Origin of the sequence: Caballeronia sp. GAFFF2 (genome assembly GCF_023631485.1) — a bacterium.
Taxonomy (GTDB): domain Bacteria; phylum Pseudomonadota; class Gammaproteobacteria; order Burkholderiales; family Burkholderiaceae; genus Caballeronia.
On record NZ_JALQDA010000010.1, the window covers coordinates 1 to 54762 of the forward strand.

The following is a 54762-nucleotide window of genomic DNA, read 5'->3' on the forward strand; positions in this document are numbered from 1 at the left end:
GTGGGGGGGGGGGGGACCCGTCTCACGGGGGGGGGGGGTGTAGTCTGGGTGGGGGGTGGTGGGGGGGGGCGCGGGGGGGGGGGGGGGGCGGGCCGCCGCGCCCCCCCCCCCCCCCCCCCGCGAGAACGCCGCGAGAACCGTTTTCAAGGCTGATCGATAAGCGAGCGCGTTGCTTCCGCGACGAGACCGCGTAGCCACCGAACCTCATCGGAGTAATGACAGCGCTCGTGCCACAACTGGTAGTACTGCATGGGCGGAAAGTCGAGCGGCGCCGGCACGACGGCAAGCGGCAGGAACCTCGCGTAATGATCGGCGAAGAGGCGGGTAGTCGTGAAGACGAGATCCGACTTGATCAGCACGTAAGGCGCGAGATTGAAGTAAGGCAGCGTGACCACGACATGACGCTTGAGCCGCTCGCGCGCCAGATGCACGTCGATCGCCCCGCGCTGCCCGACCGAATAAGGCGTGGGCGCAAGATGCGGCGCGTTGAGATATTGATCGAGCGTGAGACCGCCGCGCTTGGCGAACGGATGTTGATTGCTGACGAGACACACGATCTTGTCGACGAACAGATTCGACAGATGCAATTGCTCCGGCGGTTCGGGCCAGTTGCCGACGACGATATCGAGCTTGCCATCTTCCAGCGCGAGTTCGTAATCGAACGCGGGTCCGAGCGAATGGAATTCGAGCGTTGCATTGGGCGCGGCCTGCCGGAAGCGCTCGACAACCGTCGGCACGAACAGAACGTTCAGATAGTCGGGACAGCCAATGCGATAACACCGCACCGACGTGGAAGGGTCGAAATTATGCTGCTGCACCTTGATTCGCTCGATCTCGCGCAAGGCATTCTGCGTGGGTTCGAGCAAGCGTAGACCGTATTCGGTGGGCACCATCCCGGACTTGCCGCGCACGAGCAGCGGATCTCCGGTGATGTCGCGCAGACGCCGGAGCGCCGCGCTGATGGCAGGTTGCGACTGATTGAGCTTGACGGCCGCACGGGTGACGCTGCGTTCCATCAGCAAAGTGTGCAAGACGCGCAATAAGTATGTATCGATCGCCTCGCGCTGCTGACTCATGTTATCTCCGCTATAGCCAGTATATGTTCTGGCTGATCGTTCGTAGGGTGTTGCATATCATTTTTAATATGACGGAGAGATTACGTCAAGGTGTGGCTTACCCGCAAAGACTGGGAGAGCGGCGCATTGCATCGAATTTTGAGAGATCGACTTCGTGTCGCGAATTCTGTAAATTCTGCCCGCGGTATGGTTTGATGCGACACCTTTGTGTCACAAGACCCGTCTGCGGTCCTTTTCTTCCAGCTCGGCCTGCCGGTGGCCGGGCGCACTCCGTGAACTCATGGGCAACGCCATCACCCCTACGGATACGCCACCGCGCCTGGCGCTATCCGGCATCAGCAAGCAGTACCCGTCCGTCAAGGCCAACGACGGCGTGAACCTCATCGTGAAGCCAGGCGAGATTCACGCGGTGCTCGGCGAGAACGGCGCGGGCAAGTCCACGCTGATGAAAATCATCTATGGCGCGGTGCGTCCGGATGAAGGCGAGATTCGCTGGCAGGGCGAAGTCGTCGAAATCGGCAGTCCGGCGGCGGCGCGCAAGCTCGGCATCGGCATGGTGTTCCAGCACTTCTCGCTGTTCGAGACGCTGACCGTTGGCGAGAACATCGCGCTCGCGCTCGACGACAAGTTCGACATGAAAGCGCTGTCCAAGCGTATTCGCGATGTGTCGGCGGACTACGGGCTCGATGTCGATCCGCAACGTCACGTTCACAGTCTCACCGTCGGCGAACGTCAGCGCGTGGAGATCGTGCGCTGTCTTCTGCAGAACCCGCGCTTGCTCATCATGGACGAGCCGACTTCGGTGCTGACGCCGCAAGCGGTCAAGAAGCTCTTCACCGTGTTGCGACGGCTCGCGGCGGAAGGGTGCAGCATTCTCTACATCAGTCACAAGCTCGACGAAATTCGCGCGCTCTGCGAGAACGCCACCGTGATGCGCGGCGGCCGCGTGACCGGCAATGTCGATCCGCGCAACGAAACGGATGCCTCGCTCGCGCAATTGATGGTCGGCCATTCGCTGCCGGATTATCAGCGTCGCCAACACACGCCGGGCGATGTCCGGCTCGCGGTGAAGAACCTTTCGGTGGCGAGTCCCGATCCGTTCGGCACGTCGCTCGAAAACGTCTCCTTTGCCGTGCAGGCGGGCGAGATTTTCGGGATCGCGGGCGTGTCGGGGAACGGTCAGGCGGAATTGCTCGCGTCGCTCTCGGGCGAGATTCGCGATTCCCATGTCGCAACGGACGCCGTGTCGATCTGCGGCACGCCAGCCGCGCGGCTGTCCGCGGGCGCGCGGCGGCGTCTGGGCTTTGCGTTCGTGCCGGAAGAGCGGCTCGGGCGCGGCGCGGTTCCGGCCATGTCGCTTGCCGAGAATGGCTTGCTCACCGCGCATCGGCAGAGCATGGTGCGCGGCGGCTGGGTCAACTCGCGCGCGGTCAAGAGCTTTGCCGATCGCTGCATCAAGGCCTTCGACGTGCGTTGCGGCGGCAGCGGCGCGTTCGCGCAAAGTCTGTCGGGCGGCAATTTACAGAAGTTCATCGTCGGCCGCGAGATTCTTCAGGAGCCGAAGGTGCTCGTCGTCGCCCAGCCGACCTGGGGCGTCGATGTCGGCGCGGCGGGCTTCATCCGCCAGCAGTTGCTCGATCTCGCGGCGCGCGGCGTCGCCATTCTGGTGATCTCCGAGGAACTGGAAGAACTGTTCGACATCTGCGACCGGCTCGCCGTGATCGCGCGCGGCAAGCTGTCGCCGGTGCGCAAGACGCGCGAGACCAACGCGGAGGAAGTCGGCCTGTTCATGGCCGGACTCTTCGACGGAAAGCGCGCGCCCGCAGCCGAACTCGACTCATTGAGCAAGTAAAGATGATCTTCCCTTATCGACTCGAAGCGCGCCCGACACCGTCGCGCGCCATGCAGCTCGCTGTGCCCGTGGTCGCCGCGGTGGCGACGCTCGTCATCGGCTTCCTGATTTTCAGTCTCGTCGGGCAGGACCCGCTGCGCGCGATGCACGCGTTCTTCGTCGAACCGCTCTCGAACGTGAACGGCTGGTCGGAGCTCGTGCTGAAGGCGTCGCCCTTGTGCCTGATCGGGCTCGGGCTTGCGGTCGGTTATCGCGCGAACGTGTGGAATATCGGCGCGGAAGGGCAGATGCTTCTCGGCGGTATCGTCGCGGGCGGCATCGCCATCCATGTCGGCGATACCTCCGGCTGGTGGACGCTGCCCTTGATGATGCTCGGCGGCGTCGTGGGCGGCATGCTCTGGGCGGCGATTCCCGCGCTGCTCAAGAGCCGCTTCAACACCAACGAGATTCTGACGAGCCTCATGCTCACCTACGTCGCCACGCAGTTGCTGATCTATCTCGTGAGCGGCCCGTGGCGCGACCCCGAAGGCATGAACTTCCCCATCTCGGCGATGTTCGGCGACGACGCGCTCTTCCCGCGTCTCTACGGCGACTGGCACTGGACGTGGCTCAAGGGCACGCGTATCAACGCGTCGGTGTTTCTCACGGCCATCGCGGTGCCGCTCGTGTGGGTTTTCATGCGCAAGAGTTTCGCGGGCTTTCGCATGAACGTGGGCGGTCTTGCGCCGCTCGCCGCGCGCTACGCCGGTTTCTCGGACAAGAAGACCATCTGGACCTCGCTCCTGCTCTCGGGCGGCCTCGCCGGGCTCGCGGGCATGGGCGAAGTGGCCGGGCCTATCGGGCAATTGCAGGCGGGCTGGTCGCCGGGATACGGCTTCACGGCGATCATCGTCGTGTTCGTGGGACGGCTGCATCCGGTGGGCATCGTGCTCGCAAGTCTCCTGATGGCGCTGCTCTACCTCGGCGGCGAAGCGGTGCAGACCTCGCTGCAACTGCCGCAGGCGCTTGCGGGCGTCTTCCAGGGCTTGCTGCTCTTTTGCCTCCTCGGTTGCGACCTGTTCGTCAATTACCGCATCCGGCGCCGCGCGATCGCGCATCACGCTTCCTGACGAGACCTACGACATGGATATCAATCAAGCCAGCAATCTCGCCTCGAGCGCGGTCGTCGCGGCCATTCCGCTGATGTTCGCGGGCGCGGGCGAACTCGTCGCGGAAAAGTCCGGCGTGCTCAATCTGGGCGTCGAGGGAATGATGCTGATGGGCGCCGTCACCGGCTACGCGGTGACATCGATCACGGGTCATCCGTGGCTCGGCATCGTCGCGTCGATTTTCGCGGGCATCGCGATGGCGCTGCTGTTCGGCTTTCTCACCATCACCATGCTTGCGAATCAAGTCGCCACCGGCCTTTCGCTGACGATCTTCGGCATCGGCTTTTCGGCCTACGTGGGCAAGCCGTACACGTCGGCGGCAGTGCGCGCGAGCATCGACGTGATGCCGATTCCGGGTCTTGCCAGCATTCCCGTGCTCGGCCCGGCTATCTTCTCGCTTACGCCGCTCGGCTATCTTGCGTTCATCATGTTCGGCGTGATCGGCTGGTTTCTCTACAAGACGCGTGCGGGGCTCGTGCTGCGCTCGGTCGGCGAATCGCCTTCGGTCGCGCACTCGGTGGGCTTTCCCGTGGTCGGCGTGCGCTACGGCGCGACGCTCTTCGGCGGCGCGATGGCCGGTATCGCGGGCGGCTATTACTCCATCGTCTATCTGCACGTCTGGCAGGAGCAGCTCACGTCCGGACGCGGCTGGATTGCGCTCGCGCTCGTCGTGTTCGCCACTTGGCGGCCAGGGCGTCTTTTGATCGGCGCGCTCTTGTTCGGCGCCGTGATGGCGCTGCAGTTCTACGCGCAGGCCATCGGCGTGCCGGTGCCGACGCAGTTTCTCGCGATGCTGCCGTATATCGCGACCATCGTCGTGCTGGTGCTGATCTCGCGCAATCCGAACACCATCAAGCTGAACGCGCCCGCATCGCTTGGCAAGCCGTTCTTCGCGGCAAGCTGAACGTGGATTTGGCAACGCGCGCGCGGTTCTCCGCTGTTGCAGGGAGGCAGCACGCGCGCCGTCAGACGGTTCCGTTGCGATTTTTTTCCGACGAAACTGGCGCACGTCGTTTTCCATTTCGTGGCTCATCAAACAACATCGACCAGGAGAAACACAATGAATAAACCATGGCTGAAGGCAATCGCGGCAACCGTCGCTTTGTCCGCCACGCTCGCGACGGCGAGCGCGCAAGCGGCGGATGCACCGGGCGTCGCGTTCGTCTATCTCGGCAATCCGGGCGATGCAGGCTGGACCTTCGCGCACGACGCGGGCAGCAAGGAAGCCGAAGCGAAGTTCGGCGACAAGATCAAGATCACGCGCGTGGAAAACGTGCCGGAATCCGCCGACTCGGAGCGCGTGTTCCGCGATCTGGCGAACAAGGGCAACAAGGTCATCTTCGGCACGAGCTTCGGCTATCAGGACTTCCAGTTGAAGGTGGCGAAGGATTTCCCGGACACGATTTTCCTCACGGCCACGGGCTTCAAGAAGGCCAAAAACTTCGGCACATATGACGTGCGGATGTATCAAGGCGCGTACTTGGCAGGCGTCGCCGCCGGTTATGTGACGAAAAGCAATACGTTGGGCTTCGTGGCATCGGTGCCGATTCCCGAAGTGGTCCGCAACATCAACGCGTTCACGATGGGCGCGCGTTCGGTGAATCCGAAGGTCCACACGAAGGTCATCTGGATCAACAGCTGGTTCGATCCGGGCAAGGAAAAGCAGGCTGCCGAAACGCTGATCGGTCAGGGCGCGGACGTGCTCTTGCAGAACACCGACTCGAACGCCACGCTCAACACCGCGAACGAGAAGCACGTGTTCGCCTTCGGCTGGGATTCGAACATGAAGAAGTTCGGCCCGAACGCGCATTTGGGTTCGGTGGTCGCGCACTGGGGCGTGTACTACAACGCGGTCATTCAGCAAGTGCTCGATGGCAAGTGGAAGAACGACCCGGTGTGGCTCGGTATGCCGCAGAAGGCCGTGGACCTCGAAGACCTGAACAGCAGCGCGATTCCGCCGAAGGCCATGCAAGCCGTGTCGGCGAAGCGTGACGATCTGCACTCGGGCAAGTGGGATGTGTTCACGGGTCCGATCAAGGATCAGTCGGGCGCGGAAAAGGTGCCGGCCGGCAAGACGCTGACCGACCCGGAAATGCAGCGTATCAACTGGTACGTGGAAGGTGTGGACGGCTCGCTGCCGAAGTAAGCCTCGCGAGCAGGCTGCGAAACGAAAAACCGCGCGTCGTGCTGCCACGACGCGCGGTTTTTAATTGAAGCAATCAGTCTTCGATACGCAAGCCGACCTTGATCGTTACCTGCCAGTGCTGGATCTTGCCGTCTTCGACATGTCCGCGCGTTTCCGTCACTTCGAACCAGTGAATGTTGCGCAGCGTCTTCGATGCCTTCGACAGTGCGACGCGCACGGCGTCATCGCTCGATTCCTGCGACGAGCCGGTGAGTTCGATCTGCTTGTAGACGTGTTCCGTCATGATGTTCTCCTTGTGAAAAGCATGGCGATCGCTCGGGGCGAACGGGTGCAATGCGAAATACTCGCGGTGTCGATGCAGCAAGGCGTGCGCCAACACACAGCCGACGCATGAAAGACGCGCGCCTCGCGAAAGAGCGAGGCGCGGGGGAAAACATCGAAGGAATTCAGCCGGGGGATCAGCGCAGCGGACGCGATGCGGCGTCGCCCGCATCCTGACGACGCGCGCCGCGCCGCCTGCGCGCCGAAACGGTCGCGCCGAATTCGCTCAAGATTTGCGTGCGAGCGCGGCTTGCAAACACGAGGAAGCCGAAGCCGTTCGCTTCGTACCAGTAGCCGCCGTTCTCCAGACCGTCGAGCGGCTGTTCGAGCGCATTCGTGATCGACTCCACGCAGCGCCTGTGCAGTTCGTCGATGGCGGGATAGGGCGGTTGAGCGCCGCGCACGCTGCATAGCAGGACATCGAGACCTGGCAGCACATGCGCGTAGAGCACAGGCTCGTCCTGCGCGCGAGCGCGTGCAATTTTCGTATCGAGCTGACCGAACGGCTTGAAATGCCGCACCACGGCGAGGAAAGACTCGTCGCCATCAGCTTTCACACGTTTACGCTTTTTCGGGAAGGACATAAAAACTCGCCTGAAAAAGATTTGCAAGAAACGCAGCGTCCTCATGCGGCCACTCCCGTCTTGCGTGCCGCACGTCGATCTTTTATAGCGCATCGATGTGATCCGGTCACGGTGATTCGCAAACTTGAATGCACGCCGGGTTCTGCTACCGGTGCACACCCGTGGCGCACGAATCATGCCGATGACCGTTTGGCGGCCCGCTGGCATCCCTCTGAGCATCTATCTCAATAATAGTCCCGCTGCTGCCCTGTCGAACAGCCTAAAGAAAGAAAAAAGCGGGGGGGCGCACCAATTGACGGGTGGGTGCGCCCGGATGCAATGCGCTCACGCGCTCGACAAACCCGGCTTGCGGCCGTGATCGAATCAGACGCGCGGCCGTTTCAGCTCGTCGCGGATCTCGCGCAGCAGCAACACGTCTTCCGGCGTGGCGGCGGGCGGCGGCGGCGCTTCGGTGGGCTTGCGCAAATTGTTGATGAACTTGACCATCAGAAAGATGATGAACGCAAGGATGATGAAGTTGATCAGCACGGTAATGAACGAACCGTAGCCGAACACCGCGACACCCGCGGTCTGCAAGTCTTTATACGAATCGGGATTGCCTTTATAGCTGGGCGGTATCTGCCCCAGACGTATGAAGAGGTTCGAGAAGTCGAGCCCGCCCGTGGCCAGACCGACCACCGGCATGATCAGATCCTTCACGACGGAGTTGACTATCGTCGAGAAAGCGCCGCCGATGATCACACCAACGGCGAGGTCCATCACGTTGCCTTTGAGGGCGAAGTTCTTGAATTCGTCGATCATGCTCATGCGCGGCTTCCTCCAGTTGGTGTGAGACGTTTTTTGCGAGCTAAAAGCGGCAGCAAGGGCTATGCCATTGATCCACAGACGAAACGCCATAAGGCGCGCGCTTCGTCCGGAGACACGAGCATGATAGTCAATTCGCTCGATGAACGTGCGCGCGGCGCGCGGGACATGCCTTTCAGGTCGTGCTCACGTGCCCCACGCTGATAGCCGCGCAGAAAGCCGCGTGATCCGCGACGGTCTGTGCGCCGTAGCGTTCGGCCCAGCTTGCGTAGGCGGCGTCGAACTTGTCGGAGGTGCCGCAATAGCCCGTGATCAGCGCGGCGTCGCCCGTGCGGGCGTGCGCGCGAGCGAGCAGAAGGCCGAGACACCACGCGTAGAAATCGAAGGTCGCGCCATGCAGCCAATCGACGGGAATGGAGCCGCGAATCTGCTTCATCTGGCGTACATAGAAATCGCGCCCGGCGATGGTCGTCCAGCCAAGCAGCGCATCCGACGAACTCTGCATGAGCCTTTGCCCTTGCACGACGCGACGCCCCTGATGCTGCTGCGTCTCGTCGAGTGGCGCGACGAAGGGCGCGGCGGCCGGCACGATGCCTTCCTTCACCTGGATGAACAGCGGGTCGCCGAGCGCCCGGCCGAGCATGAGCACGAGATAGGCGCGTGTGCCGACACTGCCGACGCCCACCACGCGATGCGCCACATCGGCGACTTCGTAGCGTTCCAGCATGATGCGCCATTCGCCCGCGATGGTTTGCAGATACGGCTTCAGGCCATCGACCACATGATTCTTCTCGGCGGCGTCGAGGCGCGTGAGAATCGGCGGATCGACCTTGAAGCGCCAGCTTTTGCCAGCGGGTTCGGCGACCTTGGCGAGCATGGTCGCGTGCGACCGCTTCATTGCGCGCTCGACCGTTTTCGTGATGGTTTCCTTCTCGCTGGCATCGAGCCTGGTCGGCGCGTCGATGTGGAGGGCGCTCGCGTATGAACGCATTTGCCAGAGATCGTAGGGGCTCACCTGCCAGAGCGAAGCCATGGACGTGCGATACGCCGCGCATGCCGAACGCACCGCGCGCTCGCGACCGCTCGCATCGACGCCATTTTCGCGCGCCGCCACGTTGATGCTCGCGGTGAGGCGCTTCAGGTCCCACTCCCACGGACCGACGAGTGTTTCGTCGAAATCGTTGAGGTCGAACACCACGTCCTGACGCGGCGTGCGAAAGAGTCCGAAGTTATTGATGTGCGCGTCGCCGTCGATGATCACGTTGTGCCCGATAGAGGGCGACTTCGCCAGATCCCAGGCCATGACCGTGGCCGACCCGCGCAGGAACGCAAACGGCGACTCGGCCATGCGCGCCATGCGCAGCGGGATGAGCCGCTCTTGACGGCCGGCGTTGACGGCGAGCACGCGCTCGACAGGGTTCGGCCGGTTGGCTTCGGGCTGCCAGCCCGCGTGGGCTTCGAAGGGCACGGCGTCGCGCAGCGCGCGGCCCTTGGCGCGGCTTTCCTCGGCCGTGCCAAGCGTATCGGATGATGTCGATGCCAAGGAGTTCGGGCGCGTGGGCAAGCGAATTCTCCTTCAGACGCTTACGCGCCGATAGTTTTTACAAGGCACGCCCACTCATTCGGTCGGCGTGTCGATCTAATCTTGCGCCGAAGCAAGCATCACGCCGGAGGAGCCTGCGTGTGCGTGGGCACGCGATGTGCTCACTCATGTCCGCTGGAATCGCCCAACGCGACACATCATCCCGACGCTTTACGCGTCACTCTATTCGAACTCATCATCTCATGCCGAACGAACTCCGCATTGCCGAGGGCTCTCCCTTTCCGCTCGGCGCGACCTGGGACGGAAAAGGCGTCAACTTCGCGCTGTTTTCCGCCCACGCCACCAAAGTCGAGCTGTGCCTCTTCGACGAAAAGGGCGAGCAGGAGACGCATCGCATCGAATTGCCCGAATATACCGACGAAGTCTGGCACGTCTACATCAACGACCTGGCGCCTGGCGCGGTCTATGGTTATCGCGTGCACGGACCGTACGAGCCCGAAGCGGGACATCGCTTCAATCCGAACAAGTTGCTGCTCGACCCGTATGCCAAGGCGCACGTTGGCGAACTTAAATGGGACCCCGCCGTGTTCGGCTACACGCTGAACGCGGAAGGCGACGATCTCACCTTCGACGAACGCGACAGCGCGCCCTTCATGCAGAAGTGCCAGGTCGTCGATCAGACGTTCTCGTGGACGCACCCGACACGTGGCCGCGTGCCTTGGGAACACACGATCTTCTACGAGACCCACGTGCGCGGCTTCACGAAACGCCATCCGGCGATTCCCGAGCATATGCGCGGCACGTTCGAAGGGCTCGGCCAGAAGGAAATCGTCGATTACATCAAGAGTCTGGGCGTAACGTCCGTCGAACTGATGCCGATCCAGGCGTTCGTCAACGACAGCTACCTGCTCGACAAGGGACTCACGAACTACTGGGGCTACAACACCATCGGCTTTTTCGCTGCCGATCCGCGCTTCTTTGCGCGCGGTTCGGGTGCGATCGCGGAGTTCAAGGAGATGGTCGACCGCCTGCACGAAGCCGGCCTCGAAGTGATCCTCGACGTGGTCTACAACCACACCGCCGAAGGCAACGAACGCGGGCCGACGCTGTCGTTCCGGGGTATCGACAACGCGTCGTACTATCGGCTGATGCCGGACGAGCCGCGTTACTACATCAACGATACGGGCACGGGCAACACGCTCAATCTTTCGCATCCGCGTGTCTTGCAGATGGTCACCGACAGCCTGCGTTACTGGGTGACGGAAATGAACGTCGATGGCTTCCGCTTCGATCTCGCCACCATTCTCGGACGCGAGACCTATGGATTCGACGAAGGCGGCGGGTTCCTCGACAGCTGCCGTCAGGACCCTATCCTCGCGACCGTGAAGCTGATCGCGGAGCCGTGGGATTGCGGTCCGGGCGGCTATCAGGTCGGCGGTTTCCCGCCGGGCTGGGCGGAATGGAACGACCGTTATCGCGATACCGTGCGCGGTTTCTGGAAGGGCGACGAAGGCGAAGCGCCAGAACTCGCCACGCGCATGACCGCGTCGGGCGACAAGTTCAACAAGCGCGGACGCCGTCCGTGGGCGAGCGTGAACTTCATCACGGCGCACGACGGCTTTACGCTCAACGATCTCGTCTCCTATAACGACAAGCATAACGACGCGAACGGCGAAGACAACAAGGACGGCCATTCGGACAACAAGTCGTGGAACTGCGGCGTGGAAGGTCCGACCGACGATCCCGAGATTCGCGCGCTGCGCGAGCGCCAGAAGCGCAATCTGCTCGCGACGCTCCTGTTCTCGCAAGGCACGCCGATGATCCTGGCCGGCGACGAATTCGGCCGCACGCAAGAGGGTAACAACAACGCGTATTGTCAGGACGACGATATCAGCTGGGTGAACTGGGATATCGACGACGAAGGTCGCGCACTTACCGAGTTCGTCCGCAAATTGACGACGTTACGTCATACGCTGCCCGTGCTGCGGCGTCAGCGGTTCCTGACGGGCGAGTATCGCCAGGATCTCGAAGTCGCGGACGTTAAGTGGCTTAGTCCGGACGGCCAGGAACTGTCGGACGAGCAATGGGGCGACCCAAACATGCGCTGCTTTGGCATGGTGCTCGACGGTCGCGCGCAGGCGACGGGCATTCGCAAGCCGGCATCCGATGCGACGTTGCTGCTGATCGTCAATTCATATCACGATGTCGTGGATTTCAAGCTGCCTGATATCCCGGGCTCGGATCAGTGGAGTTGCCTCATCGATACGAACGCGCCGATTCGCGAGGAACTGGAAGATTTCGACTCGGGGAACGTGTATCAGGTGACGGGGCGTTCGCTGCTGCTGTTGGCCTTGCATGCGCGCGGCGCGACGCGGCGAATCTTCAAGCGACTGGAAGAAGCGCTGACGGATGACGTGCCGCCCGATACGCCGGAAGACAAGCCGGCCGCGTGAGGAATGAGATGACCCTTGCGTAGTGACCGGACGCAAGCGGTTATCATGCAGTTCCCTCGATGACGACGAGGCGGCGGCGAGCCGCCTCTTTTTTTAACCATGCCATTTCGCTTCTTTTTCCCTGTGCGGTTGCATGAAAGACTTCGCGCGGCGCCTGGCGCATGATGCTGCAAGCGTTGATGCGCGTTGCAACGTGGGATCAGCTCGAACGCATTTGGGAATTCGTGGTTGGGTTCTTCAAGTTCTTGTGGGCGTTGTTGCGGTTTTTGGGTGGCGGGGGGTGAGCCTTTTGCGTCCCTGATGTATTGAGCTTTTGCGCGGGCTTATGGCAGCAACACTCGTCGATGTGCCGGACTGGGTCGGTCTCCATAGCTGCTAATGCTCGAAATATCGAGCTTTAGCGCACGCTCCACATGCTGAACGTTACGGCCGAAAAGCCAAGCGAGCGCCCCCAAAAAAAACCCCGCACGAAGCGGGGCTCATAACGCCAGTTTCCAACCGCGCGAATCACGTATCGCGCCAGCTATCATCCGTGCTGCCGAGGTCTACGCCGCCACCGCCATCGCTCCAATCGTTCGAGCCGTTGCCGAGGTCGAGACCGCCGCCGCCGCCACCACCATTGCCGAAGTCCAGGCCGCCGCCGTTGTCGTTGCGACGTTCCACTGGCACGTCACGCTCGATTACGCGTTCTCGTCCGTTCGACAGCGCTTCGCCAAGTAGCACGCCCGTCAACAAACCGCCCATGCCGCCGCCGAATCCACCGCCGCCTTGCTGAATGACGACCGGCGGCTGTTGCCCTTGCTGCGGATACGGACCCTGTTGAGGATAAGGCCCCTGCGGTCCGTAAGGCTGCTGCTGCCCGCGCCCGAAGCGCTCCGCTTCTTGCGCATACGCCGACTGTCCCTGCGCCGCGGCCTGGGCAGCGTTCGGGTCGGGACGGCCTTCGGCGCGCGCCTTCAAACTCGCCACCTGATTTTCCAAATCCTGAATCGCATACGGCGGCACGGGGTTTTTGGCATCCGACAACGCCTCGACCATCTCACGCAATTGCGTCTCGGCGCCTTCCACTTCCTTTAGCAATGCCTCATGCCCAGGCGTCGTGGAAAGCCGGACGTCGAGCTTGAGCGAACGCACTTCGTTCAGCAGTTCGGTCGCGCGCTTGAGTTGCGTGCGACGATCGTCGTCGGCGCGGCCATCGTCACGGACGCGGGCGCGCTTCATTCCCCAGCGCAGCACGAGCGCAATCGCACCGATCAGCACGATCAAGCCGATCCACATGCCGATCGACGGTCCATGTTTCTGCGGCGCGACCGGTGCGCCCTGATTGAACGGATTGGTCGCGACCGCGCCGGTCGAACTGCGCGTCTCGTTACCGGCGTTTGGGCTGATGCTGGCGCGATTCGCATCGGCCTGAATGCGCGCCTGCGTTTCGTTGAAGCGCGCGGGCGTCGTGAAGCCAAGCGCGGGATCGATGGACTGCGCCTGTTGAAGATGCGAAAGCGCGTCGCTATAGCGGCCTTCGCGATCGAGCACCTGCGCATAGAGATAATGCGCGTGAGCATTCTTCGGATGCGCGTCGAGCACTTCGCTCAACTGCGAATCGGCCTTTTGCCAGTTGCCTTGCGTCATCGACTGCTCGACTTGCTGCGCGGTGGGCACGGCGAAGGCGAGCGGAGACGCAACCGACAGGCAAAGGGCCAGGGATAGCGAGAGCGCAAGAGCCGACAGAGTCTTTTTCATGTTGCAGGCCGGGCGCGATAAGCACCCGTCTCCTTTCTGAGCTGCAATCGGGGAAAGCGAATGCTTGCATGCAAGCGCGATTCCCGCTGATTCGTCCGGCGCGCGCGCGAGCCGCCAGGGCCGCGCCGCGCACTGACGAACATATTACTGCGCCGGCGTATTCAACTGCTTCTTCAGCGCTTCGAGACGGTCTTCCACGGACGGACCGCGATTGAGCGCCGCGAGTTTGTCATCGAGCGCCTTGCCCGACTTCTGATCCGCCGAATTCAGACGCGCGTCCGAGCGCGCGTTGGCCAACTGCACCTTGTCTTCGAGCTTCTGGAAGTCTTCGGACAGATTCTTTCCGCCGATGCCGCCCAGCGCGGTCGCGGCCGTGTCTTTCGCGGTGGCGATCTGCTGCTTGGCCTGCAGAATGTTCGAGCGCGCGTTCAAGTCGTTGCGACGTTGACGCATGTCGTTGATCTGCTGCTTCAAATGCTCCACCGAAGGCACGAGTGTCTGCAATTCGCCGGCGAGGGCATCGCGTTCCGTCTCGGCGTTGGCTTGCGCGGCGAGAGCTTCGCGCGCGAGGCTTTCATCGCCGGTTTGCAGCGCGCGCTTTGCGCCGTCTTCGTACTTCTTCGCTTTCTCGGCCGCGACGTCGCGCTTGCTCTGCTGCGTGGCGACCTGCGCCTCGATTTCGATCAACGAGTTCTCAGCCTTGGCGATGCTGTCGTCGAGCTCGCGCACGATCTGCCGCGCATCGCGCGATGGGTCCTGCATGGTGTCGGCTGCGTCGTTGAGCAGACCTTTGACCGTGCGCGTGATGGAATCCAGAAGCGACATGTATTTCTCCTTGATGAAGACCGCGGCATGCAAGCCCGCGCGGCTCGAATGTGAGGCGCATGGCGCAGGATTGCAAGCGTCGTTGACCAGCCGATGACGACCGGGTTTACCCCGCTTATTAGAGCATGCCGCGCCTTAATCGGGGCTTAAGCAAGGTGAAGGAGTGTAACGTCGTGCAAACGAACGAAGCGGAATACAGCGCGTGCTTCAGTTGTCCGCGCGGCCGTCGTCGGTTAGAGAGGCATCGTCGTCCAGAGGTTCGTCGGGACTTGCGGATTCGTCGGGCACAGGAAGGTGCGCAGGCTTCGCGGCCGCGCGCTTGGTGGCGCTTGCCGCTGCTTCCCGCGCCTCGCGGGCCGCGGCCTTGGCAGCGACGCTGCGCAAGGCCGCGGTCAGTGGATCGGGCGCCTTGGGCGCGCGCAGGCGATCGACGATACCCGCTGCCTTGATCTGCTCGCTCGTCGCGTTGAAGTTGAGCACTGCACGCCGCATCAGCTCGCTCACGCTGATGCCGAGCTGATCCGCCGTGTTGCTGATGGCGAGTTTCTGCGCCGGGGTCACGAAAACAACGATGCGTTCGGTAGGCTTGGTCGTCATGGGCAGCTCGCAAACAGTAGGGCGGTTGTAAGCGCGTAAGCGCGTTGGCACAAGTTGGGCGCTTGAACCGCGTTCCCTATCATCAAACGGCACGACTTCTTTACCGCAACTTCTGGCGCCACTCTTAAAACCTGAGCGGCTTAAAACTAATCATATCGGTTTCGCGGGCTCGCGCGTGCGGCCGCGACCGCATGGCAACGATCCTCGGGCATTTCGCAAAACTGCTCTGCGATCAACCACTTGGCTATTTTCTCATACGGTTGTCCACAAGGCTTTCAACACTTTCGGTGGATAACCTCGGTGCAACCCCGACCGTTTCCGCCGAAGACCGGGCTTCGGGCGCCACATCGGCAATTACTTACAAAAAATCGCGACGGGTTTTGTAGCGTCGCCTGCGAATTCTTTAAAATGCGCTGTTATTCACGGTTACCCGTCCCATACGGTCGAAGCCGGCCTGCCCATTCGCTTGGTCCCGTCTTTCTGAAAGTGCTCAGGCGCTGACATACCCAAGGCGCCACAGAGCGCGCGCTTCGAAGCGCGCGGAACGATCCCAGTCATGCCTATCATCAAACGACCCGACTCTACGAATTCATCGCGACTGAATCGCGAACCTCGCTGGAACGACTCATCCAACGATGCCGGCGGCGGCAACGGACGCGATGGCGGCAATGGCGGCAATGGCGGCAATGGCGGCAATGGCGGCCGCAATGGAAAGAATGGCCGCGACGGGCGCGATTCCCGACGCTCGCCGCTCGCGCGCGTCGCGCTGTGGTTGGCGGGGCTCGCGGCTATCGGCGTGGTGGTGGGCGGGCTGATCGTCGGCTATGCGCTCGTCGTGATGGAGCCGAACCTGCCTTCGCTCGATGCGCTGATCGACTATCGCCCGAAAGTGCCGCTTAGGGTCTACACGTCGGATCACGTGCTGATCGGCGAATTCGGCGAAGAGCGCCGCAGCCTCGTGCGTTTTCAGGACATTCCCGACCAGATGAAGAAGGCGGTGCTCGCCATCGAGGATTACCGCTTCTACGATCACGGTGGCGTCGATTTCATCGGCATTCTGCGTGCTGGCGTAAGCGACATCACGCACGGCGGCGCGTCGCAAGGCGCAAGTACGATCACCATGCAGGTCGCGCGCAACTTCTTTCTGTCGAGCGAAAAGACTTATACGCGCAAGATCTACGAGATGCTGCTCGCCTACAAAATCGAGCGCGCGTTGACGAAAGACCAGATTCTCGAGTTGTATATGAATCAGATCTATCTCGGCGAACGCGCCTATGGTTTTTCCGCCGCGGCGCGCGTGTATTTCGGCAAGGACCTGAAGGACATCACGCTTGCCGAAGCCGCCATGCTCGCCGGTTTGCCGAAGGCGCCGTCGGCATATAACCCGGTGGTCAATCCGAAGCGCGCGAAGGTACGTCAGCAGTACATTCTGAAGCGCATGTTCGATCTGCACTTCATCTCGCGCGAGCAATACGATCAGGCGGTCGCCGAAGAACTTCGCACGAAGTCGGGTGGCACCGAATACGGCGTGCATGCGGAGTACGTCGCGGAAATGGTGCGGCAGATGATGTACGCGCAGTACAAGGAAGAAGCGTACACGCGCGGCCTGACGGTCACGACGACCATCGATTCCGCCGATCAGGACGCGGCCTATCGCGCCGTGCGCAAGGGCATCATGGATTACGAGCGGCGTCACGGTTATCGCGGGCCGGAAGGCAGCATCGCTCTGCCGGGCAACGCGGACGATCGCGCCGAAGCCATCGAGGATGCGCTCGTCGATCATCCGGACAACGGCGAACTCGTCGCTGCCGTGGTGACCGTGGCGAACGCGAAGCAAGTGGTCGCGCAATTCGTCGGCGGCGATACGGCCACCATTTCCGGCGAGGGCCTGCGTTTCGTCGCGGCCGCGCTGCGCAACAATGCATCGAAGGCGCTTGCCATCAAGCCGGGTTCGATCATTCGGCTGGCGAAGGACGCAAAGGACACGTGGCAGATCACGCAATTGCCGCAAGTGGAAGGCGCGCTCGTTTCGATGGTGCCGCAAGACGGCGCGATCCGCGCGCTCGTCGGCGGCTTCGACTTCAACAAGAACAAGTTCAACCACGTGACGCAAGCGTGGCGTCAGCCGGGTTCGAGCTTCAAGCCGTTCATCTATTCGGCCGCGCTCGACAAGGGCTTGGGACCGGCGACCATCATCAACGACGCGCCGCTGTACTTTCCGCCCGCATCGCCCGGTGGCGACGCCTGGGAACCGAAGGACGACGATCAACCCGACGGCCCGATGTCCATGCGCACCGGCTTGCAGAAGTCGAAGAACCTGGTGTCGATTCGTATCCTGTCGTATATCGGCACGAGCTACGCGCAGGACTTCGTCACGCAGAAGTTCGGCTTCGACAAGGACAAGACGCCGCCGTATCTGCCGCTCGCGCTGGGCGCGGGACTCGTCACGCCGTTGCAGTTGAGCGGCGCGTACTCGGTGTTCGCGAATGGCGGCTATCGCATCAACCCGTATCTGATCGGCGAAGTCGCCGATGCGCGCGGCAGCGTCATTTCGCGCGCCGATCCGCTCACGGCCAGCAAGAACGCGCCGCAGACGCTCGAACCGCGCAACGCTTACGTCATGAACAGCCTGTTGCATACGGTGGCGACGGCGGGCACGGGTTCGGGCACCAACGTGCTCAAGCGCAGCGACCTGCAAGGCAAGACGGGTACGACCAACGACGCCAAGGACGGCTGGTTCGCGGGCTATCAGCATCAGCTCGTCGCGGTGGCGTGGATGGGCTACGACCAGCCGAAGACGCTGGGCAGCCGCGAGTTCGGCGCGCAGCTTGCGTTGCCGATCTGGGTCGACTTCATGGGACGCGCGTTGCGCGGCATCCCGCAGGAACAGATGCAGCGGCCCGACGGCGTGACCACCGTGGACGGCGAACTGTTCTATGCGGATCGAACGCCGGGTGCGGGCTTCGTTGCGAGCATCGGCATGGACAACGTCAATCCGACAGCGGGCGATACCAACACTACCGGCGGCGTCGGCCCGGCGGGCATGCAGGCGCCGCCCGCGCCGCAAGTCACCACCGATGAGCGCAAGCAGATCATGGATATGTTCAATAAGCCGTGATGGATAAGGCAGGATAAAAAAACGCGCCGTGGTTCTAAACGAACCCGGCGCGTTTTCTATTGGTGACGGTGCTTCAGTTACCGACCGTCGCCGCGGACTTCACCGCGCAACTCACATCGAGCGTGCTCTTGTCCGCGAAGCTGAACGTGAGCGGAATCGTCGAGCCGATCTTGAGTGGCTTGCCCGGCTGTTCGAGCATCACGTGATAACCCTTCGGTGCGAACTGTAGCGTGCCATGCGCGGGGACATCGACGGAATCGACGGGGGCCATCGTCGCGGTGCCGCTTTTGGTATCCGACTTGTGCATCATCGCCATGCCGAACGCGGGGGTATCGACGCCCGTGAGCGTGACGGCTTTGTCGCCATTGTTGGCCAGCGTGAAGTAGCCCGACGAAGGCAGGTTCGGCGGCATTGCGCGAACCCAGCAATCGCGCGCTTCGAGCGGCGCGGCATGAGACAGCGTCGCGAAAGATGCGCACGTCAGCGCGCCGAACAATACAGCGATTTTCTTCATTGCTTTCTCACTTGACCGTGAAGTTATAGTTGCCCTGCGTGCGATGACCATCGGCGGCGACAGCTGTCCATTGCACTTTGTAGACGCCCGGCTGCAAGTCGTGGAGTGCGACGCTCATGTGCTTTTTGTCTTTCGTATCGACGACGGACTTTTCGGTGTTGACCTGCTTGCCCTGACCATTGGTCACGGTCAGTTTGCTGAAGGTCGGTTCGAGCGCTTCGCCGAAGTCGATCGATACTTCGTGCGGCGCGTTGACGGTCGCGCCGGGCCCAGGCTGTTGCAGCTTCGGCAGCGCGTGCGCGAACGCAAACGACGCCGATGCGAAGAATGCGCAAGCCAACGCGCCGCGCAAGGCGGATAGGGTACTCATGATGCATCCTTGTGATTTTCACGCTTGCCGCGCGAAGCGTGCAAACGCGAGGTATGGCATGTCGGAAGAGGGGAACGCGTATCAGGCGAGAGCAGGCGGCGCGCGAGGCAGCGCCACGCCAGGCGGCATGCGATGCGGCGCGGTGCTGTTTTGCTTGGCGACGAAAGTATCGTCGGCCAAAGTCGATGCCGCGAAGCCGTGCGGCATCGATGGCGGCGTAGGCGCATGCGCAAGCAGGTCGCAATATCCGCACGCTTGCAGATGCGAAAGAGCGTCATGGTTCGCGTGCGATGCGGTATCGACCGTATGCGCGATGCCATTCGAGCTCGACGCGCATATGGACGAGAAGAGCGCTTCGACGCGCTTGCCATCCAGCGTTTGCGATACGAGCGGCGCGAACGAAAGCAGCAGGATCGCGCATAGCGCAGCGAACCCGCTTAACTTTCTGATCATGCCGCGACGCAAGTAATGCATGCCGTGCCCGAATCTTTTTTCAATGCTCGATGACCGATCGATTATGCCATGCGTCCCGCGATGGCCTTTCGACTAAACCAATGAAGTTTTGCTGCCCGCGTGAGATGAGCTCACGAAGAAGAACGCATGAAGACCATTGCGCTTGAGTAAGTGATGACTTATAATCTTTTCTTCGACGGACGCGGGGTGGAGCAGTCTGGCAGCTCGTCGGGCTCATAACCCGAAGGTCGTAGGTTCAAATCCTACCCCCGCAACCAAGCATTCAAGCAAAAAGCCCGGTTAAAGCCGGGCTTTTTGCTTTTCCAGCACGCAGTTGCATACATGTATGGGCGCAGTACTGGAAGTAAGGCAAGTCGCAATACCTCCACTTCATGACTAGACGCGGCGCAACGCCTGCGTATCCCTCGTGTCAAAATCCCCTAAAGCTCGTCAGCGCTAACGCACATCGAACCTTTTCAAAGGACACACGCCATCATGGATATTCCTCACGATCTGCAGATCATCGCGCATCAGGAACGCGCGCTTGTGTTCCCGCAGTTTCATGCCGATGAAGCCTGGCAAACCGGCACGCAACTGCGCGAGATGGCGATGGCGCGCGGCGCGGTCGTGGTCATCGATGTGCGCACGTTCGGTCAGCGCATGTTCTTCGCTTCGCTCGATGGCGCCACGCCCGACAACGCGCGCTGGGCAGAACGCAAGGCGAGGACTGTCGAACACTTTCGCCGCAGTTCGTACGGGCTCGGTCTCTCGCTACAACAGGCGGGCACCACGCTCGCCGACAAGTACGGCCTCAACGCCGCCGATTACTCGGCGCACGGCGGCGGCTTTCCGCTGCGCGTCGCGAATGTCGGCGTGATCGGCTCCGTGACGGTGTCGGGGCTGCCGCAGCGCGAAGATCATCAGATGGTGGTCGAAGCGCTATGCGCGGTGCTCGGCCATGACTTCGCCGCATTGTCGCTCGGCCGCGTCTGAGCGTCGTCACGCATTCCAAAGACTCAACGGAGACCGAACCAGCCGATGCGTTCCACCGCTTATGTGTTGCTTGCGATTGCGATCGTCGCGGAAGTCGTCGCGACCTCCGCGCTACGCGCCTCCGATGGCTTCACGCGCGCGTTACCCGCGACCATCGTCGTGATCGGCTATGGGTTGTCGTTTTATCTGCTGTCGCTGACCTTGCGGACCTTGCCGGTCGGCCTCGTCTATGCCGTGTGGTCGGGCGCGGGCATCGTGTTGATTACGCTCGTCGCCACGTTCTTCTTCAAGCAGACGCCCGATATTCCCGCCATGTTGGGCATGGGGCTGATCGTCGCGGGCGTCATCGTGCTGAACGTGTTTTCGAAGATGAGCGCATTGACGCGGCGCGGCACCGCTACTTGCAGCGTACGATCATCGAGCGATTCTTGACGTTTGCCGTCACGACGTTGCTCAAGCCGCCGCCGCTCGGACCGCCTTCCTCGTTGTCCTTCGACACGATGTCGTAACCCGTCGCGCCGCATGCCTTGCCCGCGAGCACATAGCAGCTCGCCCAGCTCGATCCGGCATCGGCGCCGCTGCAGTTCACTGCGTAGCCCGTCTGGCCATCGGGAAGATTGATGAGCGATGCATCGTTGGACGAAGCACACCCGCTCGTTCCGGCGATGGCAAAAACCGCGATCAAGGCGATGCCAGGCGCCGCCGCGCGCGCGATGAGCCGGCGTGAGCGCCGATCGAATTCCTTCATCTTTTCCTCGTGATTGCAATGACTTCGCCGCGGTACTTTTTTCGGCGGCTTTTTGGGATACGCATTGTCCCATACGCTACGCGCGCCGTGAAAAAGCACGATGGCCCGAACCGGGCGCGAGGCTTGCGAATCATCGAACGAACGGCGTTAAGCGGTAAAGACAGTTTCGCGTGAACTATTTTCCGGATTGCGCGCCTGATAGATAGCAAAGGCCGGTTGTAATTGCCGCATAACGTGTGATTCGTCGCCAACATAAAAAGGAGGTCAACACGATGGCCGAAAGAGTGACCGGTCCTTACCGAGGGTATTACATCAGCGCGTCCGCCCGGCTCGTGCAGGTGCACGATGGCGATCGCAACGAAGACAACGCCGGACAGGCGCTCAAGCCGATCTATGTCGGCTCGGTGAGCCTGGCGCGTGGCGGTCCGGACGATGTGCATCGCTTCGAGGCGCTCGTCGATCTCGGCCCGGAACGGCGCTTCGCCACCGAGGATGCCGCGCTTGCGCACGTCGAACAGGCGGGGCGCGAGTATATCGACCGCTTGTTGAAACCGATGACGTGATGCGCCCCGTTCATCTCCGGCACGCGGTGCTTTATGACATCGCCAACTGCCTGATCGACCTTTTTCCGAGCGGCGCGGACATCGCGGAGATCGGCCTCGAAGCCACGCCCGCGTTGTTCGTGAGCTGGCGCACGAGCGGGGTGGCGAATCATCCGGGCAACATTGCCTGGGGTGTGCATTATCGGTTCGAGCCGCAGGTACTGCGCGATTATCCGCATCTGTCGGAGGAGGCGCGTGAGCGCGTATGCGAGCGGGTGCGCGACATGAGCCGCCTGCTCGATTTCAATTACGCCGATCCGCTGGCGAGCTCGCTGCTCGTCGTCGATGTGAACGAGGACGTGCTCGCAGCCTGACGCTTTACACTGCGCGCCGCTGGACCGCGCCGCATCGACGCAGTTACCATAAGCGCCTCGGTCCTTTGCTCGAAACCAATCCTGCAGGGAATGCCTGAACGACTTTGCGTCGGTGCTGTAACACTCCGGGGCCGGTTTCTTCGGACAGCAACCGCGCCTGAGCCACGAGAACATCATGGACATCCGTTTCCTTCCGGACGCACCCGGTTATTGCGACTCCAACCTCACCATCGAATTCGCCGCGCTCGTCGACGGACGACGCGTACCGTGCGCCATATCGGTGGAAGCGCTGGAGGATCATTTCGGCGCCGAGACTTACGACAGCCACGGCTGGATCGACGCTTTCGATGCAGGCCGTGCGCGCATCGAAGCCGTGGCGCGCGAGCATCTGGAAGTCACGAATGGCATGCCCGTGCTTCTCAAGAGCGGTCATTTTCCGCCGGGACGCGTGCTTGCCTGAAAGCGGCGCACGCTAGCGTCCCGTTAATTCGACTGCGTATCTCCGCTTTGCGGGTACTATCTCGCTACAGGCCGCACGCATGGCGATTCGTGCGGCACGACATTTGCTCGGGCATCTGCGCTTTATTGTGCAAGCCACAACGAGCAACCATTATAAAAAGTCGCGCGGGGTCGTCATGTTTCTCTCCTTTTTCCACTCGCTTATCGAGTCGAACGCACTATGGCTCATCTGGGCAGCCGTCGGTGTCGTTTTCCTGGGTCTATGCATCGTCTTCGCCTCCGTGCTGCTGGGCGAAACCGACGAGCCGCTTTATCGAGCCGCGCCTCGCGATAGCGACAGCGGCAAGATGATCGTCTGATCGTTTTGCTGGCTAGCCGCGCCGCTTGCGCGGTGACCATTCGCGTCATGCAAATTCGGGTTTGACTAGCCGACAGGCGATGTCGACAATATCCCGCATGGATCTGCCGCGACACATATCGACACCACCGGGCAAGGCGCGTGAGCTGCGGCAAGAGCAGCGGGATGCCTTGCGCGGGCGCATACTCGACGTGTCGCGAGCTATCGTGAAGCGTGAAGGCTTCGCAGCACTTTCGATGCGCCGGCTCGCGCAGGCAATTGACTATTCGCCTGCCGCTTTGTACTTGCATTTTCGGAGCCGCGCGGACATCGCGTACGCTTTGTGCGTGGAAGGACATGCGACATTGCGCGCGGCATTTGCGCCGCAAGCGAGCATTGCCGATCCCGCCGCGCGTCTTAGAGCAATGGCGCGCGTCTATGTCGAATTTGGCCTGGCCGAGCCCGAGACGTATCGGCTGATGTTCATGGACGCGGACCGCCGCGGCGATGGAACCAACGGCACCGATGACGGCATGGCTGCGCTTTCGTTGATGACCGATGCCTTCGTCGAACTACGCGCCGCGGGGCGGCTCAAGCGCCTGCCGCCGGAGACACTGCCGGCCGATTGCGCTCAGGCGTTGTGGGCGACTTTGCATGGCATCGTCGCGCTGGCGCTGTGCGGCGTATCGCGGGCAATGCCTGCGGCCGAGATACTCGAGTTATCGCTCGACGCGTGGCTCGCGTAGTGAACAACAGGTTGACCGCAGGTTGAGTACTGGCTGGCATCTGGCCTGCCAAACTGACTGACAGAACGAACCGACCCGACACTCCAACACGATGACCACCGAAGATATCCGTATCGACTCCGCCAACGGCATCGGCTTCATTGCACTCGATCGCCCGAAGGCTCTGAATGCGCTGTCCGCGCCCATGTTGCGCGCGATTAGCGAGGCCTTGCGCGCCTGGCGTCACGACCAGGCAATCCGCACCGTCGTGGTGTATAGCCCGCACGTGCGGGCGTTTTGCGCGGGCGGCGATATCCGCTTTCTCTACGAGTCGGCGCAGGCGGGCGACCGCGATTCGATCGACGCGTTTTTCACCGACGAGTACAAGCTCAATCACGCGATCTTCACCTTCCCGAAGCCGTATATCGCGGTGATGAACGGCGTCGTGATGGGCGGCGGCATGGGTATCTCGCAAGGCGCGCATCATACGGGCGGGCTGCGAATCGTCACGCAGTCGACCAAGATGGCGATGCCCGAGACGCGTATTGGACTCTTTCCCGATGTCGGCGTGAGCTGGTTTCTCGCGCGCGCGCCTGGCGCGATCGGGCGTTATCTGGCCGCGACGGGCGCGAGCATGGGCGCGGCCGACGCGCTCTATGCGCGCATGGCCGACGCTTATCTCGACGATGGCGCGTTGCCGGGCTTGATCGAATCGCTACGGCATCAGCGCTTTCTCGATGGCGTAGCGATCGTTCGCTTCGTCGAAAACGAGACGACCAAATACAAGGTGAGCCCGACGCTCGACCGCAGCGCGCTTGCCGAGGGACGCACGCTCATCGACAAGCATTTCGCCACGGGCAATGGCGCGGCGATTCTCGCATCGCTCGCGCGTGAGACGGATGGCGCCGCGCGCGAGTGGGCCGAGCGCGTGGCGGCGGAACTGCGCGAACGTTCGCCTTTGTCGGTGGATGTCTCGCTGCAGCAGGTGGATCGCGCGCGGTATTCATCGATGGCGGAGACCTTGCGCCGCGACCTCGATCTCACGCGCACGACGTTCGAACGCGGCGATGTGATCGAGGGCATTCGGGCGCGTATCGTCGACAAGGACAATCAGCCGAGCTGGAAGATCGCGCGGGCGGAGGAGGTGGGCGTCAAGGATGTCGAACGTATGTTCGAGAGCGCCTGGACGCCGGCGACGCATCCGCTGCGTTTGCTCAAGGACTGAGCGTTCTTAGCGAGAACGCGCGATCAACGCGACTCGTTGCCGGCCGAGAAAGCGCGCATGAAGACGAGCGCGCCCCAGCCCCAGATTGCGTTGGCGATGAAGTTGGGCGCGAGTCGCGGCAGCATGTTGCCGCTTGGCCAGATGCCGCGCGCGGGATCGATCACGAATGCGCCGACCGCGGTCAGCACGATGCCGCCGAATACGAGCGAGCCAATCCACGGCGCGCGGTTCTCCGGCGCGACGCGCAAGAGCCACGAGAGCAGCACGCCGAACACCGCGCTCCATAACGCATTCGCGATGAAAGTTGGAATGCCGAGCGGCAGAAAAGGGGTGATGGAAAAGCCGGCTTGATCGATGAGACCTGCTGCATGCAGCAGCGCGAGCGTCGATTCCCGAAAGAAGAGTGCGGCAAGAAAACCAGAAACGAACGGCAGAATGACTTTATGCATTGGCAGGACCGCTTGCGGCGAACCGCGGCTCTCGTTGGTTGTCGTGACGCGCCATTATAGGGGGGCGCAAGCCGGTGTCGAAGCGATGCCTAAGCAGATACGACGCGGGCGCGCTTACTTTGCGATGGCGTCGCTCGCCGGACTGTGATGCAGCATGCGGTCGCTGTTGGGCGGCGGGTTGGGGCGCTTCACCGGCATGTTGTCGGGATTGTTCGGGCGCGTGGTCTCGGCGGAAGGCGAGCCGGGTGCGCTCGGCGGCTTGACCATCGAGGCGTTATCGTCGGGGCGCGCAGTTTGGGCTTGCACCGCTACGGCCGAGCAGATGAGGAGAAGCGCGAGGGTCGTTTTTTTCATGTCGAGTCTCCACGAGCGAAGCCGCGGCGGGAGCGCCGCGGTCTTCATGAGACAGGCGCGTCGGCTGAAAATTCGCGGAAGATTTCGTCTTTCGGAAAAGCAAAAAGCCCGGTCAATTGACCGGGCTTTTTGCTTTAATTCCGTGGGGTGGCTGATGGGACTCGAACCCACGACGACAGGAATCACAATCCTGGACTCTACCAACTGAGCTACAGCCACCACTGAACTACCTGATTCCATCTTGCTGAAAGTTGCTCAGCAATCAAGAAGCGAGATTATACGAACTAAAATTGCGCTTGCCTAGCCCTTTCACGCATCTTCGTTCGCGAGACGGCTTCAAGATTCGATAGCTTCCGCACCTTCGCGCAAATGGGCACGCGCTTCGTCGAAAATCGCAAGATCGCCGGTTGCCAGCCGCCGGCTATCGGAAAGCACGCGCCGCCATCCACGCGCACCGGCAGTGCCGCGATACAGCCCAAGCGCGTGACGTGTCACCGCGCCGAGATACGTGCCGCGCGCAAGTTCGTTGCGTGCATAGCCAATGAGTCCGGCTTCGATTTCCTCGCGTGAAGGAATCGCCGTCGTCGCGCCATAAAAGCGTGTATCGACGCCCGCGAGCACATACGGGTTGTGATAAGCCTCACGGCCCAACATGACGCCATCGACGTGTTTCAGATGTTCCTCGACCTCGTCGAGCGTCTTGATGCCGCCGTTGATCGAAATCTCCAGATGCGAAAAATCCCGCTTCAGTTGATACGCATATTCGTATTTGAGCGGCGGAATCTCGCGGTTCTCCTTCGGGCTCAGGCCTTTCAGGATAGCGTTGCGCGCATGGACGATGAACACTTCGCAACCCGCATCGGCGACGGTGCCGACAAAATCGCGCACGAACGCGTAGTCCTCGATGGAATCGACGCCGATACGGTGCTTGACCGTCACGGGAATCGATACGGCATCGCGCATGGCTTTCACGCCGTCCGCTACTAGTTGCGGCTCTTTCATCAGACATGCACCGAACGCGCCGCGCTGCACGCGCTCGGACGGGCAGCCGCAATTCAGATTGATTTCGTCATAACCCCACTGCTCGCCGAGCTTCGCGCTCTTTGCCAGATCGGCCGGCTCGCTGCCTCCGAGCTGCAACGCAACCGGCGCTTCGGCGGGCGTGAACGCAAGGTGACGCGCGACATCGCCGTAAAGCAGGGCGCCCGTGGTCACCATCTCTGTGTAGAGGTAAGCGTGCCGCGACACGAGCCGATGCAACGAGCGGCAATGCCTGTCGGTCCAGTCCATCATCGGAGCGACGGACACGCGGCGGGGGCTGATTTTTTGAACGGCGGACATGTGGAGCGAATGACCGTGGCGCGGTCTGCATCGGTTTAAGGCGAAGGTGTAATTTTACCGCAGTGCGGCGAAGCGCTTTGTCGAAAGGCACGTCTCGACAGACACTCGAACCAGCCAACCCCCACACCTCCCCCGTGCTAGCATCATCAAACCACCATTCCGAACACGGCAACGGAGGCAGCCATGACCACCTTGGCGATAGACGGCGTGCGCTGGGTCAACGATCGCGTGACCAACGTCCGCTGGGGCAGCTTCGATTCCGCGACCAACGACTGGGCCGCGCCCACCACCATCGTGGAAGTGCAGGAGGTCGTGGACGCCATCAAGAGCGGCAAGGAGGTCCGCACGCTCTTTACCCTCGGCGGTCGCACTTTTCTCGGTCCGAAAGTCAGCTCGCTGCCCTACGCGAACGGCCATATCGGCATCGAAGCGCGCGTGCAAGACGGGCAGATCGAAAAATCGCTCGAGGATTTGCCGCCAGTCTGACGGCGCGCCGCACGCATTGAAAGCACACGGAGAAGGGCGTTGAACCGGGAGCAGGCGCTTCGCTTCGAAAGCGAATTCATGCCGCGTATCGCCGAGCGAGTGGCGGCGCTGCTTCACGGCGTGCGCGTCGATATCGTTCCCGGCGAATATCCGCACCAGCCTGCCAAATTGCACCTCAGCGCTCAAACCCCACCGCATGCGAACGACGAGCGCGCGCGCGGTTATCCGTTGCCGCTCAACATCTTTCTCACGTGGGACGACGAGGAGATCGAGCGTCTCATGCATCCTCACGGGGAGGCGCGCTTTATGCGCTATCTGGACGCACTCGACATCAAGTTCGCGGCCTGGCAAGGCGCACGCGATGTCGATATGGTCACGCGCTCGCAGGCCGAGACTTCCGTGCTGCTTGGCGGTCTGGATTTCGAAGCCTGAAGCGGCGTTCGTCGTCACCGCGCGTGTCGTGGTTCCACCAAGGAGGAGGTCAGGATGACATCGTCAAAAGAAGGCAACGTCCGCGCGTTCGTGCAGACGGCCGAGCAAGCGGGCGGATTCGTCTGGGTACTCGTGCTAGTCGATTTCGAAGCGCGCGAAGTGAGACGCGCGCTCGTATCGGAAGAAAATTTCGCTACCGCAGATGCCGCGCGCGACGCCGGCAACGATCAGCTAAAAGGCATGAGCAACGATCGCTGAGGCTAGGATTGGCAATACGCACGGTTCGCAGCCGTGGGCCGCTAAACTCGTTCGACAATTCCGCACGTTTTCCTCGATTTACCCGTACGGCATTGCTCGCAAAGCCCGCCATACTGCCTTCACACTGATCAACGTTCAAAGGAGAACGTCATGAATCGCTTCGAAGGCAAGACAGTTCTGGTTACGGGCGGCAACAGCGGCATTGGTCTGGCGGCGGCGCAGGCATTCGCCGCGGAAGGCGCGCGCGTCGTCATCACGGGTCGCGATGAAGTCTCTCTCGCCAAGGCGCGCGAGACGCTCGGCGCTAACGCCGTCGCCATACGCAACGTCACGGGCACCATCGCCGCCGCGCAGGAACTCGCGCGGCATCTCGGCGACGCGCACATCCGGCTCGACGCTGTGTTCGTCAATGCAGGCGTCGCCACGTTCGCTCCGTTCGTCGATATCGACGAGAAAGCGTGGGACGAAACCTTCGCGATCAACGTGAAGGGTCCGTATTTTCAGATTCAGGCGCTCGTGCCGCTACTGAACGAAGGCGCATCCATCGTGCTGAACGGTTCAATCAACGCGCATATCGGCATGCCCGCTTCGTCGATCTATGCCGCGAGCAAGGCAGCGCTCATCTCGCTTGCGAAGACGCTCTCGGCGGAATTGCTGCCGCGCGGCGTGCGTGTGAACGTGGTGAGCCCCGGTCCCATCGCAACGCCTTTGCACGACAAGCTCGGCCTCGCCGATGAAGCCGCCGCGCAACTGCAAAGCCAGATTCCGCTCGGGCGCTTCGGCAAGTCGAGCGAAGTGGCGGCGACGGTGCTGCTGCTGGCGTCGGCGGAGGCGGGGTTCATCGTGGGCTCTGAACTAGTGATCGATGGCGGGATGAGTCAGCTTTGAAGCCGGTGCGGTGATCGACGGCCGCGCGTGGTTGCGCGGTCATGTCGTGCTGCCTGCGAAACGGGACACGACGCGCCTCGGACCGCTGGCAGAATCGACTGTTCTCGAAGCCACAATCAAAATCAGCGTCACATGAGCCATCCACCCGAAGAAGACCACGGCAGCACCCGCGAAGCACGCTTTCGCCGCTACGACGCCGCGGGCGAAGCGTCCGTCCGCGCCGATCTCGACGATGCCGCCACGAGCGACCCCGAAGCCGCATCCAAGCGCGCGTGGTTGCGCGGCAAGGAGGTCGCGCATCAGGACGAGCAGTTTCGCGCGATGTTCGCATCCGTCAATTCGGCCAACGACGCCGCGCAACTCGCCCGCGAATCCGCGCAGGCATCGCGCCGTTCGGCCTTCTGGACGATGATCGCGGCAATCGCGGCCACGGCCGGTGTGATCGTCAACGCGGCGATCGCGCTTGGCTGGCTCGACTGGCTCAAACGCTAAGGCGCTAAGGCGCTGAATCGTCGATGCCGAAGCCTCAGGGCATCGCCGGCTGCAATTCGCCCCAGCTCACGAGAATGCTTTGGATGCTTCGCGCATAGGCATCGCGATGTTTCGGCGATTCCGAGTGATAAGCGCCAATCGCGCGCCACGTGTTGCCGTACTTGACCATCTTTTGCTTGAGCAGCCATGCCGCGACGAACACGTTTACGCACGGATCGGCGAGCGCGCGGTGCGGAATGCCCTGGCGCGCCAGGTCGGGAAAATGAATCGAATTGATCTGCAACTGGCCGACATCGATGGAACCGTTGGCGTTGCGGTTGATCGCGCTGGCGTCGCGTTTCGACTCGCGCCAGGCAACCGCGCGCAGCACGAGCGGATTGACGCCCTGATACGCGCCCGCCAGTTCGAAACAGTCATCGGCGTGCACAGCGCCGGATGCAAGCGACAATCCGAGCGCGGCGCAGGCGGCGAGGGCAAGCCGCGTGGCGGCTATCGCTGGTGGAAACATGAATCGTGGCTCCCGTGTTGGTCTTATACGAAGCGGTCGATAGGCGTTTGTTGTCCGCCCCTGCTGGCGTTCAGCGGATCAACGCGGCGTCCAGCCGCTGTTCGATGTCTTTCATATAACTGCGCGATTCGCCCGATACCACGAGACGCGGTTCGGGACCGTCGCATCGGCAATCCGCGACCAGGCGCGCCTTTCTGCTCTTTTTCGCGGATGGCTTGGCGGGAAGTTCGTCGTCGCCGGTCGAAGGCGGCAGCATGGCGAGCGTCGGCAGCGGCGGATACACGCGTGGCGAGCCGGGCATGAGCGCGGCCAAGGTTTGTACGCCGGGCGCGCTGACATCGAGCGGACCGGCGGATGCGGTCGAAAAAACCAGCAAGCCGCCGATGACCAAGAGAGTGCGTCGCATGATGTCAGCCTCCTTGCGTTGGTTTGATCGACACGCTGTACGGCTCGCGCGCGCCGGCGGTGCGGTTCTCGAGGCTCAGCCGGACGGTGCGTTTCGCCGGCACGCCTTTCCAGATCGCCTGATTGATATAGGGCAAATCCTGCGCGAGCGCGGTGACGAGAATGGTGGTCGGCTGCTTCTGCGCGGCTGCAAGCGAGCCGGCTTTGGTGAGGATTGCGCTGAGCTGCGCATCGCGGGCGCCGAGGGCATCGGCGGGAATCTCGAAACTGATGATGCCCGTGGCGACCGGCGGCTTATCGGTCTGCGCGACCGGATTGGCGGCCGGCAGCGGCGCGCAGCCGGTCAAGGAACTGACAACGACGATAGATAGAAAAGAAACGGCCCACTTCACAGGCGGCTCCCGAAAGGATCATGGTGATATGCAAGTTTTCGGCGTGGGGGCCGGTGGTCTTGATAGCCAGGCGCAAACGTTGAGCGATTTAGGAAGACTTGACTCGGGAAACCGGAATTTCGGAAAAGAGGCTCGTAGGAATTGCCGGATTCGCGCGGGAAACAGCGTCCAACGCGCCGGCTTGCATCGACGATCGGAAGATCAGAAACACCACCAGGCGCGCACGCTCGGTTCGCCGTCGAGCGCGCGAACGAAGTCGTCGGCGAAGGCATCGCTCGCGGCTTTCCATTCAGGCGTGCCGGTGGGCAGGTCGTTCGGATTCTTCAGCCCGCGCGCGTGACGGATGACGGCTACGGCTTCGCTGAGAGCGGCGATGGAGTCGAGACTGTGCGTGTTCATAACGCGGATTACGGCGCGTCGGAGCGAAACTTGAGGCTAGGCAAAGGTCGCTCAGGAGATCACCGCAAAAAACGCGGCCTTGATCTCGACGGCGTCGCTCCGAAACCCAACACAGGACGAATCCGTCAAACCTTCCCCTTATGCCCCGACACGAGCGCTCCCGCATCGCGCTTGAGGCTGAACAGATCCACCACGCCGATCAATCCCACCAGCCCGACGATCAGAAATGCCACGCTGAAATCTTCCGTCGCGATGGACTGCGCGTCGTGCCCATGCAGCCATTCGGCAAAGCGCAGGGCAATGGCGCCGACCGCGACGCCCACGCCCATCGTCATCTGAAAGAGCGTGCTCGATAACGCCGATGCCGCGCTCATCTGCGATTTCGGCACATCCGCGAAACTCAGCGTATTGAGCGCCGTGAACTGCAAGGAGCGCGACAAGCCGCTCGCGAACAGCACGGCGACGATCACGAACGTCGGCGTCGATGCCGTGAGCAAGCTCATCACGGCAAGCGAAAGCGCGGCGATCACGCCGTTGACGATCAGCACCGGCCGGAAGCCGAAGCGCCGCATCACGGGCGTGGTGATGAGCTTCATCGAAAGATTGCCCGCGAACACTGCGAGCGTGAGCAGGCCGGATTCGAAGGCGTTCAGCCCGAAGCCGACCTGAAACATCAGCGGTAGTAAAAACGGCGCCGCGCTGATGGCGATGCGAAGCAGCGACCCGCCGCCCATCGCCACGGCAAAGGTCCTTACCTTGAGCGCCGACAGATCGACGACCGGATGCGCCGCGCGCCGCAAATGCCACCACGACGCGACGCTCGCCACCACGCCGACGATCACGAGCACGCCGGCGTAGCGCCACGACGTCTCGTTGCGGCCGATCAGCTCCATCGCATAGAGCAGCGTCGTGCAGGCGATTCCGCACAGCGCGAAGCCGACGAGGTCGAAGCGGCGCTTCGCATCCGCGCGCACGTTGTCGATGAAGCGCAACGTGAGCAAGAAACCGATGATGCCGAGCGGCACATTGAGATAGAAGATCCAGCGCCACGACGAATACGTGGTGATGAAGCCGCCGAGCGGCGGTCCGATCACCGGCGCGACGAGCCCCGGCCAGGTGATGATGGCGATGGCGCGCATGAGGTCGTTCTTCGGCGTGGCGCGCAGCACGGCCAGGCGTCCGACCGGCACCATCATCGCGCCGCCGATGCCCTGCAAGACGCGCGCCGCCGCGAACGCGGGCAGGGTCGAAGTCGTCGCGCACAGCACGGAAGCGGCCGTGAAAACGGCGATCGCGCTGCCGAACACCGTGCGCAAACCGAAGCGGTCGGCGGCCCAGCCGGAAATCGGGATGAACACCGCGAGCGTCAGCAGATACGCGGTGATGCCGAGACTCATCTCGGCCGGATGCACGTTGAACGAATGCGCCATCTGCGGCAGCGCGGTCGCGATGATCGTGCCGTCGAGGTTCTCCATGAAAAACGTGGCCGCGACCAGCGTAATGATGAGCGATGAGCCTCGCTGCGCGCGTTCGTTGTCAGTTTGAGCAGCGGGAGAGGGCATCGGCTGAGACTTCCTTGTGCAAAATGGGTAGGTTCGGATGCGCTGCAAAGCCGTGACGCGGCCCGCTATTTTAGCCACGACAGCAGATCTCGCACGGCTATGGTAATTTTTGCGGTTGCGGCCCGCCGTTCGACTGCATCGCCGACGAAAGGCCGACAGGACGCCAACGCAACGCCAACACAATGGCAACAAGAGGGAACGCAATGAAGTATCGGAAGCTGGGAGATTCGGGTGTCGACGTGAGTCTGATCGGGCTTGGCACCATGACCTGGGGCGAGCAGAACACCGAGAGCGAGGCGCATGAACAGATCGACTACGCGCTCGCTCAAGGCGTGAATCTGATCGATGCCGCCGAAATGTATCCGGTCCCGCCGCGCCCTGAAACGCAAGGCCGCACTGAGGAGTACATCGGTACGTGGCTCGCGAGGAACGGCGGCAAGCGCGCCGATATCGTGCTTGCCACCAAGATCGCCGGGCCCGCGCGCCAGCCGCACAATCCGCGGCACATCCGCGGCGCGGGCAACCAGTTCGACCGCAAGAATATCGTCGAAGCCGTCGACAGCAGCCTCGCGCGCCTGCAAACGGATTACATCGATTTGTATCAGCTGCATTGGCCCGACCGCAGCACGATGACCTTCGGCCGCCCGAACTATCCGTATATCGACGATGAATACACGGTGCCGATCGAGGAAACGCTCGCCGCGCTCGGCGAACTCGTCAAGGCCGGCAAGATTCGTCATATCGGGCTGTCCAACGAAACGCCGTGGGGCGTCGCGCAATTCTTGCGCGCGTCGGAAAAGGCGGGCTTGCCGCGCGTCGTCAGCATTCAGAATCCGTACAGTCTCGTGAACCGCGTGTACGAACTCGGGCTCTCCGAATTCACGCACAAGGAAGGCGTGGGCCTGCTTGCTTATTCGCCGATGGCCTTCGGCTGGCTCTCGGGCAAATACGAAGGCGGTGCGCGCCCGGCCGGCGCGCGCATCACGCTATTCGAGCGCTTTCAGCGTTACAGCAAGCCGCAGGCAATCGCTGCCGTCACTTCCTATGTCGAACTGGCGAAGCGCCACGGTTTGACGCCCGCGCAGTTGTCGCTGGCGTTCGTCAACAGCCGTCCGTTCACGACGAGCACGCTGATCGGTGCGACGTCGATGGCACAGCTGAAGGAAAACATCGACAGCGTGAACGTCGAACTTTCCGACGAAATCATCGCCGAGATCGAAGCGCTTCATGAACGTCAGCCTAACCCGGCGCCTTGAACCGTCCTTCCGGTCACGCCTTTGCCGCGCCTTAAACCGTTTGCGAACAAGGCCTTGGCGCGAAACCTGATGGCCTGCGCGCGGATGTGTCACGATTGACCGTTCGCGCGCACGCAATATCGGCGATGCGCGCTTCGCTTACTTAGCCCTTGCCTTACTTTTGCAAAGCTTCAAGGATGCATTGCGTCCGTATCCTGCCGTAACGCCGCCGCTTGTCCGCGCCCCGGCATCACCGCCAGATAAGGGCGACGGCGCGCCCCACGTGTCACTTGCGATGCAGTGCCGGCTGTAAGGCACTACACTTGCTCGATGGTCCTGGTTGCCCGCTGCGGCGCCCTCAGCCACAGCGCGCCCTTAGCAAAGGAGTCGTCGCTCATGTCTCAAGCAACGCCGAAGTCTTCCGCCGATCTTGACACGCTCACGATCAATACCATCCGCACGCTGTCGATGGACGCCGTGCAGAAAGCCAATTCGGGTCACCCCGGCACGCCGATGGCGCTCGCGCCAGTCGCGTTTCACCTGTGGCAGAACCATCTTCGCTACGATCCCGACGCGCCGCTCTGGCCGAATCGCGACCGCTTCGTGCTGTCGGTCGGGCACGCGTCGATGCTGCTCTATTCGCTGCTGCATCTGTCCGGCGTGAAGGAAGTCGACGAGTTCGGCAAGCCAACCGGCAAGCCGGCCATCTCGATCGACGATATCAAGAATTTTCGTCAGCTCGACAGCAAGACGCCGGGCCACCCGGAATACCGCATGACGACCGGTGTCGAAACCACGACAGGTCCGCTCGGTCAGGGTCTCGGCAACAGCGTCGGCATGGCGATGGCCGCGCGCTGGAAAGAAGCGCACTTCAACAAAAGCGATTCGCCGCTATTCGATTACCGTGTCTACGCGCTTTGCGGCGACGGCGACATGATGGAAGGAATCTCGCACGAAGCGGCATCGATCGCGGGGCACCTGAAGCTGTCGAACCTCATCTGGATCTACGACAGCAACCGCATCACGATCGAAGGACACACCGACCTCGCGTATAGCGACGACGTCGAAGCGCGCTTTCACGGCTACAACTGGAACACGCTGCACGTCGACGACGCCAACGACGCCGCCGCGCTCGAAGCGGCCATCAACAAGGCGAAGGCGACCACCGACAAGCCGACCCTGATCGTGGTGAAGAGCATCATCGGCTGGGGCGCGCCGAACAAGCAGGACACGGCGGCCGCGCACGGCGAACCGCTCGGCGCCGATGAGATCAAGGCTGCGAAGCGCGCGTACGGCTGGCCGGAAGACGCGCAGTTCCTCGTGCCCGACGGCGTAGTGCAACATTTCGCCGACGGCATGGGCGCGCGCGGCAAGGCGGCGCACGAAGCCTGGAAGAAGCAGTTCGATTCCTACGGCAAGGACTATCCGGATCTCGCGAAGCAACTCACGCTGATGCTCGAAGCGAAGCTGCCGGAAGGCTGGGAAAAGAGCATTCCGACCTTCGAGCCGGACGAAAAGGGAATCGCCACACGCGAGTCGTCGGGCAAGGTGCTGAACGCCATCGCGCAGTCCATTCCCTGGCTGATCGGCGGCGCGGCGGACTTGTCGCCATCGACGAAAACGAATCTGAAGTTCGACGGCGCGGGCAGTTTCGAGGCAAAGAGCTACGACGGCCGCAATCTGCACTTCGGCATTCGCGAGCACGGCATGGGCTCGGTTGCCAATGGACTCGCGCTGTCCAACATGCGGCCGTATGCATCGACGTTCCTGATTTTCAGCGACTACATGAAGCCGCCGATCCGCCTCTCCGCGATCATGGAACTGCCGGTGGTCTACGTGTTCACGCACGATTCCATCGGCGTGGGCGAGGACGGACCGACGCACCAGCCGATCGAGCAACTCGCTTCGTTGCGCGGCGTGCCGGGCCTCACCACGCTGCGTCCCGCCGATGCCAACGAAGTCGGCGAAGCATGGCGCGTCGCGCTGTCGTATCACAAGGAGCCGTCGTGTATCGTGCTGACGCGTCAACCGCTGCCGACCTTCGATCGCAAGAAATACGCGTCGGCTGAAGGCGTGCGGCGCGGCGCTTACGTGCTTGCCGACACCGAAGGCGGCAAGACGCCCGAAGTGCTGTTGCTTGCCACCGGCAGCGAAGTCGCGCTGTGCGTGGGCGTCTACGAGAAGCTGAAGGCCGAAGGCATCGCGGCGCGCGTCGTATCGATGCCTTCGTGGGACCTCTTCGAGAAACAGGACGAAGCCTACAAGGAATCGGTGTTGCCGAATGCGGTGAATGCTCGCGTTGCGGTCGAACAGGCCGGCACGCTCGGCTGGGACCGCTACGTCGGCCGGCTCGGCACCGTGCTCGCCATGCATACGTTCGGTGCGTCCGCACCGTTGAAGGCGCTTCAGGCCAAATTCGGCTTTACGCCGGAACGCGTCTACGAGGAAGCGAAAAAGCAGATCGAACGCGTCAAACACAACGGCAAGGAGTAACGGACATGCAGATTGGCATCGTGGGACTGGGGCGCATGGGCGGCAACATCGGACGCCGCCTGATGCGCGACGGGCATCAATGCGTCGTCTACGACCACAGTCCGCAAGCAACCGACGCACTCGCGAGCGAAGGCGCGACCGGCGCGAAGGATCTCGGCGATCTGGTCGCAAAACTTGCCACGCCGCGCGTCGTCTGGCTCATGCTGCCCGCCGGCAAGATCACGGAGGACACGCTTAACGATCTCCGGCAGATTCTGAGCCCGGACGACGTGATCATCGACGGCGGCAACAGCTTCTACAAGGACGATATCCGCCGCGCCGCCGAGCTGAAAGCGCAGGGCCTGCATTACGTCGATGTCGGCACGTCAGGCGGCATCTGGGGCTTGGAGCGCGGTTACTGCATGATGATCGGCGGCGATGACGCGGTGGTGAACCGTATCGATCCGATTCTCGCGACCCTTGCGCCGGGACGCGGCGACATTCCCTTGACGCCCGGCCGCGACGGACGCGATGCGCGTGTCGAGAACGGCTACATGCATTGCGGACCGGTCGGTTCGGGACATTTCGTGAAGATGGTGCACAACGGCATCGAGTACGGATTGATGCAGGCGTATGCCGAGGGCTTCCATATTCTGAAGCACAAGGAATCGACCGAATTGCCGGAAAACGAGCGCTACACGCTCGATCTGGCCGATGTCGCGGAAGTCTGGCGGCGTGGCAGCGTGGTGTCGTCGTGGCTGCTCGATCTGACCGCGGGCGCGCTTGCGGGCGATGGTTCGCTTGAACGCTACTCGACCGAAGTGGCCGATAGCGGCGAAGGGCGCTGGACGATCGAAGCGGCCATCGAGGAAGCGGTGCCGGCGCAAGTGTTGTCAGCGGCGCTTTATACGCGCTTCCGGTCGCGCGATGCCGAAGCCTTCCCCGAGCGCATGCTTTCGGCAATGCGCTTCGGCTTCGGCGGCCACAAAGAGTTCGGCGTGAAGTAAATCCGTGGTTGTCTGTCGGGATAAAGGGCGATGATTCATCGCCCTTTATTTCATCATGCGGCGGCGAAACAGCCACGCGCACAGGAAGAACGGCACAACCGAATACGCCGCAAGTACCGCGAGATGCAACGCGAGTCCGTGCACGGGCCGGCCGAGCATGGCGGCGCGGATCAACTCGACCGCGTGATAAAGCGGCAGCGCCTGCGTCACATGCTGCGCAAAAGCAGGCAATTGCGCGACCGGAAAAAACACGCCGGAGAGCAAGAGCATGGGCGTGAGCGCGAGCGTCTGATAGAACATGAAGAAGTCGTAGCTCGGCGCGATGGCTGTGACGATCATCGCCGTGCTCGCGAATGCGAGTCCCGTAAGCACGATGATGGGCAGCGCGAGCAGCATCGACGGAAAACTCGCATAGCCGAGCGCGCCCGCCACCAGCATGATCGCCACGCCCGACAAGACCGATTTGCTCGCGGACCAGATCACTTCGCCGAGAACGATATCGCCGAGCGTGAGCGGCGTATGCATGATCGCTTCCCACGTACGCTGCACGTGCATGCGCGAGAAACCGGAATACATGGCCTCGAAACTCGCGGACATCATCACACTCGACGCCACCGTGCCCGCCGCGAGAAACGCGATATACGACACGCCGTCGACATGTCCGACCATCAAGCCGAGACCGAGGCCTAGCCCGAAGAGATAGATCATCGGATCGGCGAGATTGCCGATCATCGATGCAATGGCGAGCTTCTTCCACACCAGATAATTGCGCCGCCATACCGACATCCAGTTGCTCGCGTTGGCGGGAAGCGCGTTGCTCATGGGCGAGAGCGTATCGGCGTGTTTGGCTCGCACGCGTGTTTTCTCGATGCTTGCGCCTGATCGATCGAAAGTGTCCATCGCTTGATTAGTCCACCATCTCGCGCCCGGTCAGGCGCAGAAAAACATCTTCGAGATTCGCCGGACGATGCAGATAGCGCACGTCCGTCCGGCCCTTCACGCGCGCATGCACGGGCTGCGGGTCGTCGACATAGCAGAAAAGCGTTTCGCCGCTGATCTCCGTGCGCGCGACGAACGGTTCCAGTTCGGCGGCCAGCGCCTGCGGATCGGGTCCGTAGATTTCGATGACGTCCGAACCGATCACCGATTCGATCAACTCGCGCGGCCTTCCTTCCGCGAGCTTGCGGCCTTCCTCGATCACGCAAAGCCGGTCGCACAGGCGTTCGGCCTCTTCCATGAAGTGCGTCGTGAGCAGAATGGTTTTACCGCGCGAAAGCAACGAGCGCAGGCGTTCCCAGATCAGATGGCGCGCTTGCGGATCGAGACCGGTGGTGGGTTCGTCCATCACGAGCACGTCGGGATCGTTGACGAGGGCGCGCGCGAGCGTCAACCGCCGCCGCATGCCGCCCGACAGTTCGCCGACGCGCGCTTGGGCCTTGCTTTCGAGGCGCGCGAATTCGAGCAACGAAGGCACGATGGCTTCCATGCGCGCGCCTGCCAAGCCGAAATAGCGGCCGAAGACGAGCAGGTTTTCGCGCACGGTGAAGTCGGGATCGAGGTTGTCGAATTGCGGCACGACGCCCACGCGTTGCCGCGCGAAGCGTGCGCGCGCTGGCACGGGTTCGCCGACGAGACGGATCGTACCGCTGTCGGGCGATGTAATGCCGAGCAGCATCTTGAGCGTCGTCGTCTTGCCCGCGCCGTTCGGGCCGAGCAGGCCGAAGCACTCGCCAGGCTGAACGTCGAACGACAAGCCATCGACGACACTTCGCTCGCCGTAATGTTTTCTGACTTCGCTGAATTCGATCGCTGGCGCCGCGTTCGAGTTCGCGCCAGCTCGGTGATTTATGTCGGTCATGCGGCGGTCCTGCGAGGAGAAAACTCAGCCGGCTAGTGTAATCCAATGCACCAGCGCGGCGCTTTGCATGCAAGCGCATGCATCGTTCCTGTGATCGAAGCGTGCATCGCGTCTTCCTGTTGTTTTGGCAAATGGCGCCGCGCGCTTGTCCGGCAAGGCGCTCAGGCCTCTGGCACGGTGTGCGCTAGCGCTTGTTGCCATGTAAGCGTTTTCCATCGTTGCCACGCATGAGGCGACCTACCATGATGAAGATGCGCCGCACTCGATTTGCCGACACCATCGGCTACGCGGCAGGGAGATCATGATGTCAGGCTATCGAAAAATCCTGTTGTGCTACGACGGCTCCAGAGAGGGCCGCAAGGCGTTGCGTCAGGGCGCGAATCTCGCGCTTGCCTTGAACGCGGAGACGCACGTGCTGGCGGTGGTGGATATGCGTTCGAGCATTGCGCAAAGCGCCGGTCTTCTGACCGACATGGCATGCGGACGGTTCGAGGATGCCGCACGCGACATCCTGCAAGAAGGCGTGGAGTGGCTGCGCGAACGCGGCTTGCAGGCGCAGGGCCATTTCGCATTCGGGCATCCGATCGATGAAATCGCCACGCTGGCGGAAAGTCTCAAGGTCGATCTGGTCGTGGTCGGCCATCGATGCCGCAGCGGTCTCGCGCGCTGGTGGATGGGCGCGGGCAACACACCGCTGCTCGATCGCGTGTCATGCAGCATATTGGTTGCGGTTTGTCAGGCAGGTGAGTCGGCCGAAGCGGAAGATGAGGCGGCTTATGCGGCGAAGCCGGACCGGGCCGAAGTAAGTGTTTGAGGATAGGTTTGCGCGATGAGGCTGGCCTGCGTCGGGCCAGTGCTGTTTTGCGCTATCCGCTAGTTGTCGTCTCCTTGCGTGACGGCAGCGCACGCTTAACGCCGCAAGAAATCCATGAAGCGCTTACCGGCACGTTAATGGTTGTCCAACAACGAATTCACCCGTTCAAATCAACCGCAACCAGCTTCCACGTTATCAACCGGTACCGATGAAAGATCGCGGAGTACCGCGCATCGCCGGCACCGTGCTGGTAGGTCACCACGAACGTATCGAAGCTGCGATATCCGGCCGTGGTCTGCGGTGGTTGTCGCGGCGGTTCTTGAGTCGCAACCATGCTCGATGCCGCTTCCGAAGGCGGTGAACTCGCCGCCGCCTGACCGTCTCGAACCGGTGGCACGACAGCGGGTGGATGCTCGCCTGGATCTCCCCGCGGCGGAATGCCATTCAAAATCGCGGCGACGCCTTCGGGCGTAGCGTAGCAATCCACCAGCGGCCCTACGAGCGCCGCGCCGATCATTGCACCGATGATCGCGAGCGGATTGCCGCTCTTCTGGATATCGACGCGCCGCGTCAGCAGTGCTCCGACTTGCTCTTTGAGACTTTCACGCAGTGCGGGGAAGTCGACGTATTCGTTGACGGTCTGTGCATCGCGTGCATCGGCCGCGTGCTTGACGCGGTTCAGTGCAATATAGGGCGACGCATAGACAAGGCTTAACCCTGCAACGATGAAGAGAATGACGAGCGTGACGACGAGATAACGCGTAGTGCGGGACATGCGAAGGAACGACCCCCGGCGTGACATGGGTGACATGAAAGAACGATTGACCATGTTCACGCCGGATATATCCCGAGCTTCATTCCTTGCAGCCGATAGATTGCGGACTGCCTGCATTACACATAACTCAAATTCACTCGGCAAACGCTCTACCGCGCTCAGGCCAGAATGCCGCTGCTAACGCCGGCGCGTTCCTCGTCGATACACCGGTCGATCATGCGCGACACCTCGCCGATATTGCCGACCATGATTACCCGCGACTCACTGCGATACACCCGCACCGGCGCGCGCTGTTCCGATTCCGCATGCACCGCGCTATTGAGCGACACACGGGCGAAGGCGGGTTGACGCGACGGCAACGCGGGCATCTCGTCGAAGAGATCGGGCGCCGCTTCAGGCCGCGCCACGGCGCATGAGATCAGCGAGCGCAAATGACGCAGACGGCCAAACTGACGAAAGGGCAGCAAACGGGCGAAACGTTCCATGATGACTCTCCAGACGGCGGACGACAGACGACAGACGATAGGACGCACCGCGGCACGCCGCGAGCGGTGGCCGTCATGCTTGTAATTTTTGAAACGTGCCGCGTCGCGCGAGGGCGAGGAGGCGAAGCGGGCGGCGGTGTTGACGCGCCGCGCGCTCGAGTCGTGCGTTAGAACTCGCCGGAGCGGATGAGCCCGACCGCGATTCCTTCCAGCGCGAAGTCGCCGCTGCCGGAGCGCACGAAGATGTTTTCGTAGTCGGGATTCTCCGCGACCAATTCCACGCCATCTGGCCGGCGCTTCCAGCGCTTCACCGTGACATCGTCGCCAATACGCGCGACCACGATCTGCCCGTCTTTCGCTTCATTGCGCTTCTGTACGGCAAGCAGGTCGCCGTCGAGAATGCCCGCGTCGCGCATGGACAAGCCGCGCACCTTCAGCAAATAGTCGGGCTTGCCCGAAAAGAACGCAGGGTCGCACGCGTAGTGTTGCGAAATATGCTCCTGCGCAAGGATGGGGCTGCCCGCCGCAACGCGCCCGACCAGCGGAAGCGACAACTGCATGATGCTCTGATGCGGCAAGGTGAACTGATGCGGAAGATCGTCCGAACGGTCGATGCGCGCGGAGCCTCCCAACAGGCGGATGCCACGCGACGAACCCGCCGCGAGTTCGATCACGCCCTTGCGCGCCAGTGCCCGCAGATGTTCCTCGGCGGAGTTCGCGGAGCTGAAGCCAAGCTCGGCAGCAATTTCGGCACGCGTGGGCGGAAAGCCCGTGCGGTCGATGGCTCGCTGGATGAGCTCGAACACTTGCTGCTGTCGCGCGGTAAGTTTTGAGGGTTTGGTCACTTGCTGGAGCCTCGGCGCACTGTATGGATGGACAGATAACTGTATTTTTATACAGTATTTCGAGCTTTTCAAGCTTTACTTGAAGTTCGTCGCCAGATCCTTTACTGACAAGGCTGCAACGCGCTCAAACAGTCGCTATTTGTCGCTCGGACTGCGAAAAACCTTGCTTTAGCACTTTTGCATCTAAAAAAGTGAGAAACAATTATTTCTAATCATATAAGCTCGCCTTTAGACTGATTCCGTCAATTCGATAAGACGGAGAACGGGGAATGCATAGCATCAGGGCTGGATTGAAGGGCGGCGCGAAACAACTCTTTGCCGCGCTGGCGATCACGGCGGCGAGTTTCGGAATCTCGGCCACCGCGCACGCGGACACGTCGTTTCTGAACGTCTCGTACGATCCGACGCGCGAGTTGTATCAGGACTTCAACCAGGCCTTTGCGAAGAAGTGGAAGGCGGACACCGGCGAAACGGTCACCTTCAAGCAATCTCATGGCGGTTCCGGCGGCCAGGCGCGCGCGGTTCTAGACGGGCTTCAGGCAGACGTCGTGACGCTTGCGCTTGCTTACGACATCGACGCGCTCGCCTCCAAGGGCATCGTCGGGACGGACTGGCAGAAGCGTCTGCCGGACAATGCATCGCCGTACACGTCGACCATTGTGTTTCTAGTGCGCAAGGGCAACCCGAAGGGCATCAAGGACTGGGACGATCTCACCAAGCCGGGCGTGTCGATCGTCACGCCGAACCCGAAGACCTCGGGCGGCGCGCGCTGGAACTATTTGGCGGCGTGGGCGTATGCGCAACACAAGCCCGGCGGCAACGAAGAGACCGCGAAGGAGTTCGTGACCAAGCTCTACAAGAACGCAGGCGTGCTCGATTCCGGCGCACGCGGCGCGACCACCAGCTTCGTGCAGCGCGGTCAGGGCGACGTGCTGATCGCATGGGAAAACGAGGCGTTCCTGTCGCTCAAGGAATTCGGTCCGGAGAAGTTCCAGATCGTGGTTCCTTCGGTGAGCATTCTGGCCGAGCCGCCGGTGGCGGTGGTGGACAAGGTCGTCGACAAGCACGGCACGCGCAAGCTGGCCGAAGCGTATCTGAAGTATCTGTATAGCGACGAAGGCCAGCAGATCGCGGCGCGCAATTTCTATCGTCCGCGTTCGGACAAGGTGCCCGCCGAGCTGACCAAGCAGTTCCCCAAGCTCAAGCTCTACACCATCGACGACACCTTCGGTGGCTGGACCAAAGCGCAGAAGACGCACTTCGCGGACGGCGGCGTGTTCGATTCGATCTATCAGCCGCAGTAAGCAGGCAAGAGACCGGGCGCCGCGAGGCGCTCGAGTCGCAATGAAAGCGGCCGCAAAGACGGCCGCGCATGACGAGACAAAAAAACAGTGCGCTTATCCCCCGGCGCCGAAGGCAGGACGATCAAGGATGAAGCAAAGATGACAACGTTCACTTTCCGAAAGCCGAGTGCGTTACCCGGCTTCGGGCTGACGATCGGCATCACGGTGGCTTACCTGAGCCTCGTGGTGCTGATTCCGCTTGCGGCGACCTTCGCCAAGACCGCGACGCTCGACTGGGCGCAGTTCGTTCGCGCCGTCACCGGGCCGCGTGTGCTGGCGTCGTATCGGCTCACGTTCACGGCGGCGCTCGGCGGGGCGGTCATCAACGCGATCTTCGGCTTCCTGGTCGCATGGGTGCTCGTGCGTTACACGTTCCCGTTCAAGCGTGTCGTCGATGCCATCGTCGATCTGCCGTTTGCGCTGCCGACCTCCGTTGCCGGCATTTCGCTTGCCGCCGTGTACGCGAGCAACGGCTGGATCGGGCAGTATCTCGCGCCGCTCGGCATCAAGGTGGCGTTCACGCCGCTCGGCGTGCTCGTGGCGCTGACGTTCATCGGCTTGCCGTTCGTCGTGCGCACGGTGCAGCCGGTGCTCGAAGACTTCGAGCGCGAGCAGGAAGAAGCCGCCGCATGTCTCGGCGCCACGCGCTGGCTGACGTTTCGCCGCGTCGTGTTGCCGGCGCTCTTTCCCGCGCTTCTGACCGGTTTCGCGCTTGCGTTCGCGCGCGCGCTCGGCGAATACGGTTCGGTCATCTTCATCGCGGGCAATGTACCGATGAAATCGGAGATCACGTCGCTGCTCATCATCACCAAGCTCGAACAGTACGACTATGCCGGCGCGACGGCCATCGCCGTCGTGATGCTGTGCGTGTCCTTTCTCATGCTGCTCCTCATCAACACGCTGCAATGGTTCCTGCAACGCCGCACGAGCAAGACGGGCGCGGCGCCCGTGGTGGCCGCGGGGCCATCGCTGCATGCCGGAACTCCGGGCGGAGGTCACGCATGAGCACGCCAAACAGCAAGGCGCTTCCCGTGAACACCGCCGCGCGCGGCGAGACCAACCGGCTCAATCCCGTCACCGAACCGCGCGCCGTGCGCTGGATACTCACGGGTATCGCGCTCGTGTTTCTCGCGCTGTTTCTGGTCGTGCCGCTCGTCGCCGTGTTCGTGCAGGCCTTCGCGAAGGGCATCGACTATTACTTCGATTCGCTCAAGGACCCGGACGCGTGGTCGGCCATCAAGCTCACGCTCTTGACCGCCGCGATTGCCGTGCCGCTCAACGTGGTGTTCGGGCTCGCGGCATCGTGGGCCATCGCCAAGTTCGAGTTTCGCGGCAAGGCTCTTCTGACGACGCTTATCGACTTGCCGTTCTCGGTGTCGCCCGTGATCTCCGGCCTCATCTACGTGCTCATGTTCGGCGCGCAGGGCTGGTTCGGACCGTGGCTGATTTCGCACGATGTGCAGATCATCTTCGCGGTGCCGGGAATCGTGCTCGCGACCATCTTCGTGACGTTCCCGTTCGTCGCGCGCGAACTGATTCCGTTGATGCAGGCGCAAGGCAACGACGAGGAAGAGGCCGCGCACGTGCTCGGCGCGTCGGGCTGGCAGATCTTCCGGCGCGTGACGTTGCCCAACGTGAAGTGGGGCCTGCTCTACGGCGTGATTCTCTGTAACGCGCGCGCGATGGGCGAGTTCGGCGCGGTCTCGGTGGTCTCGGGCCACATTCGCGGCCAGACCGACACCATGCCGCTGCACGTCGAGATTCTCTACAACGAATACAACTTCTCGGCCGCCTTCGCGGTGGCGTCGCTGCTTGCATTGCTCGCGCTCGTCACGCTCGGGCTGAAGCTGATCGCGGAGCGCCGCATGACGGCCACGCTGAGCGACGTGAAGGCAACCGTATAAATGGAAGGCGTGGATCAATCATGAGCATCATCGTTCGCAATCTGCAGAAGCGCTTCGGCACCTTCACCGCGCTCGACAACGTCACGCTGGATTTTCCGTCGGGCGAACTCGTCGCGCTGCTCGGACCTTCCGGCTGCGGCAAGACCACGCTCTTGCGCGTGATCGCCGGCCTCGAATATGCCGATGCCGGTCAGGTCGTGCTCAACGGCGAGGACGTTGCCGAAGTGGGCGCGCGTGAGCGGCAAGTCGGCTTCGTGTTCCAGCATTACGCGCTGTTCCGCCACATGACCGTGTTCGAGAACGTCGCCTTCGGCTTGCGCGTGAAGTCGCGCCGCGAGCGGCCAACGGAGGCCGTCATCCGCGAGAAGGTGCATGAATTGTTGAAGCTCGTGCAACTCGACTGGCTCGCGGAGCGCTTTCCGTCCGAACTGTCGGGCGGTCAGCGTCAACGTATCGCGTTGGCGCGAGCGCTTGCCGTCGAACCTAAAGTGCTGCTGCTCGACGAACCTTTCGGCGCGCTCGACGCCAAGGTGCGCAAGGAATTGCGTAGCTGGCTGCGCCGTCTGCACGACGATCTGCATATCTCGACGCTCTTCGTCACGCACGACCAGGAAGAGGCGCTCGAAGTGGCGGACCGCATCGTCGTGATGAATCACGGGCGCGTGGAGCAGGTGGGCAGCCCGCAAGACGTGTATGACCATCCGCAGACCTCGTTCGTCTACGAGTTCCTCGGTGCGGCCAATCGCCTGCAAGGTCATGTCGATGCCAACGGCTTCGTCGCCGATGGCGCCACGCAGGCCATTGCCGTGCCCGCGCATTTCAGCGGCCGCGCGCTGGCCTACGTGCGTCCGCACGATCTGGCGATCTATCCCGTCGATGGCACGCATCGCGACGGCATCGTGGTCGGCGTGCGGCGCGTGGTGACGCTCGGCGGCTCGGTGCGCGTGGAACTCGAAGGCAACTCGGGGCGCATCCTCGAAGCGGAGCTCGACCGCGAGTCGTGGCGCACGCTGCGACTCGACGTAGGCGACGGCGCGACCGCCGTGCCGCGCGCGTTGCGCGTGTTCCCGGCAGGCGATGCGAACGGGGCACAACAAACAAAAGCAACGGCATAAAGAGAGGCTGAAATGAACTTCCAGCAATTGCGCTTCGTGCGCGAAGCAGTGCGTCAGAACATGAATCTGACCGAGGTCGCGAACGTGCTCTATACGTCGCAGTCTGGCGTGTCGAAGCAGATCAAGGACCTCGAGGACGAACTCGGCGTCGATATCTTCATCCGACGCGGCAAGCGTCTGACCGGCCTCACCGAGCCTGGCAAACAGGTGCATCAGCTGATCGAGCGCATGTTGCTCGACGCTGAAAACCTGCGCCGCGTCGCGCGCCAGTTCGCGGATCAGGACAACGGCCATCTCGTCGTGGCGACGACGCACACGCAAGCGCGTTACGCGCTGCCGAAGGTGATCCGCCAGTTCACGGAAGTGTTCCCGAAGGTGCATCTCGCGCTGCGTCAGGGCAGTCCGCAGCAGATCGCGCAGATGATCATCAACGGCGAAGCGGATATCGGCATCTCGACGGAAGCGCTCGACCGCTATCCCGACATCGTCACCTTCCCGTGCTACTCGTGGCATCACACGGTCGTCGTGCCGAAGGGCCATCCGCTCGTCGGACTCGAGAACATCACGCTGGAACAGATCGCCGAGTATCCGGTCGTCACTTACGATCAGGATTTCACGGGACGCTCGCATATCGACCAGGCCTTCGCGAGCGCGGGTGCCATTCCCGATATCGTCCTCACCGCCATCGATGCCGACGTGATCAAGACGTATGTCGAGCTTGGCATGGGTATCGGCATCGTCGCGGCGATGGCGTATGACCCGAAGCGCGACAGCGAACTCGTCGCGCTCGATACGCAGCATCTGTTCGAGGCGAGCACGACGCGCGTCGGCTTGCGCAAGGGCGCGTTCTTGCGGGCCTACGCTTACCGGCTGATCGAGATGTTCGCGCCGCAACTCGACGAGGCGCAGATCGCGGCGCAACTGCGCGAAGCGGCTTGAGCGAGTTCAGGTTCATCCCGGCTGATTTACAATCGCCGGCATGAACACTTCTCTCGATACCTTGCCGCGCCTCGCCGTTCTCGCGACGGGCGGCACCATCGCCGGACAAGCTGGCGATGCATCCAGGACAGCGGGTTACAAGGCAGGCGTGGTCGGCGTCGACAAGCTGCTCGAAGCCGTGCCCGCGCTCGGCTCGGTCGCGCGCATTCACGCGGAACAGATTGCGAGCATCGACAGCAAGGACATGACGCCCGCGCTGTGGACGACGCTTTCGCGGCGGATCGATGCACTGCTCGCGCAAGACGATATCGATGGCGTGGTCGTCACGCACGGCACGGACACGCTCGAAGAGACCGCTTACTTGCTGCATCTGACGGTGAAGAGCGCGAAGCCGGTCGTCCTGACCGCGGCGATGCGGCCCTCCAGTGCCCTGTCCGCCGATGGTCCGTTGAATCTGCTCAACGCGCTCACGGTCGCGGCTTCGAGGCAGGCGGCGGGGCAGGGCGTGCTGATCGCGTTCAACCATTTGATCCACAGCGCACGCGAAGTTACGAAGACGAGCACCTATGCCGTCGATGCCTTCCGTTCGCCCGAAGCGGGCGCGCTCGGTTTCGTGCAGGACGGACGCGTCGAGTTTCAACGCACAGTCGTGCGGCCGCATACGCTCGCGAGCGAGTTCACCGTGCCGCAAGACTGGCCGATGGTCGAAATCGTCGCGAGTTATGCGGGCGTATCGCGTGTTCCGGTCGATGCGCTCGTCGGCGCTGGCGTGAAGGGCATCGTGCTTGCGGGTACCGGCAACGGCTCCATGAGTTCGACGCTCGCGCAAGCTTTCGCCGATGCCATTGGGCGAGGCGTGGCGGTGGTGCGTTCATCGCGCGTCGGCTCGGGCCATGTGATGCGCAACGGCGCCGCATCCGACGATGCGCTCGGCACCGTCAGCGCGGGCACGCTCAATCCGTACAAGGCGCGCGTGCTGTTGCAACTGGCGCTTGCGAAAGGCGTGAGCGATGCGCCCGGCCTGCAGCGCATCTTCGAGACATACTGAAACTGAAAAGAAAAACGCGAACCGGAGTTCGCGTTTTTCGTTGCTTCAGCTTGCAGCCGGAATACGTAGAACCTGTCCCGGATAGATCTTGTCCGGGCTCTTGAGCATGGGCTTGTTGGCTTCGAAAATGACATCGTTTTTCGCGCCGCTGCCGTAATACTTCTCCGCGATTTTCCAGAGATTGTCGCCGGCCACGACCGTATGAAATTGCGACTCCGGAGCGGGCGATGGCACGGTCAGTTGGTCATCCACCTTGTCCACGTGCTGCACGTTGCCCGCCGCGACGAGGATCTTCTCCTTCGTGGCCTGATCCGCGGCTTCGCCCGATACGGTGACCGTGTGCGACGCGCCGTCGTACTTCACTTGCAGATCCTGCGCTTCGAGCCCTTGCGAACGAATGTACGTCGCGATGGCTTCGCCGGCCTTGAGATTGAGCTCCGCGACATCCACGGCCGCGGGCGCGGCCTGCGCGGTTTGCGAGGTTGCACCAAAGAGCTTCTCGCCTGCTTCCTTGATAAAGCTGAGGATTCCCATTGCTGAACTCCTTAAGTGTCGATGGTGAGCGCTTGCGCCAGGGCAAGGCTTCGTTAGTCGCATCACTTCAAGGATAGTTCGGAGATTGTGACAATGGCTGGTTCATGCGTGATCCAACAATCCGACGCGGACACCCGACGGAAAACCGTCTGACCGACCAAGGCTTACCCGGCTCGACCGACGGGTGCCGCTCTCGGACCCCACTTGCCGCCCTCAGCCCAGAGCGGCATTTGTCCCGCGTGCCCATACGCGGGACGCCCCACGGTACCGGTCGTTCAAGCCGCGGCTTTCGCCTTCTGCGGTTCTTGAGCAACCTGGAAGTTCGACATGATTTCAAGCGCCCGCACGAGTCCCGAGTGATCCCAGGCTTTGCCGCCATTGGCCGCGCACACGCTGAACAACTGCTGCGCGCTCGCGGTGTGGGGCAGGGCGAGACCCATCTTGCGCGCGCCTTCGAGCGCAAGATTCAAGTCCTTCTGATGCAGTTCGATACGGAAGCCCGGGTCGAACGTGCGCTTCGTCATGCGCTCGCCGTGCACTTCGAGAATGCGCGACGCGGCGAACCCGCCCATTAACGCCCGGCGCACGCGTTCCGGATCGGCGCCCGAACGCGAGGCAAACAACAAGGCCTCGGCGACGGCTTCGATGTTGAGCGCGACGATGATCTGATTCGCCACCTTGCAGGTCTGACCCGCGCCGTTGTCGCCGATGAGCGAGATGTTCTTGCCCATGAGATCGAACAGAGGCTTCGCGATATCGAACGATTTCTGCGGGCCACCCACCATGATCGTGAGCGATGCCTCGCGCGCGCCGACTTCGCCGCCGGACACGGGCGCATCGAGATAGTCGCAGCCGAGCGCGTTGATCTTCTTCGCGAAGTCCTGCGTATCGAGCGGGTTGATCGAGCTCATGTCGATCACGAGCTCGCCCTTCGTGAGGCCGTTGGCCACGCCGTCATCGGCGAAGAGGACGTTGGCGACATCGGGCGTGTCGGGCACCATCGTGATGACGATCTCGCTCGCTTGCGCCACGCCGGTGGAATCGGCCGCGACTTGCGTCTGTGCGCGGATGTCGTCGGGCACCGGAAACTTGCCGTTCACGACGAGCTTGTGACCGCCCTTCAAAAGGTTGCGCGCCATGTGCGCGCCCATGATGCCAAGGCCGATGAATCCAATGGTTGCCATACTCTCTTGCTCTCCTTGTGTCTCGGGTTTTAAGCGGCGGCGCGCGGCTTTGCGGCGGCGATCGTGCGAAGCCAGCCAAGGCCCGCTTCGGTGCTTGCAAGCGGCTTGTATTCGCAGCCGATCCATCCTTCGTAGCCGATCGAATCGAGCAGATCGAACAGGAACGCGTAGTTGATCTCGCCCGTGCCCGGTTCGTTGCGCCCCGGATTGTCGGCGAGCTGGATATGCGCGATCGACGGCAGGTTCTTCTTGATCGTCGCGGCCAGTTCGCCTTCCATGCGCTGCATGTGATAGATGTCGTATTGCAGGAACAGATTGTCCGAGCCGACCGCACGGATCACGTCGAGCCCTTCGGACGAACGGTTCAGCGCGAAGCCCGGAATATCGTAGGCATTGCACGGCTCGACGAGCAGGCGGATGCCTTCCTTCTTCAATGCATCGGCGGCGAAGCGCAGGTTTTCGATGATTGTCGTGCGCGCCTGTTCCTTCGATACCCCCGCCGTCGGAATGCCAACGAGGCAGTTCACTTGCGGCACCTTCAGCGCCTTCGCGTATTCGATTGCGCGGGGCACGCCTTCACGGAACTCGCTCACGCGATCCGGCAGGCAGGCGATGCCGCGTTCGCCCGCTTCCCAGTTGCCCGCGGGCAGGTTGTGCAGCACGATCCGCAGGTCGTGTTCCTCGATGCGTGCTTGCAAATCGCCGGTCGAGTACGCATACGGAAACAGGAACTCGACCGCCTTGAAGCCCGCCTTCGACGCCGCCGCGAAGCGGTCGAGGAAAGGGACTTCGTTGAACAGCATGGTCAGGTTCGCGGCAAATTTCGGCATGTCTTTATTCCTGATGGTCGGTCAGTTCTAGGACGCTCAGTCGAGCGGCGTCACGGTCACGGCGGTCGGCGCATCGGCGCGCGTTTCGGCGAGCTCTTCGAACTCGTTGATCGCGTCGATCTCGGTGCCCATCGCGATGTTGGTCACGCGTTCGAGAATCATCTCGACCACGACCGGCACCTGATGTTGCGCCGCGAGCGCCTGCGCCTGTTTCAACGCCGGCGCGATGTCTTCGGGCTTGTGCACGCGCAGCGCCTTGCAGCCAAGACCCTCGGCGACCGCGACGTGATCCACGCCGTATCCTTCGAGCTCCGGCGCGTTGATGTTGTCGAACGCGAGCTGCACGCAGTAGTCCATGTCGAAGCCGCGCTGCGCCTGACGAATCAGACCGAGATACGAGTTGTTCACGACCACGTGCACGTAAGGCAGCTTGAACTGCGCGCCCACGGCGAGTTCCTCGATCATGAACTGGAAGTCGTAGTCGCCCGAGAGCGCGACGATCTTGCGTTGCGGGTCCGCGGCGCGCACGCCGAGCGCGGCGGGAATGGTCCAGCCGAGCGGGCCGGCCTGGCCGCAGTTGATCCAGTTACGCGCCTTGAACACGTGCAGGAACTGCGCGCCCGCGATCTGCGAAAGACCGATCGTCGAGACGAAGCAGGTGTCGCGATCGAACGCGAGATTCATCTCTTCGTAGACGCGCTGCGGCTTCATCGGCACGTTGTCGAAGTGGGTCTTGCGCAGCATCGTGCTCTTGCGTTGCTGGCAGTCCTTGACCCATTGCGAACGGTCCGCAAGCTTGCCCGCGGCTTTCCATTCCTTCGCCACTTCGACGAAGAGTTCGAGCGCGAACTTCGCATCCGACACGATGCCGAGGTCCGGTCCGAACACGCGGCCGATCTGCGTCGGCTCGATATCCACGTGCACGAACTTACGGCCCTTGGTGTAGACCTCGACGCTGCCCGTATGGCGATTCGCCCAGCGATTGCCGATGCCAAGCACGAAGTCCGACGCGAGCATGGTCGCGTTGCCGTAGCGGTGCGACGTCTGCAGACCGCACATGCCTGCCATCAGCGGATGATCGTCGGGAATCGCGCCCCACGACATCAAAGTCGGGATCACTGGCACGCCGAGCGTTTCGGCGAACTCGACGAGCAGATCTTCCGCCGCTGCGTTCAGCACGCCGCCGCCGGAAACGATCAAGGGCTTCTCGGCGTCGTTGAGCATCGAGAGCGCTTTTTCGACCTGAGCGCGCGTGGCTTTCGGCTTGTAGATCGGCAGCGGCTCGTAGGTGTCGATATCGAATTCGATCTCGGCGAGCTGCACGTCGATCGGCAAGTCGACCAGCACCGGACCCGGACGGCCCGAGCGCATCAGATGGAACGCCTGCTGAAACACGCGCGGCACGAGCGCCGGTTCGCGCACGGTGACGGCCCACTTGGTGACGGGCTTGGCGATCGATTCGATATCGACGGCCTGGAAGTCTTCCTTGTACAGACGTGCACGCGGCGCCTGGCCCGTGATCGCGAGAATGGGGATCGAATCCGCCTGAGCCGAGTAGAGGCCCGTGATCATGTCCGTGCCCGCCGGCCCCGACGTACCGATACAAACGCCGATATTGCCGGGAGCCGCGCGCGTATAACCTTCGGCCATGTGCGAGGCGCCCTCGACGTGGCGCGCCAGCACGTGGCTGATGCTGCCGGCTTTTCTGAGCGCCGAGTAAAACGGGTTGATGGCGGCGCCGGGCACACCGAACGCGGTGTCGATGCCTTCCTTCTCCAGCACGAGGACGGCTGCGTCGACGGCTCTCATCTTGGGCATGGTTGTCTCCTTCCAGGGGTCTCTATTCGGGGTTGCTGTCTTGGTCGTGCGCATGGCAGCAGGCTTCCGATGCACTTTAGGCGCGTGCAAAAGGTTTGATAAGATCAACCGGAGTCGTTTTTTACCAAACAAAAAGTATCGAATGAGGCCGGAGACAAAGAGATGGACCGCTTCAAGCAGATCGAAACCTTCGTGCGCGTGGCCGAAGCCGGCAGTCTCGCGGCGGCGGCACTGGAAGAGGGCGTGTCGCCGGTGATCCTGGGCCGGCGCATCGACGCGCTCGAAAAGCGCCTAGGCGTCAAACTGATGTATCGCTCGACGCGCAGGCTCGTCGTGAGCGAAGAGGGCGCAGCGTTTCTCGACCGCTGCAAGAATCTGCTCGCGGAGTGGGATCAGGCCGAGAACGAACTCGCGGCCGGCCGGCGCGCGGTGGGCGGGCATCTGATCGTGTCGGCGCCGGCGGCGTTTGGGCGCATGCATGTCGCGCCGCACGCGCCGCTTTTCCTCGTCGACAAACCGGAGTTGCAGATGTCGTTCAATCTGACCGACCGCGTCGTCGATTTGGTGCGCGAAGGTTATGACTTGTCGATCCGCATCGGCGGGGCGGTGGACCCGAACTTCGTCGCCGTGAAGCTCGCGAGCAACCGCCGCGTGGTTTGCGGCACGCCCGCGTATTTCAGGAAGCACGGCCGGCCGAAGACGCTCGAAGACTTGCCGAATCACAACTGTCTTGCGTTCAATCTGCAAGGCGGACAGAACCGCGGCTGGTACTTTCGCCGTAACGGCAAGCTCGTGACGGTGCGCGTGACCGGCAATCTCGACTGCAACGACGGCGAGTTGCTGCATCGCTGGGCGTCGGAGGGGCTCGGGCTCGGCTGGCGTTCGACCTGGGAGATTCAGCGTCAGTTGGCGTCGGGCGAACTCGAAACCGTGCTGGACGACTTCGAGTTGCCCGACTACGACATCCTCGCGGTTTATCCGCAGCAGCGCTACGTTCCGGCGCGCGTGCGCTACTTTATTGATTATTTGAAGGAAATTTACGCGCAGGACGGTTATTGGAGCCGTCCGCTCGCGCTTCCCGGCGAACCATTGCCCGCCGGAACGCACGCAGCTTGAGCGTCGCTCGCGCGGCTTTGTGCGGCTCGTGCGGCTCTGTGCGGCCACGTTGTAACTGCTTGAAATCATGGCCAAAGTCTTTCGGAAACCGCCGATTTGGCTTGCCTTGGGGAAGGCATCGCGTTATAGTCTTGGGCTTCTCACTTGCCGCACCGGTCCGACGCCCGGGTGGCTTTAATCCAAAAGTTCAGTACAAGGAGTGAATATGCGTCATTACGAAATCGTATTTATCGTGCATCCCGATCAGAGCGAGCAAGTGCCCGCCATGATCGAGCGCTACAAGAGCACGATCACCTCGCACGGTGGCCAGATCCACCGTATCGAAGACTGGGGCCGTCGCCAACTGGCCTACATGATCGAGAAACTCGCGAAGGCTCACTACGTCTGCATGAACATCGAATGCGATCAAGCTACGCTCGAAGAACTCGAGCACGCATTCAAGTTCAACGACGCCGTTTTGCGTCACCTCATCGTCAAGATGAAGAAGGCCGAAACCGGCCCGTCGCCGATGATGAAGGAAGTGCAGC

General features: G+C 62.2%; 60 protein-coding genes and 2 tRNA genes (1 of these 62 only partly in view). 32 read left to right on the forward strand and 30 right to left on the reverse strand.

Going from position 1 to position 54762, the window contains the following annotated elements:
- Nucleotides 1–143: 143 nt before the first annotated feature.
- Nucleotides 144–1076, reverse strand: a complete 933-nt coding sequence (locus NCT04_RS07295; protein ID WP_244825293.1) for a LysR substrate-binding domain-containing protein — start codon at nucleotides 1074–1076, stop codon at nucleotides 144–146.
- 280 nt (nucleotides 1077–1356) lie between these two features.
- On the opposite strand from NCT04_RS07295, the gene NCT04_RS07300 reads away from it, so the two are divergent.
- The 4 genes from NCT04_RS07300 to NCT04_RS07315 all read left to right on the forward strand — a co-directional run bounded on the left by NCT04_RS07300 (nucleotide 1357) and on the right by NCT04_RS07315 (nucleotide 6222).
- Nucleotides 1357–2928, forward strand: coding sequence for an ABC transporter ATP-binding protein (locus tag NCT04_RS07300; protein ID WP_250464715.1), 1572 nt, complete (start codon nucleotides 1357–1359; stop codon nucleotides 2926–2928).
- 2 nt (nucleotides 2929–2930) lie between these two features.
- A complete protein-coding gene (locus NCT04_RS07305) occupies nucleotides 2931–4037 on the forward strand; it encodes an ABC transporter permease (protein WP_244825291.1) in 1107 nt (368 codons plus the stop codon).
- Between the two features lie 13 nt (nucleotides 4038–4050).
- Nucleotides 4051–4980 (forward strand): ABC transporter permease, encoded by a 930-nt coding sequence (locus NCT04_RS07310; RefSeq protein WP_250464716.1) that lies wholly within the window; start codon nucleotides 4051–4053, stop codon nucleotides 4978–4980.
- A 156-nt stretch (nucleotides 4981–5136) separates the two neighbouring features.
- Complete coding sequence (locus NCT04_RS07315; RefSeq protein WP_244825289.1) at nucleotides 5137–6222, forward strand: BMP family ABC transporter substrate-binding protein; 1086 nt, start codon at nucleotides 5137–5139, stop codon at nucleotides 6220–6222.
- A 73-nt stretch (nucleotides 6223–6295) separates the two neighbouring features.
- On the opposite strand, the gene NCT04_RS07320 is transcribed toward NCT04_RS07315, so the two are convergent.
- The 4 genes from NCT04_RS07320 to NCT04_RS07335 form a co-directional block, all read right to left on the reverse strand.
- Nucleotides 6296–6505, reverse strand: a complete 210-nt coding sequence (locus tag NCT04_RS07320; RefSeq protein ID WP_244825288.1) for a dodecin — start codon at nucleotides 6503–6505, stop codon at nucleotides 6296–6298.
- 175 nt (nucleotides 6506–6680) lie between these two features.
- Nucleotides 6681–7172, reverse strand: coding sequence for a hypothetical protein (locus tag NCT04_RS07325; protein ID WP_244825287.1), 492 nt, complete (start codon nucleotides 7170–7172; stop codon nucleotides 6681–6683).
- Nucleotides 7173–7490: 318 nt separating this feature from the next.
- A complete protein-coding gene (gene mscL, locus NCT04_RS07330; protein WP_244825286.1) occupies nucleotides 7491–7934 on the reverse strand; it encodes a large conductance mechanosensitive channel protein MscL in 444 nt (147 codons plus the stop codon).
- Between the two features lie 172 nt (nucleotides 7935–8106).
- Nucleotides 8107–9495 carry a DUF2252 domain-containing protein gene (locus NCT04_RS07335; RefSeq protein ID WP_244825285.1) on the reverse strand — a complete coding sequence of 463 codons (1389 nt, stop codon included), beginning with the start codon at nucleotides 9493–9495 and terminating at the stop codon, nucleotides 8107–8109.
- A gap of 221 nt (nucleotides 9496–9716) precedes the next feature.
- Here NCT04_RS07335 and glgX point away from each other — a divergent pair, with 221 nt between their 5' ends.
- Complete coding sequence (glgX, locus tag NCT04_RS07340) at nucleotides 9717–11927, forward strand: glycogen debranching protein GlgX (RefSeq protein ID WP_250464718.1); 2211 nt, start codon at nucleotides 9717–9719, stop codon at nucleotides 11925–11927.
- 507 nt (nucleotides 11928–12434) lie between these two features.
- Here the strand turns inward: glgX and NCT04_RS07345 are convergent.
- From NCT04_RS07345 to NCT04_RS07355, 3 genes are all read right to left on the reverse strand, one after another.
- Nucleotides 12435–13667 (reverse strand): tetratricopeptide repeat protein, encoded by a 1233-nt coding sequence (locus tag NCT04_RS07345; RefSeq protein ID WP_250464720.1) that lies wholly within the window; start codon nucleotides 13665–13667, stop codon nucleotides 12435–12437.
- Nucleotides 13668–13811: 144 nt separating this feature from the next.
- A complete protein-coding gene (locus NCT04_RS07350; protein WP_244825282.1) occupies nucleotides 13812–14492 on the reverse strand; it encodes a PspA/IM30 family protein in 681 nt (226 codons plus the stop codon).
- Between the two features lie 207 nt (nucleotides 14493–14699).
- Complete coding sequence (locus tag NCT04_RS07355) at nucleotides 14700–15089, reverse strand: plasmid mobilization protein (RefSeq protein WP_250464722.1); 390 nt, start codon at nucleotides 15087–15089, stop codon at nucleotides 14700–14702.
- Between the two features lie 556 nt (nucleotides 15090–15645).
- Between NCT04_RS07355 and NCT04_RS07360 the strand changes: the two genes are divergently transcribed.
- Nucleotides 15646–18207 (forward strand): penicillin-binding protein 1A, encoded by a 2562-nt coding sequence (locus NCT04_RS07360; RefSeq protein WP_250464724.1) that lies wholly within the window; start codon nucleotides 15646–15648, stop codon nucleotides 18205–18207.
- A 73-nt stretch (nucleotides 18208–18280) separates the two neighbouring features.
- Here NCT04_RS07360 and NCT04_RS07365 read toward each other — a convergent pair whose 3' ends face one another.
- From NCT04_RS07365 to NCT04_RS07375, 3 genes are all read right to left on the reverse strand, one after another.
- On the reverse strand, nucleotides 18281–18721 hold the full coding sequence (locus tag NCT04_RS07365) for a copper chaperone PCu(A)C (protein ID WP_250464726.1): 441 nt from the start codon (nucleotides 18719–18721) through the stop codon (nucleotides 18281–18283).
- Between the two features lie 7 nt (nucleotides 18722–18728).
- Nucleotides 18729–19091, reverse strand: a complete 363-nt coding sequence (copC, locus tag NCT04_RS07370) for a copper homeostasis periplasmic binding protein CopC (RefSeq protein ID WP_244825279.1) — start codon at nucleotides 19089–19091, stop codon at nucleotides 18729–18731.
- 81 nt (nucleotides 19092–19172) lie between these two features.
- Nucleotides 19173–19544, reverse strand: a complete 372-nt coding sequence (locus tag NCT04_RS07375; RefSeq protein ID WP_250464728.1) for a DUF2946 domain-containing protein — start codon at nucleotides 19542–19544, stop codon at nucleotides 19173–19175.
- Between the two features lie 201 nt (nucleotides 19545–19745).
- Here NCT04_RS07375 and NCT04_RS07380 point away from each other — a divergent pair.
- From NCT04_RS07380 to NCT04_RS07390, 3 genes are all read left to right on the forward strand, one after another.
- Nucleotides 19746–19822: transfer RNA gene (locus tag NCT04_RS07380), tRNA-Met, on the forward strand.
- Between the two features lie 217 nt (nucleotides 19823–20039).
- Nucleotides 20040–20537, forward strand: a complete 498-nt coding sequence (locus tag NCT04_RS07385; RefSeq protein ID WP_250464730.1) for a heme-degrading domain-containing protein — start codon at nucleotides 20040–20042, stop codon at nucleotides 20535–20537.
- Nucleotides 20538–20582: 45 nt separating this feature from the next.
- The gene (locus NCT04_RS07390) at nucleotides 20583–20969 is read left to right on the forward strand and encodes a DMT family transporter (protein ID WP_250464732.1); all 387 of its coding nucleotides are present in this window, start codon (nucleotides 20583–20585) and stop codon (nucleotides 20967–20969) included.
- On the opposite strand, the gene NCT04_RS07395 is transcribed toward NCT04_RS07390, so the two are convergent.
- The gene (locus NCT04_RS07395) at nucleotides 20935–21285 is read right to left on the reverse strand and encodes a hypothetical protein (protein WP_244825275.1); all 351 of its coding nucleotides are present in this window, start codon (nucleotides 21283–21285) and stop codon (nucleotides 20935–20937) included. The genes NCT04_RS07390 and NCT04_RS07395 overlap by 35 nt on opposite strands.
- Before the next feature lie 272 nt (nucleotides 21286–21557).
- Here NCT04_RS07395 and NCT04_RS07400 point away from each other — a divergent pair, with 272 nt between their 5' ends.
- The 6 genes from NCT04_RS07400 to NCT04_RS07425 all read left to right on the forward strand — a co-directional run bounded on the left by NCT04_RS07400 (nucleotide 21558) and on the right by NCT04_RS07425 (nucleotide 24947).
- On the forward strand, nucleotides 21558–21848 hold the full coding sequence (locus NCT04_RS07400) for a hypothetical protein (protein ID WP_250464734.1): 291 nt from the start codon (nucleotides 21558–21560) through the stop codon (nucleotides 21846–21848).
- Nucleotides 21848–22201, forward strand: coding sequence for a hypothetical protein (locus NCT04_RS07405; RefSeq protein ID WP_244825273.1), 354 nt, complete (start codon nucleotides 21848–21850; stop codon nucleotides 22199–22201). The genes NCT04_RS07400 and NCT04_RS07405 overlap by 1 nt, the downstream gene beginning before the upstream one ends.
- Before the next feature lie 175 nt (nucleotides 22202–22376).
- Entirely contained in the window at nucleotides 22377–22661 is a 285-nt protein-coding gene (locus NCT04_RS07410; protein ID WP_250464736.1) for a DUF1488 family protein, read from the forward strand.
- A 79-nt stretch (nucleotides 22662–22740) separates the two neighbouring features.
- Nucleotides 22741–23019, forward strand: coding sequence for a hypothetical protein (locus NCT04_RS07415; RefSeq protein WP_250464737.1), 279 nt, complete (start codon nucleotides 22741–22743; stop codon nucleotides 23017–23019).
- A 79-nt stretch (nucleotides 23020–23098) separates the two neighbouring features.
- Entirely contained in the window at nucleotides 23099–23743 is a 645-nt protein-coding gene (locus tag NCT04_RS07420) for a TetR/AcrR family transcriptional regulator (RefSeq protein ID WP_250464739.1), read from the forward strand.
- A gap of 91 nt (nucleotides 23744–23834) precedes the next feature.
- On the forward strand, nucleotides 23835–24947 hold the full coding sequence (locus NCT04_RS07425) for an enoyl-CoA hydratase/isomerase family protein (protein WP_244825269.1): 1113 nt from the start codon (nucleotides 23835–23837) through the stop codon (nucleotides 24945–24947).
- Between the two features lie 23 nt (nucleotides 24948–24970).
- Here the strand turns inward: NCT04_RS07425 and NCT04_RS07430 are convergent, their stop codons facing one another.
- From NCT04_RS07430 to dusA, 4 genes are all read right to left on the reverse strand, one after another.
- A complete protein-coding gene (locus NCT04_RS07430) occupies nucleotides 24971–25396 on the reverse strand; it encodes a hypothetical protein (RefSeq protein WP_244825268.1) in 426 nt (141 codons plus the stop codon).
- A 114-nt stretch (nucleotides 25397–25510) separates the two neighbouring features.
- Complete coding sequence (locus tag NCT04_RS07435) at nucleotides 25511–25750, reverse strand: hypothetical protein (protein ID WP_250464741.1); 240 nt, start codon at nucleotides 25748–25750, stop codon at nucleotides 25511–25513.
- A 143-nt stretch (nucleotides 25751–25893) separates the two neighbouring features.
- A tRNA-His gene (locus NCT04_RS07440) sits at nucleotides 25894–25969 on the reverse strand.
- Nucleotides 25970–26086: 117 nt separating this feature from the next.
- A complete protein-coding gene (dusA, locus tag NCT04_RS07445) occupies nucleotides 26087–27091 on the reverse strand; it encodes a tRNA dihydrouridine(20/20a) synthase DusA (protein ID WP_250464742.1) in 1005 nt (334 codons plus the stop codon).
- Between the two features lie 183 nt (nucleotides 27092–27274).
- On the opposite strand from dusA, the gene NCT04_RS07450 reads away from it, so the two are divergent.
- From NCT04_RS07450 to NCT04_RS07470, 5 genes are all read left to right on the forward strand, one after another.
- The gene (locus tag NCT04_RS07450) at nucleotides 27275–27577 is read left to right on the forward strand and encodes a hypothetical protein (RefSeq protein ID WP_244825265.1); all 303 of its coding nucleotides are present in this window, start codon (nucleotides 27275–27277) and stop codon (nucleotides 27575–27577) included.
- Nucleotides 27578–27616: 39 nt separating this feature from the next.
- Nucleotides 27617–28009 carry a DUF5594 family protein gene (locus tag NCT04_RS07455; protein ID WP_250464744.1) on the forward strand — a complete coding sequence of 131 codons (393 nt, stop codon included), beginning with the start codon at nucleotides 27617–27619 and terminating at the stop codon, nucleotides 28007–28009.
- A 54-nt stretch (nucleotides 28010–28063) separates the two neighbouring features.
- Nucleotides 28064–28267 carry a hypothetical protein gene (locus tag NCT04_RS07460; RefSeq protein WP_244825263.1) on the forward strand — a complete coding sequence of 68 codons (204 nt, stop codon included), beginning with the start codon at nucleotides 28064–28066 and terminating at the stop codon, nucleotides 28265–28267.
- Nucleotides 28268–28417: 150 nt separating this feature from the next.
- Entirely contained in the window at nucleotides 28418–29155 is a 738-nt protein-coding gene (locus NCT04_RS07465; protein ID WP_244825261.1) for an SDR family oxidoreductase, read from the forward strand.
- A 132-nt stretch (nucleotides 29156–29287) separates the two neighbouring features.
- A complete protein-coding gene (locus NCT04_RS07470) occupies nucleotides 29288–29647 on the forward strand; it encodes a hypothetical protein (RefSeq protein ID WP_250464746.1) in 360 nt (119 codons plus the stop codon).
- Between the two features lie 34 nt (nucleotides 29648–29681).
- On the opposite strand, the gene NCT04_RS07475 is transcribed toward NCT04_RS07470, so the two are convergent.
- The 5 genes from NCT04_RS07475 to NCT04_RS07495 all read right to left on the reverse strand — a co-directional run bounded on the left by NCT04_RS07475 (nucleotide 29682) and on the right by NCT04_RS07495 (nucleotide 32913).
- Nucleotides 29682–30155 carry a lytic transglycosylase domain-containing protein gene (locus NCT04_RS07475; RefSeq protein WP_250464748.1) on the reverse strand — a complete coding sequence of 158 codons (474 nt, stop codon included), beginning with the start codon at nucleotides 30153–30155 and terminating at the stop codon, nucleotides 29682–29684.
- Between the two features lie 70 nt (nucleotides 30156–30225).
- Nucleotides 30226–30561, reverse strand: a complete 336-nt coding sequence (locus tag NCT04_RS07480) for a hypothetical protein (RefSeq protein ID WP_250464750.1) — start codon at nucleotides 30559–30561, stop codon at nucleotides 30226–30228.
- Nucleotides 30562–30565: 4 nt separating this feature from the next.
- Nucleotides 30566–30907 (reverse strand): hypothetical protein, encoded by a 342-nt coding sequence (locus tag NCT04_RS07485; protein WP_284503094.1) that lies wholly within the window; start codon nucleotides 30905–30907, stop codon nucleotides 30566–30568.
- Nucleotides 30908–31153: 246 nt separating this feature from the next.
- Nucleotides 31154–31351 (reverse strand): hypothetical protein, encoded by a 198-nt coding sequence (locus tag NCT04_RS07490; RefSeq protein WP_244825252.1) that lies wholly within the window; start codon nucleotides 31349–31351, stop codon nucleotides 31154–31156.
- A 125-nt stretch (nucleotides 31352–31476) separates the two neighbouring features.
- On the reverse strand, nucleotides 31477–32913 hold the full coding sequence (locus tag NCT04_RS07495) for a DHA2 family efflux MFS transporter permease subunit (protein ID WP_250464752.1): 1437 nt from the start codon (nucleotides 32911–32913) through the stop codon (nucleotides 31477–31479).
- 203 nt (nucleotides 32914–33116) lie between these two features.
- On the opposite strand from NCT04_RS07495, the gene NCT04_RS07500 reads away from it, so the two are divergent.
- The 3 genes from NCT04_RS07500 (at nucleotide 33117) to gnd (ending at nucleotide 37627) form a co-directional block, all read left to right on the forward strand.
- A complete protein-coding gene (locus NCT04_RS07500) occupies nucleotides 33117–34169 on the forward strand; it encodes an NADP(H)-dependent aldo-keto reductase (protein WP_250464754.1) in 1053 nt (350 codons plus the stop codon).
- Between the two features lie 375 nt (nucleotides 34170–34544).
- On the forward strand, nucleotides 34545–36641 hold the full coding sequence (tkt, locus tag NCT04_RS07505) for a transketolase (RefSeq protein WP_250464756.1): 2097 nt from the start codon (nucleotides 34545–34547) through the stop codon (nucleotides 36639–36641).
- Nucleotides 36642–36646: 5 nt separating this feature from the next.
- Nucleotides 36647–37627 carry a phosphogluconate dehydrogenase (NAD(+)-dependent, decarboxylating) gene (gene gnd, locus NCT04_RS07510; protein ID WP_250464758.1) on the forward strand — a complete coding sequence of 327 codons (981 nt, stop codon included), beginning with the start codon at nucleotides 36647–36649 and terminating at the stop codon, nucleotides 37625–37627.
- Between the two features lie 45 nt (nucleotides 37628–37672).
- Here gnd and NCT04_RS07515 read toward each other — a convergent pair whose 3' ends face one another.
- Nucleotides 37673–38449 carry an ABC transporter permease gene (locus NCT04_RS07515; protein WP_250464888.1) on the reverse strand — a complete coding sequence of 259 codons (777 nt, stop codon included), beginning with the start codon at nucleotides 38447–38449 and terminating at the stop codon, nucleotides 37673–37675.
- An 85-nt stretch (nucleotides 38450–38534) separates the two neighbouring features.
- The gene (nodI, locus tag NCT04_RS07520) at nucleotides 38535–39485 is read right to left on the reverse strand and encodes a nodulation factor ABC transporter ATP-binding protein NodI (RefSeq protein ID WP_250464760.1); all 951 of its coding nucleotides are present in this window, start codon (nucleotides 39483–39485) and stop codon (nucleotides 38535–38537) included.
- Nucleotides 39486–39789: 304 nt separating this feature from the next.
- Here nodI and NCT04_RS07525 point away from each other — a divergent pair, with 304 nt between their 5' ends.
- Nucleotides 39790–40299 carry a universal stress protein gene (locus tag NCT04_RS07525; protein WP_250464890.1) on the forward strand — a complete coding sequence of 170 codons (510 nt, stop codon included), beginning with the start codon at nucleotides 39790–39792 and terminating at the stop codon, nucleotides 40297–40299.
- 157 nt (nucleotides 40300–40456) lie between these two features.
- Here the strand turns inward: NCT04_RS07525 and NCT04_RS07530 are convergent, their stop codons facing one another.
- From NCT04_RS07530 to lexA, 3 genes are all read right to left on the reverse strand, one after another.
- Nucleotides 40457–41074 carry a DUF2939 domain-containing protein gene (locus tag NCT04_RS07530; RefSeq protein WP_250464762.1) on the reverse strand — a complete coding sequence of 206 codons (618 nt, stop codon included), beginning with the start codon at nucleotides 41072–41074 and terminating at the stop codon, nucleotides 40457–40459.
- A 158-nt stretch (nucleotides 41075–41232) separates the two neighbouring features.
- Nucleotides 41233–41559, reverse strand: coding sequence for a hypothetical protein (locus tag NCT04_RS07535; protein WP_244825242.1), 327 nt, complete (start codon nucleotides 41557–41559; stop codon nucleotides 41233–41235).
- 167 nt (nucleotides 41560–41726) lie between these two features.
- Complete coding sequence (gene lexA / locus NCT04_RS07540) at nucleotides 41727–42404, reverse strand: transcriptional repressor LexA (protein WP_250464764.1); 678 nt, start codon at nucleotides 42402–42404, stop codon at nucleotides 41727–41729.
- 269 nt (nucleotides 42405–42673) lie between these two features.
- Here lexA and NCT04_RS07545 point away from each other — a divergent pair, with 269 nt between their 5' ends.
- From NCT04_RS07545 to NCT04_RS07570, 6 genes are all read left to right on the forward strand, one after another.
- Nucleotides 42674–43708, forward strand: a complete 1035-nt coding sequence (locus NCT04_RS07545) for a sulfate ABC transporter substrate-binding protein (RefSeq protein ID WP_244825240.1) — start codon at nucleotides 42674–42676, stop codon at nucleotides 43706–43708.
- A 138-nt stretch (nucleotides 43709–43846) separates the two neighbouring features.
- Nucleotides 43847–44752: a sulfate ABC transporter permease subunit CysT gene (cysT, locus tag NCT04_RS07550; RefSeq protein WP_244825239.1), complete on the forward strand. Its 906-nt coding sequence runs from the start codon at nucleotides 43847–43849 to the stop codon at nucleotides 44750–44752.
- A complete protein-coding gene (gene cysW, locus NCT04_RS07555) occupies nucleotides 44749–45651 on the forward strand; it encodes a sulfate ABC transporter permease subunit CysW (protein ID WP_250464766.1) in 903 nt (300 codons plus the stop codon). The genes cysT and cysW overlap by 4 nt, the downstream gene beginning before the upstream one ends.
- Nucleotides 45652–45671: 20 nt before the next feature.
- Nucleotides 45672–46766, forward strand: coding sequence for a sulfate/molybdate ABC transporter ATP-binding protein (locus NCT04_RS07560; RefSeq protein ID WP_250464768.1), 1095 nt, complete (start codon nucleotides 45672–45674; stop codon nucleotides 46764–46766).
- Between the two features lie 12 nt (nucleotides 46767–46778).
- Nucleotides 46779–47705: a CysB family HTH-type transcriptional regulator gene (locus NCT04_RS07565; RefSeq protein ID WP_244825235.1), complete on the forward strand. Its 927-nt coding sequence runs from the start codon at nucleotides 46779–46781 to the stop codon at nucleotides 47703–47705.
- A 40-nt stretch (nucleotides 47706–47745) separates the two neighbouring features.
- Nucleotides 47746–48753 (forward strand): asparaginase, encoded by a 1008-nt coding sequence (locus tag NCT04_RS07570; protein ID WP_250464770.1) that lies wholly within the window; start codon nucleotides 47746–47748, stop codon nucleotides 48751–48753.
- 45 nt (nucleotides 48754–48798) lie between these two features.
- On the opposite strand, the gene lysM is transcribed toward NCT04_RS07570, so the two are convergent.
- The 4 genes from lysM to gcl form a co-directional block, all read right to left on the reverse strand.
- Nucleotides 48799–49287, reverse strand: coding sequence for a peptidoglycan-binding protein LysM (gene lysM / locus NCT04_RS07575; protein ID WP_250464772.1), 489 nt, complete (start codon nucleotides 49285–49287; stop codon nucleotides 48799–48801).
- A gap of 275 nt (nucleotides 49288–49562) precedes the next feature.
- Nucleotides 49563–50471 carry a 2-hydroxy-3-oxopropionate reductase gene (locus NCT04_RS07580; protein WP_250464774.1) on the reverse strand — a complete coding sequence of 303 codons (909 nt, stop codon included), beginning with the start codon at nucleotides 50469–50471 and terminating at the stop codon, nucleotides 49563–49565.
- 29 nt (nucleotides 50472–50500) lie between these two features.
- On the reverse strand, nucleotides 50501–51301 hold the full coding sequence (gene hyi, locus NCT04_RS07585) for a hydroxypyruvate isomerase (RefSeq protein WP_250464776.1): 801 nt from the start codon (nucleotides 51299–51301) through the stop codon (nucleotides 50501–50503).
- A 36-nt stretch (nucleotides 51302–51337) separates the two neighbouring features.
- Nucleotides 51338–53119: a glyoxylate carboligase gene (gcl, locus tag NCT04_RS07590; protein WP_244825227.1), complete on the reverse strand. Its 1782-nt coding sequence runs from the start codon at nucleotides 53117–53119 to the stop codon at nucleotides 51338–51340.
- Between the two features lie 162 nt (nucleotides 53120–53281).
- Here gcl and NCT04_RS07595 point away from each other — a divergent pair, with 162 nt between their 5' ends.
- Both NCT04_RS07595 and rpsF read left to right on the forward strand, forming a co-directional pair.
- Nucleotides 53282–54235 carry a LysR family transcriptional regulator gene (locus tag NCT04_RS07595; protein ID WP_244825225.1) on the forward strand — a complete coding sequence of 318 codons (954 nt, stop codon included), beginning with the start codon at nucleotides 53282–53284 and terminating at the stop codon, nucleotides 54233–54235.
- A 205-nt stretch (nucleotides 54236–54440) separates the two neighbouring features.
- Nucleotides 54441–54762, forward strand: the 5' portion of a protein-coding gene (rpsF, locus tag NCT04_RS07600) for a 30S ribosomal protein S6 (protein ID WP_061117413.1). 50 nt of this gene lie beyond the right edge of the window; the window shows 322 of its 372 coding nt (coding positions 1–322); it begins with the start codon at nucleotides 54441–54443; its stop codon lies beyond the right edge, outside the window.

Coding starts and splice junctions, on each gene's coding strand:
- NCT04_RS07295 (WP_244825293.1), bottom strand. CDS start 1,076: ATGAGTCAGCAGCGCGAGGCGATCGATACATACTTATTGCGCGTCTTG.
- NCT04_RS07300 (WP_250464715.1), top strand. CDS start 1,357: ATGGGCAACGCCATCACCCCTACGGATACGCCACCGCGCCTGGCGCTA.
- NCT04_RS07305 (WP_244825291.1), top strand. CDS start 2,931: ATGATCTTCCCTTATCGACTCGAAGCGCGCCCGACACCGTCGCGCGCC.
- NCT04_RS07310 (WP_250464716.1), top strand. CDS start 4,051: ATGGATATCAATCAAGCCAGCAATCTCGCCTCGAGCGCGGTCGTCGCG.
- NCT04_RS07315 (WP_244825289.1), top strand. CDS start 5,137: ATGAATAAACCATGGCTGAAGGCAATCGCGGCAACCGTCGCTTTGTCC.
- NCT04_RS07320 (WP_244825288.1), bottom strand. CDS start 6,505: ATGACGGAACACGTCTACAAGCAGATCGAACTCACCGGCTCGTCGCAG.
- NCT04_RS07325 (WP_244825287.1), bottom strand. CDS start 7,172: ATGAGGACGCTGCGTTTCTTGCAAATCTTTTTCAGGCGAGTTTTTATG.
- mscL (WP_244825286.1), bottom strand. CDS start 7,934: ATGAGCATGATCGACGAATTCAAGAACTTCGCCCTCAAAGGCAACGTG.
- glgX (WP_250464718.1), top strand. CDS start 9,717: ATGCCGAACGAACTCCGCATTGCCGAGGGCTCTCCCTTTCCGCTCGGC.
- NCT04_RS07345 (WP_250464720.1), bottom strand. CDS start 13,667: ATGAAAAAGACTCTGTCGGCTCTTGCGCTCTCGCTATCCCTGGCCCTT.
- NCT04_RS07350 (WP_244825282.1), bottom strand. CDS start 14,492: ATGTCGCTTCTGGATTCCATCACGCGCACGGTCAAAGGTCTGCTCAAC.
- NCT04_RS07355 (WP_250464722.1), bottom strand. CDS start 15,089: ATGACGACCAAGCCTACCGAACGCATCGTTGTTTTCGTGACCCCGGCG.
- NCT04_RS07360 (WP_250464724.1), top strand. CDS start 15,646: ATGCCTATCATCAAACGACCCGACTCTACGAATTCATCGCGACTGAAT.
- NCT04_RS07365 (WP_250464726.1), bottom strand. CDS start 18,721: ATGAAGAAAATCGCTGTATTGTTCGGCGCGCTGACGTGCGCATCTTTC.
- copC (WP_244825279.1), bottom strand. CDS start 19,091: ATGAGTACCCTATCCGCCTTGCGCGGCGCGTTGGCTTGCGCATTCTTC.
- NCT04_RS07375 (WP_250464728.1), bottom strand. CDS start 19,544: ATGATCAGAAAGTTAAGCGGGTTCGCTGCGCTATGCGCGATCCTGCTG.
- NCT04_RS07385 (WP_250464730.1), top strand. CDS start 20,040: ATGGATATTCCTCACGATCTGCAGATCATCGCGCATCAGGAACGCGCG.
- NCT04_RS07390 (WP_250464732.1), top strand. CDS start 20,583: ATGCGTTCCACCGCTTATGTGTTGCTTGCGATTGCGATCGTCGCGGAA.
- NCT04_RS07395 (WP_244825275.1), bottom strand. CDS start 21,285: ATGAAGGAATTCGATCGGCGCTCACGCCGGCTCATCGCGCGCGCGGCG.
- NCT04_RS07400 (WP_250464734.1), top strand. CDS start 21,558: ATGGCCGAAAGAGTGACCGGTCCTTACCGAGGGTATTACATCAGCGCG.
- NCT04_RS07405 (WP_244825273.1), top strand. CDS start 21,848: ATGCGCCCCGTTCATCTCCGGCACGCGGTGCTTTATGACATCGCCAAC.
- NCT04_RS07410 (WP_250464736.1), top strand. CDS start 22,377: ATGGACATCCGTTTCCTTCCGGACGCACCCGGTTATTGCGACTCCAAC.
- NCT04_RS07415 (WP_250464737.1), top strand. CDS start 22,741: ATGGCGATTCGTGCGGCACGACATTTGCTCGGGCATCTGCGCTTTATT.
- NCT04_RS07420 (WP_250464739.1), top strand. CDS start 23,099: ATGTCGACAATATCCCGCATGGATCTGCCGCGACACATATCGACACCA.
- NCT04_RS07425 (WP_244825269.1), top strand. CDS start 23,835: ATGACCACCGAAGATATCCGTATCGACTCCGCCAACGGCATCGGCTTC.
- NCT04_RS07430 (WP_244825268.1), bottom strand. CDS start 25,396: ATGCATAAAGTCATTCTGCCGTTCGTTTCTGGTTTTCTTGCCGCACTC.
- NCT04_RS07435 (WP_250464741.1), bottom strand. CDS start 25,750: ATGAAAAAAACGACCCTCGCGCTTCTCCTCATCTGCTCGGCCGTAGCG.
- dusA (WP_250464742.1), bottom strand. CDS start 27,091: ATGTCCGCCGTTCAAAAAATCAGCCCCCGCCGCGTGTCCGTCGCTCCG.
- NCT04_RS07450 (WP_244825265.1), top strand. CDS start 27,275: ATGACCACCTTGGCGATAGACGGCGTGCGCTGGGTCAACGATCGCGTG.
- NCT04_RS07460 (WP_244825263.1), top strand. CDS start 28,064: ATGACATCGTCAAAAGAAGGCAACGTCCGCGCGTTCGTGCAGACGGCC.
- NCT04_RS07465 (WP_244825261.1), top strand. CDS start 28,418: ATGAATCGCTTCGAAGGCAAGACAGTTCTGGTTACGGGCGGCAACAGC.
- NCT04_RS07470 (WP_250464746.1), top strand. CDS start 29,288: ATGAGCCATCCACCCGAAGAAGACCACGGCAGCACCCGCGAAGCACGC.
- NCT04_RS07475 (WP_250464748.1), bottom strand. CDS start 30,155: ATGTTTCCACCAGCGATAGCCGCCACGCGGCTTGCCCTCGCCGCCTGC.
- NCT04_RS07480 (WP_250464750.1), bottom strand. CDS start 30,561: ATGCGACGCACTCTCTTGGTCATCGGCGGCTTGCTGGTTTTTTCGACC.
- NCT04_RS07490 (WP_244825252.1), bottom strand. CDS start 31,351: ATGAACACGCACAGTCTCGACTCCATCGCCGCTCTCAGCGAAGCCGTA.
- NCT04_RS07495 (WP_250464752.1), bottom strand. CDS start 32,913: ATGCCCTCTCCCGCTGCTCAAACTGACAACGAACGCGCGCAGCGAGGC.
- NCT04_RS07500 (WP_250464754.1), top strand. CDS start 33,117: ATGAAGTATCGGAAGCTGGGAGATTCGGGTGTCGACGTGAGTCTGATC.
- tkt (WP_250464756.1), top strand. CDS start 34,545: ATGTCTCAAGCAACGCCGAAGTCTTCCGCCGATCTTGACACGCTCACG.
- gnd (WP_250464758.1), top strand. CDS start 36,647: ATGCAGATTGGCATCGTGGGACTGGGGCGCATGGGCGGCAACATCGGA.
- NCT04_RS07515 (WP_250464888.1), bottom strand. CDS start 38,449: ATGAGCAACGCGCTTCCCGCCAACGCGAGCAACTGGATGTCGGTATGG.
- nodI (WP_250464760.1), bottom strand. CDS start 39,485: ATGACCGACATAAATCACCGAGCTGGCGCGAACTCGAACGCGGCGCCA.
- NCT04_RS07525 (WP_250464890.1), top strand. CDS start 39,790: ATGTCAGGCTATCGAAAAATCCTGTTGTGCTACGACGGCTCCAGAGAG.
- NCT04_RS07530 (WP_250464762.1), bottom strand. CDS start 41,074: ATGTCCCGCACTACGCGTTATCTCGTCGTCACGCTCGTCATTCTCTTC.
- NCT04_RS07535 (WP_244825242.1), bottom strand. CDS start 41,559: ATGGAACGTTTCGCCCGTTTGCTGCCCTTTCGTCAGTTTGGCCGTCTG.
- NCT04_RS07545 (WP_244825240.1), top strand. CDS start 42,674: ATGCATAGCATCAGGGCTGGATTGAAGGGCGGCGCGAAACAACTCTTT.
- cysT (WP_244825239.1), top strand. CDS start 43,847: ATGACAACGTTCACTTTCCGAAAGCCGAGTGCGTTACCCGGCTTCGGG.
- cysW (WP_250464766.1), top strand. CDS start 44,749: ATGAGCACGCCAAACAGCAAGGCGCTTCCCGTGAACACCGCCGCGCGC.
- NCT04_RS07560 (WP_250464768.1), top strand. CDS start 45,672: ATGAGCATCATCGTTCGCAATCTGCAGAAGCGCTTCGGCACCTTCACC.
- NCT04_RS07565 (WP_244825235.1), top strand. CDS start 46,779: ATGAACTTCCAGCAATTGCGCTTCGTGCGCGAAGCAGTGCGTCAGAAC.
- NCT04_RS07570 (WP_250464770.1), top strand. CDS start 47,746: ATGAACACTTCTCTCGATACCTTGCCGCGCCTCGCCGTTCTCGCGACG.
- lysM (WP_250464772.1), bottom strand. CDS start 49,287: ATGGGAATCCTCAGCTTTATCAAGGAAGCAGGCGAGAAGCTCTTTGGT.
- NCT04_RS07580 (WP_250464774.1), bottom strand. CDS start 50,471: ATGGCAACCATTGGATTCATCGGCCTTGGCATCATGGGCGCGCACATG.
- hyi (WP_250464776.1), bottom strand. CDS start 51,301: ATGCCGAAATTTGCCGCGAACCTGACCATGCTGTTCAACGAAGTCCCT.
- gcl (WP_244825227.1), bottom strand. CDS start 53,119: ATGCCCAAGATGAGAGCCGTCGACGCAGCCGTCCTCGTGCTGGAGAAG.
- NCT04_RS07595 (WP_244825225.1), top strand. CDS start 53,282: ATGGACCGCTTCAAGCAGATCGAAACCTTCGTGCGCGTGGCCGAAGCC.